Origin of the sequence: Zhenhengia sp., from assembly GCF_046966505.1 — a bacterium.
Lineage (GTDB): Bacteria > Bacillota > Clostridia > Lachnospirales > Cellulosilyticaceae > Zhenhengia > Zhenhengia yiwuensis.
Window position 1 is genome coordinate 1 of sequence record NZ_JBKVCH010000013.1, and the last position, 57,671, is coordinate 57,671.

Genomic DNA, 57,671 nt, shown 5'->3' on the forward strand with positions numbered 1-57,671 from the left:
CTGCGGCCTCCTGAACCCAAATCAGGCGCTCTAGCCAAACTGAGCCACACCCCGATATGCTATTTCTAGCAATGACCCGTAGGGGAATCGAACCCCTGTTACCGCCGTGAAAGGGCGGTGTCTTAACCGCTTGACCAACGGGCCTCAACGTGTTTTATAATAACACATCCGTTGACGTATGTAAATATTTTTTTTCATTTTTTTTAAGTTTTTTTGTAAAAAAAAATTCCTTATATCACTTAAACCCTTGATTTTACTAGATTTATGCACTCTAATCACCCTAAAATTTCACACTTTTTTCCTTATATATCACCCTATTAAAACACTATAGTACCAAATACGCTCATCTGAGCTCTCTCCTTAAAGAAGCATTGACTACTTCCCCTTGAATGTAAAAAATAACAGGCCCTTCTATACTAAAGGACCTGTTACTTTTATAGGATTAAATTAGTTGTTGTAATATAAGTTATCTGTTGGATAAACAGCATCACAAGTTACTTCGATGCCTAATTTTTTGAATGCATTTTCATTGTTATGGCTTAAAATTGTTGTAGCATGTGCTTCACACCCTTTAAGCATTTCTAATTTTTCAAGTGCTATTTGAGCCATTGGATTTGTTGCTGAACAAATTGTAAGCGCAATGAGTACTTCTTCACAGTTTAATGCTGCATTTTTGTTTTTAAGCGTTTTTTCTTTTAAAGCTAAGATTGGTTCTAAAATAACTGGAGAGATAAGGTGCATTTCATCTGCAATGTTTGCAAAGTATTTGATTGCATTAATAAGTGCCGCACATGTTCCATCCATAAGTTGTGAGCTCTTACCTGTAATGATTGTACCATCATGAAGTTCAATTGCTACTGCTGAGCAGATTTCACCAACTTCTACGTTTTCTCTCATTTTTTCTGCTACTTCTCTTGCTGCTACTGCACATTTACGGTCGCTTTCTTTAAGACCAAGCTCTTCCATAATCAGCTTTACATGTTGTACTGTTTCTTTATCTGCATGACCTTTTTTGTATTCACAAGCTGTTTTAAAATATCTTCTGATGATTTCTTGTCTTGAAGCTTCTTTTACTACTTCATCGTCTACAATACCAAACCCTACACGGTTAACACCCATATCTGTTGGTGATTTGTATACAGCTTCTTCTCCTGTGATTTTCTCAATAATACGTTTTAAGATTGGGAAAGTCTCAAGGTCACGGTTATAGTTTACTGCAAGCTCATTGTATGCTTCTAAATGGAATGAATCGATCATATTCACATCTTTAAGGTCAGCTGTTGCTGCTTCATAAGCAATATTAAGAGGATGTTTAAGTGGTACATTCCACACTGGGAAAGTTTCAAATTTAGAATATCCTGCTACATTACCTCTTTTATATTCATGATAAAGCTGGCTAAGACATGTTGCAAGTTTGCCGCTACCTGGTCCTGGAGCTGTTACAACTACAATTGGTTTAGTTGTTTCAATATATGGGTTTTTTCCATACCCTTCATCACTTACAATTGTATCAACATCTGTTGGATAGCCAGCTGTTGCACTATGTTTGTAAACTTTGATACCACGTCTTTCAAGTTTGTTGATGAACACTGTTGTTGCTGGTTGATTCTCAAAACGTGTAATAACAACACTGTTTACATCTAAATCATATTCTCTAAGATCATCGATAAGTCTTAAAACATCCATGTCATAAGTAATACCGAAGTCACCACGAATTTTATTACGTTCAATATCTCCTGCATAAACACAGATAACGATTTCTACCTTATCTTTAAGTTTATGCAGTAATTTGATTTTTGCATTTTCATCAAAGCCAGGAAGTACTCTTTTCGCATGCATATCGAATAAAAGTTTTCCACCAAATTCTAAATAGAGTTTATCATAATTATTAACGCGCTCTAAAATATACTCTGATTGTTCTTGTAAATATTTATTGTGATCGAATCCTATTTTCATTGCTCATCCTCCTAAGTGTTGTCCGTTCTTCTTAAAATCTCAAGTATATATCATACCCCTTTTACTCTTATTTGAGTAGTCTTAATTTCACCCTTTTTCTAAGGCTTATTTTACCCTGTTTTTGTAGTGTTTTTACAAACTTTTTATTACCTATTTATTGCTTATTTAAGTAGTCTTCAAGCTGTGCTATAATAGAAGATACCCCCCTAAAATAAAGTGTTAGTCTTTTTGTATAATAGATTGAATTATATCATTTAAATATAAAAAGGTGCAGAGATAAATTTCTGCACCTTTTTTAAATATATTTCTCTATTTGTTTTTTCCAAGCTACATAACCTTGACCGGTTAGATGTGCACCATCATGAGTATACTCTGCTTTGAGCTCATTTCTTTCATTTATAAATGCATCGTATAAATTTATGTATTCATATCCATATTCATGAGCTAATTTTTCTAACGCATGATTAACCTCTTGGACATCTTGATTATTGATTTTATGATTATACTCTGTATTATTAACTGGTAAACAACTTTGAACATAAACTGTACAATTTTCTATCGTTTTAAATTGATCTAAAATCATGCTATACTCTTCTGCAATTTGAGGTGCACGCTTGCCATCCCAAATATCATTGATTCCTATTTTAAGAAATACTTTAGAGGGCTTATTCGCTAATAAGTTTGGCATACGTTCATTCAGCCAAGTTATTCTGTCACTATCAATTCCTCTATTCACCACATTTTTATTATTTAGCATATCTGCCCATTCATTTCTTTGAGTAAGAGAGTCTCCTACAAACATAATACATCCCTCTTTAATAGGAAGTGTTTCAAAAATGCCCCTTCTTACAATGATACTTTCATATGGCTCAGCAGATTGAATATATCCTTCTTTCAATGTTACCTTTTCTCCCACAATGATATCCTCCTAAAATATTATAATTCTAAATACTAAAATCTATTATATATAATTTTAAAATTCATTCAACATTTTACAACAAAATATAGAGATATTTTTTAAATAAAAAATCGGGAACAACCTTATTTTCACTCAAATAAGGTTGTTCCCGATTTGGGATACTTAATCTGTTGTTTTTTCTTGTCTTCCCTTTTCTTCTCACTTTCCCTAAAAAAGTAGGAAAAAGCTTTTAACTCGCTAGAATTTATCTTAGAAGTCTGCTTGACCTGTAGTTCTTGGGAATGGAATTACGTCACGGATGTTAGTCATACCTGTTAAGTACATGATAAGTCTTTCGAATCCAAGACCGAATCCTGCATGACGAGTACCACCGAATCTTCTAAGGTCTAAGTACCACCAGTAATCTTCTTCTTTAAGCCCAAGTTCTGCCATTCTTTCAAGAAGAACGTCTAAGTTTTCTTCCCTTTGGCTACCCCCTACAAGTTCACCAATACCTGGTACAAGAAGATCCATAGCTGCTACTGTTTTGCCGTCTTCATTAAGTTTCATATAGAAAGCTTTAATTTCTTTTGGATAGTTGATTACGAATACTGGTTTTTTGAAGTGTTCTTCTGTTAAGAAACGTTCATGTTCTGTTTGAAGGTCACATCCCCAGTATACTGGATATTCAAATTCTTTACCGCAAGTTTTAAGAATTTCTACAGCTTCTGTATAATCTACAACACCGAAATCTGCGCTTGCAACACCTTGTAATCTTTCAAGGATACCTTTATCTACGAATTGGTTGAAGAATGCCATTTCTTCTGGTGCATTTTCAAGTACGTAGTTAATAACGAATTTTACCATATCTTCTGCAAGGCGCATATCATCTTTAAGGTCTGCAAAAGCGATTTCTGGCTCGATCATCCAGAACTCAGCTGCATGACGAGGTGTATTTGATTTCTCAGCACGGAATGTTGGTCCGAATGTGTAAACATCTCTAAATGCCATAGCAAATGTTTCTGCTGAAAGCTGACCACTTACTGTAAGGTTAGCCATTTTACCAAAGAAATCTTCTTTATAGTTTACTTCATCATTTTCATCTAATGGAGGATTTTTAGGATCAAGCGTTGTGACTCTAAACATTTCTCCTGCACCTTCACAGTCACTTGCTGTAATAAGTGGTGTATGTGCATAAACGAAGTTACGTTCTTGGAAGAACTTATGAATTGCATAAGCTGCAAGAGAACGTACTCTAAATACTGCTGAGAAAGTATTTGTTCTTGGTCTTAAGTGAGCGATTTGTCTTAAAAATTCAAATGAGTGACGTTTCTTTTGAAGTGGGTATTCACTTGGACAGCTCCCTTCTACTACAATTTCAGTTGCTTTGATTTCGAAAGGTTGTTTTTGTCCTGGTGTTAAAATCATATTACCCGTTACGATAATTGCTGCACCTACACCAAGTTTTGCAATTTCTTTGAAATTCTCTAATTGGTCTTCAAATACGATTTGTACACTTTTGAAGAATGTTCCATCATTAAGTTCAATGAACCCAAATGTTTTTGAATCTCTAACTGTTCTTACCCAACCTGCTACTGTTACAATTTGACCTTGATACTTGTCTGTATCATGATATAAATGTCTGATTGCTACTGTATCCATTTACTCCATCTCCTTTAATCTATTCTTATTTTTGGCAAAGACAATAAAAAAAGCCCCATCCCTATAAAAATTTATAGGGACGAAGCTGTATCTCCGCGGTACCACCCTAGTTGACCTTATGGCCCAACTCTGATCCAAGTATATCTACTAATATACTCTAGATGTAACGGTCTAGTCCCGTCTAAGCCTACTCATTACTTTTCGGTTAGAAACTCCAAGATGTTCTTCATCTAATACGTATTACCAAATTCCCAGCAACATTGGCTCTCTAAAAATACTCTTACTAGACTACTCTTCTTTTCATCGTCTATTGCTCTATTCTAACTTAAATTATGTCCTCATTATAGAGTGTTCTATTTCGTTTGTCAACACCCATACCCTATAAGCGCTGGCGCATGACTTCGTACATACAGATTGAAGCTGCAATAGATGCATTTAAAGACTCTAAGCCACCAGGCATTGGAATGTATACATTCTGGTCAGCTTTTGCAATGGCTTCTCCAGATACACCGTTTCCTTCATTTCCAATAACTAACATAAGCCCTTTTGTAAGGTCTGCTTTAGCTACTTCCTTAGCTGTATCATCTAATGCTGTTGTAAAGCATGTAAGTCCATGCCCCTTTGCCCACGCCATATAATCTTCTAATGATTTATCTGTTATAACAGGTACATGTAATGATGCTCCCATTGTACTTCTAACTGTTTTAGGACTATAAAGGTCTACGCATCCTTTAGTGAGGAAAATGGCATCTACACCAAACCCATAGGCACTTCTAATAATAGTTCCTAAATTACCTGGGTCTTGAAGATTCTCAAGCATAAGGTAGAAACCATTTGCTTTAACCTCTATATCTTCTAATTGTAATGTTTTCATCTTCACAAGGGCTAAAACGCCTTGAGGTGTCTGTGTATCGCTAATCACTTTAAAAAGTTCACTTGGTACAAGAAGAGCATTTCTTGTAGCGGATACCTTTAAAAGGCTTTCATCAAATAAGTCACTCATTACAATCGTATCAATTTCATACTCTTGTGGTATCTCATTAATACTTCTAATGCCTTCTATAATAAATAAACCTTGTTTTTTACGCTCATTTTTCTTACTTTGTAGCAACTGAATGTTCTTAATAATAGGATTCGCTGCACTTGTAATAAACTTACTATTTGCCATAACGTTTTGCCTCTAGTATTTGAATCTGCTTGTTGCTTCCAACTACAACAAGTGTGTCTTCTTGCTCTAATATATAATTAGGAGATGGAGAAATATCAATGACACCGCCTCTTTGAACAGCAATAATATTGATGCCATATACACCACGTGGGTCTAACTCAATAATGCTCTTACCTCTCCATTCTGGTAAGATACCCATTTCAATAATACTATATTCTGAAGAAAGTTGGATGTGATCGAGGATATTCCCTGAAATAAGGTTATTCGCAATACGGATACCCATTTCCTGTTCTGGTAAAATAATACGGTCTGCTCCAATTTTTCTAAGTACACGTTCATGAATCTCACTACTTGCCTTTGCAACAACGTAAGGAATACCTAATTCTTTTAAAAGTAATGTCGTCATAATACTGGATTGAATATCTTTACCAATTGCTACAATCGCTACATCAAAATTACGAATTCCAAGTGATTTAAGGGTATCCATATCTGCTGCATCTGCCTGTACAGCATGTGTTACAAACGGCGCAATCTCTTGAATACTCTCTTCACACTTATCGACAACCATTACCTCATAACCTGCTTCTGATAATGTTGTTGCAAGACTAATGCCAAATCTACCTAGCCCAAAAATTACAAATTGTTTCCCTCTCATTATTTAACCCTCTCTTTCTAACCTACCAAGACTTTCTCTTCTGGATATTGAATGATGTGTTTTTCTTTTGTTTTGCCTTGTCTTACCATAAGGGCTACTGCAATTGTAATAGTACCTAATCGTCCAATAAACATCAGCATAATAATAATGATTTTCCCTATAGGTGTCAGGCTTGTTGTAATACCTAAAGTTGAACCTACTGTACCAAAGGCTGATACCACCTCAAATAACAGCTCCATAAAGGCTGCATCTTCTGTGACAGTTAAAATCATTAGTGTACCCAAAACAACTACAATAGCAATAATCACTACAGTTAGTGCTCTTGCTATAACAGCCATTGGAATACGACGTTTATAAACCACAGTATTTTCTCTCCCTTTAATTGTAGAGAGTGCACATAAAACTAGAACACCTATTGTAACAGTCTTCACACCACCTGCTGTACCTGCTGGTGATCCCCCAATGAACATTAAAATAACACTCATAAGTTGTGAAGCTGGTGTTAATTCCGCTAATGGTAATGTATTAAATCCTGCTGTACGTGGTGCTACAGATTGGAAAAGTGCCGCATATATCTTATCTTTTAAGCTTAATGCACCTAAAGTTGCTGGGTTGTTATATTCTACTAAGAAGAAGAAAACAAATCCTATTACAATAAGTATTATTGTAATAGTCCATACAAGTTTTGTATGTAACGATAATTTATAAAAAGCTTGTTTCCATGTAAAATGCTCTGCTGATTGACGTTTCATCTTAATGATATTATAAGTATCAATCCATACACTAAACCCAAGTCCACTTGCTATAATAAGCCCCATAATCGTAAAGTTAATGATCCCATTCCCTACATAAGGTACTAAACTATTTGATCCGACCAAATCAAATCCTGCATTACAAAAGGCTGAAATCGCATGGAAAATAGAATACCCTATACCTTTTATAAGGCCATGTTCTGGTATAAAAACCAAAGATAATAAAATTGCACCTATACCTTCTACCAAAAAGGTAAGCTGCACAACTGCTTTGGCAAATCTTACAATCCCTGCCGTTGTATTAAAACTAAATGCCTCTTGCATAAGAAGTCTGTTTTTTAAAGTGATTTTTTTACCCATAAAAACAAAAATCATACTTACTAAAGACATAAAACCAAGTCCACCTATTTGGATACAAAACAAAATAACGATTTTTCCAAACAAAGACCAATACTCTAATGTATTCACGACTACAAGTCCTGTTACACAAACTGCTGAAGTAGAAGTAAATAAAGCATCAATAAAGCCTGTAGTTTGTCCACTTTGACTACTTATCGGTAACATGAGCAGTACTGTTGCAACTAAGATAACCATTAAGAAGCCAGCTACTAAGATCTGTGAAGGTCCTAGGCTACTTCTAAAAATCCCATGTTGCTCATTTACATTGTTCATTTTCTCATTCTCTCCTATGATTTACTAATTTTATGTAATCGTTTGTTATTATATCATACCCTACTTTAAAATACAGCCTTTTCATATCTTTTCTTAACGCTTTCTTAACTTTTATTAGGTTTAGCATTTTCACTTATTATCATGTATATAAGGCTTGGCTATTTAAATGTAAAAAAAGGTAGCAAAATGCTACCTTTTTAAATGATCATCTATTTTTCTAAAACTGCACCATTGTATACAAGACCTTTATCACTATCTACTGTAATAGTCGTTGCATTGCTAACAGCCTCAACCACATTTTTAGCCCCAATAATAACTGGAATGTCTAAAGTTCTACCTACAATCGCTGCATGGTTATTTTCTTCATGTGTGCTTTCTTCAACAACGATAGCACTAGCTTTTTTCATATAAGGTAAGAAAGTATTATCTGTTTTAGCAGTGACCAAGATATCTCCTTTTTTGAAGTATCTATCTGCTTCTTGTAATACTTTAATAACACTTGCTTTACCTGTTACAGCTTTTTTGCCATAACCTATACCACGTGCTAATACATTGCCTACATATTGCGTTTTAAGAACATTCGTTGTGCCTGCTACACCAACGGGAACACCTGCCGTAAGGACAACTACATCTCCTTGATTGGCAAATCCAAGTTCTTCCGTTTTCTTAATTGCCGTGTTAAAGACTTCATCTGTTGACCCTTCTTCTATATTCATAAGAAGTGGCGTACATCCCCATACTAGATTCAGCTGACGTTGTACTCTTTCATCTGTTGTACAAGCTACAATTGGGCAAGTTGGTTTATACTTAGATACAGCGCGTGCTGTATGTCCTGACTTACTAATCGTCACAATAGCTGCTGCCCCTAGCTCTGTTGCTGTCTGGCAAGTAGCATGACTAATCGCATTCGTCATGCTAAGCTTAGCTTCATTTAAAGCCATTGGTAAATTATAAAGCTTACTTGCGCCTTCTGCAGTAATAGCGATGCGATTCATCATACTAATAGCTTCAAGGGGATAATCTCCTTTAGCTGTTTCACCTGATAACATAATAGCAGATGTACCATCAAAAATAGCATTAGCGACGTCACTTGCCTCCGCACGTGTAGGGCGTGGGTTACGAATCATAGAATCTAGCATCTGTGTTGCTGTTACAACAACTTTACCTAAGTCATTTGCTTTTTTAATAAGTATTTTCTGTACAATAGGTACTTCTTCTGCAGGAATTTCTACACCAAGATCCCCACGCGCAACCATAATAGCATCTGCAACTTGAAGAATTTCATCAATATTATTTACGCCATCACGATTTTCGATTTTAGCAATAATCTGGATATGACTGCCACCATTTGCTTCAAGTACCTGACGGATTTTCACTACATCATTAGCACATCTGATGAAAGAAGCTGCAATATAGTCAAAGCCTACTTCTGCGCCAAACTTAATATCTGCTAAATCCTTATCTGTTAAAGCAGGTAAATTTACAAATACATCAGGGATATTAATCCCTTTTCTTGAGCCCAGTATTCCCCCGTTTTCCACAATACACTCGACTTCTGTACTGGTAAGATTTTTTACTTTTAACTCAATTAAACCATCATCAATAAGAATACGACTACCACGTTTTAAATCATAGGGTAAGTTCTTATAAGTCACACTGACTCTTTCTTTATTTCCTTCTACCTCTTCCGTAGTAAGCGTAAAAATGTCACCAATATTTAACTTAATCTCTTGATCATCTGCCATAATACCCGTACGAATTTCAGGTCCTTTAGTATCTAGGATGAGCGGAATAGGTCTACCTATTTCTTCTCTTACCTGTTTTACACGTTTCACTGTTTCACCATGAATCTCATGATTATCATGTGAAAAATTAATACGGATAGCATCTGCTCCTGCCATAATAATCTTTCTAATTTGGTCACATTCTCTTGTTTTAGGCCCAAGTGTACTCACAATTTTAGTTTTACGCATCGCTTTTCTCCCTTTAATAAATCTCTATTTTATCTTCTAGCAAAGAATATCGCTTAAACTATACATATATGGGTCTAACTGTTTAGTCATTTTGAGTGCTTCATTAATATCATAATCTACGTATTGTCCATTGATATAAGCTACAACACGTTTTGCCTTGCCTTCGCAAAGGAGATCTACTGCTTTTGCTCCCATCATAGACGCTTGCATTCTATCTACAGCAGTAGGAGAACCCCCTCTTTGAAGATGTCCTAAAATAGTAGCGCGTGATTCAATACCTGTTACTTTTTCTATAGTTTGTGCAAGCTGTTCTGCCCCCCCTACACCTTCTGCTACAACAATTAGGAAATGTTTCTTACCTTTATTTTTATTTTCAATAATTTTTTTAACAATCTCTTCATCACTTGGTCTTGGTACCTCTGGTAAAAGCACCATTTCAGCTCCAGAGTTAATAGCACACCAAAGTGCAATGTAACCTGCATGGCGTCCCATAACTTCTACAATGGAACAACGTCTATGTGAAGTAGATGTATCACGAATCTTATTAATTGCATCCATAGCTGTATTAACAGCTGTATCAAAACCGATTGTATATTCTGTACATGCAATATCAAGGTCAATTGTACCTGGTACACCTATTGTATTAATCCCGAGGTTTGCCAATTTTTCTGCGCCTTGAAATGAACCATCTCCACCAATGACAACAAGTCCATCAATACCAAATACACGGCACATGTCAGCCCCTCTTTGTTGTCCTTCAGCTGTTATAAACTCTTTACATCGAGCTGTTTGAAGAATAGTTCCTCCACGCTGAATAATATCTGATACACTACGTGTATCCATTTCAAATACATCTCCTGCAAGTAATCCATTGTAGCCTTTACGGATACCCATCACTTTTATACCTCGTGAGATAGCCGTCCTTACTACTGATCGGATCGCTGCATTCATACCTGGTGCATCTCCACCACTTGTTAAAACACCTATTGTTGTTACTTTTTGACTCATGAGAAACAACCCCCTGTTGTTTTAGTATTTTGTATTAATGCCTTGCTTTGATAACTATTTAACTTATAGAAAATTTAAACTTGTGTACATTATATTGATCGATTTTAATTTTACCTAACTATTTTTTAAATTGCAATATCATTTCTCAGATTTTGGTACTACTACACAGGTATTACCTAAGAGGTTTTTAAGCTCCTGTATAATCTGGTCATTCACTTGTACATTATATTTAGGTGGAAATGGCTTTTTCATGTTATCCTCTAAGGATTCTACGATTATTCTAGTTTTTCCTGGATACTTTGCAAATATACTTAAAAGCTGTTTACGTATATCTTCTGTGCGCTGACTTGCATCTAATCTTAATAAAATATGATCTACTTCTTGATCTGGATTTAAAATAGCCTCTAAGGTTGTTAAATCATCTACAAGCACAACCGCTGCTTCCTCTTCTTTAATAGAAATATGACCTTTAATCATATAAACCTTCGTTTCATCTACTCTTTCAAACTTTTCAAACTGGTTTGGGAAGATGATACACTCTATAGTACCTGTTGTATCTTCTAGAGTAATAAAGGCCATCTTACGATTTGTCTTAGTGTAAATGACACGTTTTTCCGCTAACAACCCACCTACTATAACTTGCTGGCCATCTGTTATTTTGTAGTCGCCATCAAATTCTGCCCCTTCTTCTTCTGTCATCTCTAGATCCACTGCATGATGTGTGATGTATTTCTCAAGCTGTCCACTTACTTTATCAAGTGGATGCCCACTTAAGTAAATTCCTAATACTTCTTTTTCAAAGTTTAAAATTTCCTTCATCTCAAACTCTGGTACATTTGGCAGATGGTCATCAAAAGCATTCCCCTCTTCTGCGTCTCCACCTATGCTAAAGAGGTCTATCTGACCTGCTATATTATTACGTCTATTGGTAGCTACACCATCTGCAATTTGCTTGTAAGCTGCCATATACTGACTACGCTTCCCACCAAAGTCATCAAAAGCACCTGCTAAAATAAGGCTTTCTACGCTTCGCTTATTCACATCTTTAGAATCCATACGGTTATAGAAGTCAGTCAGACTCTTGAAGCGGCCATTCTTTTCGCGTTCTTCTACAATCTTTTCAATAACGTTACGGCCTACATTCTTAATGGCTGCTAGCCCATACATAATACAGTCATCTTTCGTACTAAAATAAGCATAACCTTCATTGATATGAGGAGCTATAACTTGTATCCCCAGCTTTTTACAGCTATCAATATACTGCCTAATTTTAGGTGTTACATCCATAACAGATGTCATAAGTGCTGCCATAAACTCTACTTTATAGTAAGTTTTAAGGAAAGCCGTCTGGTAGGCAACTACTGCATAAGCTGCCGCATGTGATTTGTTGAAAGCATACTTAGCAAAGTCAATCATATCATCAAAGATTTGGTTTGCAATTTCTTTTGGAATACCATTAGCAATCGCACCTGGTACATCCACGCCGTCTCCATTAAGGAAAATATCACGTTCTTTTTGCATCACATCTGTTTTCTTTTTCCCCATAGCACGGCGAAGTAGGTCACTTCGGCCTAAACTGTAACCTGCAAGGTCTCGTACAATCTGCATAACCTGTTCCTGATAAACAATACAGCCGTAAGTATTTTCTAGAATAGGCTTAAGAGCAGGGTGCGTATAAGTAATGCTCTCCTTATCACGTTTACCATCTACATACTTTGGAATAAAGTCCATTGGACCTGGTCTATATAAAGATACCCCCGCAATAATATCTTCAAGGCTCTCTGGACAAAGTTCTTTCATGAAAGACTTCATCCCAGCACTCTCTAGCTGGAATACCCCCTCTGTATTACCTGATGCAATCATTTGATACACTTTAGGATCTTCATAGTTAATACTATGCATATCGAGTTCCACACCATGATTCTGCTTCACTAACTTCACTGCATTATCAATAACTGTTAATGTTCTAAGACCTAGGAAGTCCATCTTGAGAAGACCCAGTTCTTCAAGGGTAGTCATTGGGTACTGAGTTGTAATAACACCATCACTCGCATTGAGTGGCACATACTCTACTACAGGCTTTTTAGAAATTACAACACCTGCTGCATGGGTAGATGAGTGACGAGGAAGCCCCTCCAATTTAAGGGCTGTATTAATGAGGTATTTTACTTTCTCATCTGTTTCATAGAGCATATTAAGCTCTTCATTCATATTAAGTGCCTTGCTTATGGTCATCTTAAGCTCATTTGGAATCATCTTAGCAATACGGTCTACTTCTGGATAAGGCATATTGATAGCACGGCCTACATCACGAATAACCGCCTTGGCTGACATGGTTCCAAAAGTAATAATCTGTGCTACACGGTCTTCACCATATTTATGAATAACATAATCAATAACTTCCTGACGTCTTTCATAACAGAAGTCGATATCGATATCAGGCATACTGATACGTTCTGGGTTTAGGAACCTTTCAAAAAGTAAACTGTACTTAATCGGGTCGATATCTGTAATCTCTAAAGCATAAGCTACAATACTTCCCGCTGCCGAACCACGTCCTGGCCCTACTGGAATTCCTTGTCGCTTTGCGTACTTGATGAAATCACTTACAATAAGGAAATAATCCACGAAGCCCATTTGAATAATAATACCAAGTTCATATTCTAAACGCTTGCGAAGCTCATCTGTCACAGGAGTATAGCGCATAGCAAGTCCTTCATCACAGAGTCTTCTAAGATACTCTTCTGGCGACTCTTCTGTAGGGACATCAAAGCTTGGTAATTTCAGTTCATGGAAGTCAAAAGTTACATTGCATCTTTCCGCAATTTTAGCTGTATTTTCTAAAGCCTCTGTTGCATAAGGAAAGAGTGCATACATTTGCTCCGGACTCTTAAGATAGTACTGTCCCCCTTCATAAATCATACGGTCTTCATCCTGCATAGTTTTACCTGTCTGAATGCAGAGTAGTACTTCATGTGGGTTAGCATCTTCTTCTAATATATAGTGCACGTCATTAGTCGCTACAAGTGGAATTCCTGTCTCCTGCGCAATGCGCAAGGTCTGAGGGTTTACCTTGGCTTGTTGACTCATACCATGATCCTGAAGTTCTAAATAAAAATGATCTTTCCCCATGATTTCCTCATAAAGGAGTGCTGCTTCTTTTGCTTTTTCATAATTATCTTCTAGAAGGGGTCTAGAAACCGGACCAGCTAAACAGGCACCTAGGGCAATAAGCCCCTCATGGTGCTCTCTTAAAAGATCAAGGTCAATACGTGGCTTACGATAGAAGCCTTCTATAAAGCCTTGAGAAACCATTTTAATCAGGTTCTGATAACCTTCATTATTTTTAGCAAGAAGTACAAGATGGTTATATCTTAAATCTTGTTTTTCTTTATCAAATCTTGTTCGTGGTGATACATAGACTTCACAACCAATAATAGGTTTAACGCCTATATTCTTGGCTTCTTTATAAAAATCAATTACACCATACATAACCCCGTGGTCTGTAATGGCAAGTGCATCCATTCCTAATTCTTTCGTTTTTGCAAGGAGTTCTTTTATTTTGGCGGAGCCATCTAATAAGCTATATTCTGTATGAACGTGTAGATGTGTATAAGGCTTTGTCATAAGTGCCTCCTTTCTTTTGTTACGCATCTGTTTTATATTTAAATTATTTGTTTTATTATATCACTTTTAGGTATTTGGTGGATAGACTCTGGAGATTTTATATAACAAAAAGCCTAGGAAAACTGAAAAACAATCTTCCTAGGCTCTTTTACCCCACCGTGTCCACAATGTCCATTTTGTGGCTTTTCTATTGGTATAGAAAAGTTTTACAGCTTATTATATACTATAATGCTTGCAATAGCTATATATTCTTTTCTAAATTTCTTTTTCTAGGTGTACATAACCTTATTTATAAGCTATAGTATGAAGCAAATTTATTCCTAATGCGAGGTGTTTTCATGTCCTTTTTAAGATTTTTAAAAGATAAATGGTTAGTGTTACTTACCTACAGTATACTAATGCTTTTTACCATTATTTTTCTACGTGCTATTCATACAGCAGTTTATCCTATTGTATCTCTTATTACTCTTTATACAATTGCCTTAATCAGTTTACTCCTTCTAGAGTATATAAAAAAGCATGCTTACTATAAAACTGTACAAGATCAGCTTCAAAATCTTGACCAAAAATATTTGTTATGTGATATCATTTCACAGGCTCATTTCCAAGAAGGTGAGCTCTTCTATGAGATACTTAGAACTACTACAAAATCTATGAATGATCATCTAGATGCTTATCAAATGGAACGCATTGCTTACCAAGAGTATATTGAAATGTGGGTTCATGAGATAAAAACCCCCATTGCCTCAGCTAAACTCCTTGCTGAAAATCATAAAGACCCTATTACGCGTAGTATGGCTGAAGAAATAGATAAAATTGAAATCTTCGTAGAACAAGTTTTATTCTATTCTAAAAGTAATACAACTGAAAAAGACTATATTATTAAAAGCTTATCTCTTCATCCCCTTTTAAAATAACCCCTTTTGAAAAGTTAATCTGGAAGTTTCTAAAGGCCATAACCTCTTGGTAAGCTGCATAAGTTCTCTTAATAAGGGCTGCAATACGCGCTAGGAGAATTTGTGTATTGTATGGCTTAGTCACAAAGTCATCTGCCCCTAAGTTCATACTCATCAGCTCGTCCATCTCACTATCTCTACTTGTCACTATAATAATCGGCGTTGTAAGATCTTTACGTATTTCTCTACATATATAATATCCATCATAAAGTGGCAAATTAATATCTAATAAAATAAGATGTGCCTGAGCTTTCTTTATCTTCTCTATTACATTTTCAAAAGCAGTTACAACAAGATGCTCATAACCATATCTCTATTTTATACATTTCATTCACCTTATTTTTATTCTTTTCCTTTAGTATTAGTGTATCACAAATCTTACTTTCTTAGTATGTATAGAGCCTGTTTCAACAGACTCTTTTAAATTTAACTATTTAAAGTGATTAAATAATTATATTTACTAGCATGTTTGAGTTCATCTGTTAAAATCTCAAATACCATATCTCTATAATATTCTGTAGGTAAACCTGCACGAATATCACGGTAACGTTCTACTGCACTTAGTTCTCCAAATAATGCCTTGGTTAAACCTTGTTTATAAGAATTAGGTTTATCAAAATCTACATTTTTAGGTGTAGGTATTTCTTGCCCTGTAAAGTGTTTATAAATTTCTCTATACATCTGATTATGTTTTCTTTCATCATCGCGAATAGAGGTAATAATATCTTTTTCATTTTTTGTTGGTGCTATAGAAATAAGGTAACTATAGAACATTTCATCTTCAGCTTCGCCTTGAACGGCATCATACATCAGTGCAAGTGCTTGTTCGAGTGTCTTATAAGTAGTCGGAATTTCATTACGCATTCTTCTAAAATTTTGTTGAGGCATAGTTTTAACTCCTATAAAAGTTGTCACTATATCTTATTACAAAACTTTCCAGATCGTGCTTGTTTAAGTGAATGCTTCAACATTTATAACTTAATATTCATAGCTGCCTTTACTTCGTCCATTGTAGCATCCCCTATGCGATTAGCTTTCTGACTACCATTTATAATAAACTCTTTCACCTCATCTAAATGGTTTTCATAATAAGCACGTTTTTCTCTCATTGGGTCTAGGAGTGTATTGATACAACCCGCTAATCGCTTTTTACAAGCTACGCAGCCAATATTAGCCCCCTTGCATCTATCACAAATATCTTCATACTTATCTTGAAGTCTTACTCTATTTTTTAAACTCCCCACGTAATGTCCTAAATGTAATTTTCCTGTAGTACGATCCCCTGTTAAAATTCTTTTTTGATGCATTTCCTTCAACTCCTTTTTTCTTAATAAAACAAAAAACTCCTACTCCAAAATAGGAGTAGAAGTCTACTTAGCCACCTAAAAAGTTCTTATCACATACTGACATATGCTCTCATCATAACGGTTAGAGTTTCCGTCATCGCCTACTCTTCTCATTTCGGGATGCCCTCGTAAGTCCATTTACTTAAATATAAAATATTGCATCACACCAACCTGCAACTCTCTGAACATTAATTATTAATTTGTATAGATATGGATTTATTACTAAATTCATAGTCCACGGTTACATTTTCTACTGTTTCAGCATTATTATATGTCAGCATACTATTAAATGATAACCTATCATTTGTTATCCATTCAACACTGTTAATACTGCAATAATTTTCATTGTCTATACGCATAGGTACATTTACTCCTTTCTGTGCGCCATATACACCCCTTGCTGTCCCCACTAATTCTGGGCTTATCTTACCATTTATTATATCTATAATGACTATAAATTCACTTTTATTAGAGGCCATTTTCACTGCTAATAGCGAATGATCCGGTGATGGTATGATATCTGTTATATACATAAAGGGTTCTGTAAATGCAATATATTGTTCAAGTACATTATCTTTTATTCTCCAAAGTACATTATGGCTTCCATAATCAGAGTAATTGTTAAATAACATAAAAATAATACTTCCATCTGATAATTTATAAATATTTTCGCTTTGATAACTTTGCGATAAAATATCCACTGCAAACATGGCTGCTTGTGCTATTTTTTCTTGTTCACTCTTTATAAAAGGTGTTATCTTCTTAATAGCCTTTTCCCTTAATACTTCATCATTAAAACATTCTACAAGCCGATTAATTGCAATATACACATATTCTTCTTTATCACTTTTTAATGCATCAAAAAATTTATCAGCATCATATTCTATTCCGGGTGTTAATTCCATATTCTCAGGTGATAAATAACGTATATAAAGTTCTGTACTTTGATTTTTTAAATATTCTACAGCGTATACAGTACTCGATAATGAAATAAAAATACAAATACAAGCGACTAATCCTATCCACTTTTTTAAATTATTTTTTTGTGTTTTTTCTATGTATGCTACACTTTCTATTAAATCATCATCAATCATCCCTATTTCTTTATAAAGCCATTTTTTATTCATATTTCAAACCCTTTCTTCTCAAGATATTTTTTAAGTTTACTCCTTGTTCTATGTAACATAGACTTTACCTTACTACTGCTCATATTAAAATTTGTAGAAATCTTTTTGATTGAATCCGAATACCAGTATCTCCTAATAAATACACTTCTAGCTTCTCTATCAATCGTATATAAAAATTTACTAATTGATCTTGCTAACTCACCATGTTCATACTGATTCTCTACTGTATCTGGTGAAGATAAACATTCTTCTAATTCTGATAAAATAACATCAAATTCATTATTACGCTTTTTCGCCTTATTATAACTATACTTATCAAGTGCAATATTACGTATTACCCTCCCTAAAAAAACAGATAATTTATTAGGCCGATTGGGAGGGATTATATTCCAAGCAGTCATATAAGTATCATTTTCACATTCTCCTATATCTGCATAATTAGATAATATATTTGATGCAATAGCCCTGCAATAATGTCCATATTTACTCTTTGTTTCAATAATAGCTATTTGAGATCGTTGCCAATATAAAGTACTTATCTCCTTATCATCCATACATTTATCTCCTCTTATTCATTCTAATGAGTGTTTCTAAATATCTTTACCTATATAGTAGAGAATGAATTAAATGCGTTGCACATTATTTTATTATTTTATCATCAAAAAAAGTCCCACTTCACGTAGGACTTCTCTTATCACATTTATTATGCTTTTTTAACGAACTCTGATTTTAATTTCATAGCACCAAATCCATCAATTTTACAATCAATATCATGGCCATCTGCTGCATCATAAATTAAACGGATACCTTTTACTTTTGTTCCAATTTTAATAGAAGATGAGCTACCTTTAACTTTAAGGTCTTTGATTACTGTTACAGTATCTCCATCTGCTAAAACGTTACCGTTTGAATCTTTGATTACTTGCACGTCCTCACTAGCTTCTTCACTTCCTGGTGTCCACTCATGTGCACATTCTGGACAAACTAAAAGGCTACCATCTTCATAAGTATATTCTGAATTACATTTTGGGCAATTTGGTAAATGTTCCATGTTTATCTCTCCATTTCTCGTCTCATTCTAGTCTTTCTCAAGCTTCTCTATACTATCATAGTCTTGTCATCTTGACAAATCTAATGCTTTCCATTTATTTTTTCTTAAATATTGACTCTTATTATTCCTTATATTATGTTAAAGAAGTATATTATCAAAATATTAAATAAACTAATTTCAAAGGAGAATTTTAATGAGCTTAGCAAAGTGGCTACAAGGAAGTATAGTTGATACAGGTTTACAGTATACAAAGCAATACTCTCATGAAATAAGTAATCTACAGGTAACTCATCAATCCTTATGGGCTTGGAAAAGCGACAAAGCCCTATCGGAAATTGTTTTACTTAGCAAAGCACACCTTATACAAGATATACATATTGAAATCAGTGATTTTAAAAGTGATACAGCTTGTCTAGCAAAGGAACATATTAAAACTTTTTTTGTTAAAGAAGTCAAAGGCTTTATAGGACATGCAGGATGGTATGCTCATAATCTGGAAGGCATTATGCCTACAGGACCTAAAGAATCTTTTCCAGATGTACTTATGGAAAAAACTGCATTTTCTTTAGAAGCACACACTCCTGCATCCATTTGGATAGAGTTTAATGTACCTGATCATGCCAAGGCTGGCATATATAAAGGTACGATTAGCTTCTTGTCTACATTAGATGATGAAAAACTTGTTTTTGACTATGAATTAGAAGTTTTAGATGCAGTGCTTCCTAGTGCTAGAAACTATAGGTTCGATGTAGAATACTGGCATCATCCTTATAGCAGTGCAGAATATTATAATGTAGTACCATTCTCATCAGAGCACCTAGACTTATTAAAATCTCATTTATCTCTGTATAAAGAATTAGGCGGACATGCTCTTACAGCTACTATTGTAGAGGAGGCTTGGGGTGGTCAAACCTATAGCAAAAATCCAGTTCATTACCCTTCTATGATTAAATGGATTAAAACATTAAAGGGGAAATGGTCATTTGATTATACCCATTTTGATAAGTGGGTTCAATTAGGAAAAGATTTAAATATAGCCGATGTGGTCATTTGTTATAGTATGCTTCCTTGGAATAATGAAATTACTTACTATGATGAGCTCACTATGAAACAGCACACTATAACTGTTAGTATTGATCATTTACAAGAATACCGCTCTGTATGGATTCCTTTTTTAGAAGCCTTTATTGAGCACTTAGATGAGAAAAGCTGGTTCGACACTATTTATATGGGCTATGACGAAAGACACAATATGGGCGCTGTTTTTGATATTGTAGATGAGATTAAAAATAAAGATGGAAAAACTTTAAACAAGTCCGCTGCCTTTAATGACTTTGAAGGTAATCAACAAATCTTTAATCGTTTAGATAGTGCAAGTGTAGGCCTTGAAGAAATCCGCCAATCTGTAGAAAGCTTTAAAGCGCAAGTAGAAAAGAGAAAACGAGAAGGTAAAAAGACTACTATGTATACAGCAACAGAGCATTTCCCTAATAGTTTTATTAAATCTATGCCTGTGGAAAGTTACTGGACCATTATGTATGCAGGCTCCCTAGGGGCAACAGGTTATCTTCGCTGGGCATTTGATGCCTGGGTAGAAGACCCATTAGAAGATGCTACACATTCAGCTTTTCAAGCTGGGGACTGTTTTTTAGTTTATCCTTCTCCTAAAGAAAAGAAAGTTAAACATTCTCTTAGGTCTATAAGGCTTACTAAATTAGATGAAGGTGTTAGAGATTTAAATAAACTTTATCTTATCAAAGAAACAAATGCCTATTTTAAACATAAGGTAGAAACTCTATTAGAGAAAGTAAAAAGTCAGTACCCCTATGAAGAAGTAGAAACACCTACTTCCTGGGCTATAGCTGGTAGACCAGCAAAATGGGCGACGTCTGATACTAAATATCATATGGTGCAAGATATGAATGCCCTAAAGGCTCAAATAAAAGATATAACCCAAGATTATATTCATTACCTAAAAATAAGCAACGCCAATACAGAGAAATTTTAAATATATTTTTGTACATATTTTAATTTTTCTTTTCATAATACCTAAACTGACTTTGTAAGGCTTGTTTAATTTCCACTCTATGCTTTTATCTAAAATGCTAAAGTTAAATTTTTTTCTTATTTTTGCGGAGCATTTTGCTTTCTCATTCCTATATATAGGATATAAGGATGCGAACCAAATCCTAGGCAAGTTCTATTCCTTTAATCGTTCTAAGAAATCCTTTTATCTTCTTGAGTTTCCCCCTTACTCAAGATATAAAACTTTCTTAGAACACCGCACTACTTAGTGGTGGCAACTAAGTAGATACGAGAAATATTCTAATTACCTATCAATATGGTACTTTAGGCTACGCTTACGGTAACTCCTACCTATGGCAGGCAGACTTAGCCCCTTGCAGTGATACATACACTGGTATCCCTTTCACCTATAGCGCCTAATCCGCACTCCCATAGCGAGGTAATATCTTCCGCTATGACCTATCTACCTACTTGATATACCTCATGAATAAATCTCTTGCGTTTAAACTATATTTTGCCACACAAACAAAAAGCATACTTAGGCTCGTCTATTTTAATTAAGGGGGAGACGGCTTAGGTATGCTTTTTGTACATTTTTATTTATAACTCCACTCTTTCACTTTAGCCTGCATATATCTTTCTCACTATCTTATATGTTTAATCATTGTATAAATTCTATCTAACTTTTTCTTTATAGCACTCCTTCTGTCTGGCACTAAGGTTAAGTTACTTCTTCTAGCAATCTCTAATACTACTTCATCAATAGTCATAGCATCCGTCTGAATAATGCCTTCTGTAATCTCATTCTGAAAAGCTACTAAACACCTATCTATCTGCTGTGCTGCCCAGCTTGTTTCATACTCAAGGCGCTTTCTTAATCGTTTTAAAAGCGTACTTTTATTTGCATATAAAATATAGTGATGTACCTCTACTTGCTCTAATCTTAGCTTACTAATTAATTCATCATAGTATTGCTTATTGCTGATTGTCATAGGCACAATTACTGGTCCTCTATAAACTTCATCCATATACTTTAACATTTTATAATTAAAATCACGCCACATAGGGTAATCTTGAAAATCACTTTGCTTAACCTGCTCTGGTATATTTTCTCTTATAAAATAACCTATATTTTCTGGGTCATAGACAAAGGCATCTTGTAAATGCCTCTTAAGTTCAAAAGCTGTTTGTGTCTTACCCGATCCAAATGCACCATTAATCCATATAATCATTATGTTCTCCTAATCTATCAAAATGCTTTCTTCTGGTATGATGATATATCTTGAAAATAGTTCAACTTCTAAAGCTTCATCAAAATCTTTCTCTACAGTCTTAAGGAGTTCTATGCGCACAGGATACCCATTAAGACCATTCCCCTTACATACAAAACCTACACTGCCTGAATACATTCTATGCTCAGGTTCTGCCTCTAAATATTCTTTAAGGAAAAAGTTAAGCTGTTCCCCATCTTCTGTCTCATAATGTAATAAAATTAAAGCTTTATCTGGTGGACAAACCTCCTCCAAATGCTTTATGTACTCTTCTTTAAAGTGCTCTCGCTCCGCTGGCTCAATATTTTGCAATATTTCTTCTAGCCTTTGTAAACCTTCATCATAATAATAGCACTTTTCAACTTCATCTATATAGAAAGCGCGCTTCTTTCCTGTCGCTTCGTCAAAGTACTGAATCCTCGTATTCGGCTCCGCCTTACCTATCTTTATCCTAAAAGGATGTTCTATACGAACAGTATAATGAGACTCGTCCACATTCAAAATCATAGGCATAAGTTTATTTAGATTATCTACTGGAAGCTCTGTATCACTTTCTAATCTATACTCACTTAATATAAGCTCTTCCATAGAACCCTCTAACCATTCCTTAGGTATAAGGCCTTTCTCTTTAAAGTACGTATAGGTCTCATAATCACTTTCATGGTAATACATTAACCTTCTTGCTGAACTTCCTTCCATCATGAATTCTTGACCCGCAAACTTTATAGCTTTAATATACAAATTGTTTAGGCCATACATAGGCTCATTCTGCAACCTCTCTATCATTTTTTCACGGTTAGTCTTATAGTCTTTTCTATGTATACTGCTCTTTTCCGCTTGTCCTTCTTGGTACAACATAAGTAATTTTCTTGTACCTTCTTCTTTTACTATACTTAATAACTGTATTTCCACCCCTCTTATAACAACCTGCTTATTGATAGCTGTTTCTTCTTCTAGCAGTAAGTATTCTTCTTTCAGCTTTTGCCTCACATAATCTACAAGTTTAGGATGAATAAGTGGATAAGTTAGTGCCTTGGGCATCTCCTCACATAAGACTACTTTTTCTATTTCTGATGGAGGTAAGTCAGTAAATTCCTCTATATTGGCAAAGTATAATCTTCCAAAGGTTTCCTTTCCCTTATTGATAACAGAGTAAATGCCCATATCCTTTAATTTAAAACCAAGTGCCCCCGTTTCCTCATAAAGTTCTCTCTGCCGTATCAAAGATATCTTCGCCTTCTTCTCTATGCCCTCCGGGCACCTCTAAGGTATCTCTTTCCCTATGCTTGCAATATACCCACTTATCTTGATATCTTGAAACAATAACTGCAAACTCTAAAAGCTCATCTGCTACTTCTTCATAAAATTTAACTTCTATCATATGCCCCTCCATTTTCTTTTATCCTACTTCATTCGTTTTGATAAACTTCATTGTAACATCCTATTTTCTATAATTCTCTAAAAAATTCTTTATCGCCCATCCTTGTGCCTTTATATACATTTTTGTTTCTATATCTTCTATTGAAATCCATTCAAGTTTATGGTCTATTTCTACGGGTTCTACAATCTTTTCTCCAAGCTCACCATAATAGTAATACTGTACGGGATGAAAATACCCTAATTCCTTATGTAGCCAATACTCTTCTGCAGAACATATATAGGAATGCACATTAGCAGTAAAACCTGTTTCTTCAAGAATCTCTCGCTTTATACAATCCATATGATTTTCGTTACCCTCTAAGCCTCCACCAAGCAAAAAATAACCTTTAGGCATTTTTACAACCGCTACTTTATCCCCATCTATACAAATTAAGTATGCACCTAATCTATCGTAATAAGCATTACCTTCAACTTTTTCTCCAAATGTTTTATCTACCAATGCATCTACTTCCTTCCTATAAAGTAACTATCTAGTTCACTAAGTATTAATCCCTATGATAGTTTAATAATCGGATAATATCTTTCATCATCTTCCTTAAAAGTTGCATTATACTTTTCCCATATTTTCTTCGATGCAATATTTTCTTTCAGTATACTGGCTGTTACAGATGCATATCCCAGCTCTTTTACTATTAGCAACATTTGCTTAAAAGCTTGTGTGCAAATACCTTGTCCCCATGCATCACTTTTTATCCAATATCCAAGACTAGCTATTTCATCATCTTTATGTACAAAAGATATAGATCCTACTGCCCTATCATTTTTTACTATTGCAAAACATCTTCCTCTCTTTTTAGTCTCCCATTTTGTGCATCCTTGTACATACTCTAAACCATTAATTGTTGTCAGCTTAGAATTAGGAGATAATTCTTTATGTAATTTCTTATCCGTGCTTAATATTTCTGCTAGTTCATCACTATATTTTAAACTTAATTGCTTGACTACTATCAGTTTTCTCACCTCATCCTCTTCTTATGGAATAAAATATCTATCTATTATGTATTTAGATTACAAAGGTAACAAAGGAACCACATATGCTCCCATCATGCATCTTAATTGGTGAAATCCCAAATCTATTTTTAGCCCATAATAGATGTGATGCCCTATTATGAATATCACAATAAGCTCTTACTTGATAAACGCCCTCACTGGTTGCTTTTTCAATACATTTCTGTACCAATGCACTCCCAATCCCTTTACATTGATGCCCTTCGAAAACCTCTATTACATTAATAAAATCTTCTATTTTTTCTCCAACTGGGGCTTCAATCTGCCTTCTAAAACTCCATAAAAATCCTATTATCTGCTCCTTCTCGTCTTTAGCGACAATTAGACTCCCTCCATCTGATAACACCCCAGCCGTATAAGGATATTGGCTTATAATATGCTTTTTCGTATCCTCTGTACCAAATTCAATTTTCATAAGTTCTTCCCCCTATTTATCTCTTATCCTCTTAGCCATCCAAATATCTGGTTTGCCAAATCCATTTGCATCAGGGAATACTCCTACTATTTTGTAGCCTTGCTTCTCATAAAAAGCATAAGGATGGCGATCTAGATTACGGATATTTTTAATCTTTTCATAAGTATCTTCAAAAAGGTCTCCTTCTGATAAGCTTGTCTTACCGTCTTCATCATCTGTTCCAAGATAAATCATAATGCCGCCTTGCTTATAGACTTCTTCTTCTAAAGCTGCAACAAGCTTTGTCCCTATTCCCTTTGACTGATAAGATGGTTCTACTGCTACGAGAGCAATCCTTTCTTCTTAGACAAATTTCTCCATCTCTTCTAAGGCTTCTTCCTTTGTATCCCATGCATGTTCAAAACATACTACAAGAAGCTCTGCCCCTTCATGTATTCACTGTTTATTTTCTCTTTTAAGTTTTTCTATTTTCATTTTATGCTCTCCTTTAAATTCACTAAGAAAATAGCCTTTAAGAGTTATACTCTTAAAGGCTATTTATGTTCTAACTATTTTATTATTCTGCTGAGGTCCTCTATCCTCTTCTCGCCTTATATATATACAAGTATAGCATATTTTATAATAGGCTTACTATTCTGAACTCAAATTTTTTATTAAATTCTCTAATCTAAAGGTTATTCTCTACTTTTATTTATAAAATGCATAGTCCAGTCGGAAATCGTACAATCCGCAAACATAGAAAAATATTCACTTGGGACATAGACACTTCCATCTATAAGCTTAGGCGCTACGCCCACACTAAAAGGTGCTGACATACCTATTGCATTAACACTTTTATACAAATAGGAATCAAACCCAATTTGTACCTTAGACTCTATACTTCCATTATTTAATGTTGCAGTGTATGTGGCTGCATCCCATTCCACTTCAAAACCCATAGCCTCTGCTATATTTCTTAAAGGTAACATAACCTGGCCCATATAATGACTAGGTAGATTATGACCTAAGTCTACTGTCTCACCATCTACAGTCACTTTTTCAATGAGTACTTCACTCAGTGCTTTGTACACCTTCTCCATATCTATCTCTTTATTTGCTGCAGCTTTAGAAATTATGGCACTCTTTTCTTCATGAGATATCATTTCTGACCAAGTTTCCATAGGATAGTCTTTAAGCTCAATAATACCTAGTTTTTCTGCCCTTTCCATAGCTGGTAAAGCATAATGTGTATCCATAATAGGTGGCAATTGATTCTTATCATTCACTGCTTGTAAAATCACTGTAATAAACTCAGCCTTTGTAATAGGTATATTCCTATTAATAACATGAGTGGATACTCCTTGGTCTGCAAGAGGTATAATCTCATTAGTTGGTTCACTTGCATATAAGTTTATACTTGAGAATGCTACAAACGCCACTAATGTCCATATCAAACTCTTCTTCATTATTATCTACCCCCATTGATTAAACATTCAACTTACTCTAATAATGAGACGTATGATTACAAAAAAAGTTCCTACTTTTAATGATCTAAGACTTCTAAGTAATGTGGTAAAAATACAGTAAGAAACTCCTCATCTCTAATCACTTCTTCAACTAATTTTTCATAAGTTCTATACGCCAAATCATATTCTTCCTTTGTGATAGTCCCTTCATCAAGCGCTTCTTGCAGTTCATCTTCATCTATTAAGTGCACACTAAAATCAGGTGCTACAATAACATCTAAATATAAGTCTTCAAAATAAGGTATGTTTCTTTCATCTACCCCATTTTCTTTAGTCATATCAAAGTACCACTCTACAATTTCATTATGTCTATTATAAATAGCTGTTACACACCAAGTCTCATTGTCCGGCAAAAAGATTATGCCCTTATAGCCATCATCACATAAGCATACTTCTGCATTATAATGTGCTTTTAATTTTCTTTTGACAGAACCCATTTTAACTAAGGAAGCATACCCCTTCCATTCACCATCTACATATATCCATTTGTAAGAACGCTCAGCAAGCCAAGCCCAATTACTTCCATCTAAATACTTTCTTTTCATCTATTCATTCCTCATTTTATTTAGTCTTGTATCTATTTTATCTGTTTTTAGTAAAGTTTTTATGCATAAAATGCTTATTTCCCTTTTTTCTAGAGTATACAGGATTAAGATAACATTTTAAATGCATAATGTCATTTAGCATATGTTTTTCAAATGTATTATCCAAATATTTGGTTATAATAAAATGCTACAATTGAATATGATGCTAGTAAGCAAAAACTTATCTACACAAGGTATGCCAACAAGGTTTTTGAACTCGTATTGGTAGAAATAATTGCATTTATAAAAACTGATACCACAAATGATTACATCATTTAAATCTACGCTCTTCTAATCTGTCTATTAATGCTTTATAAGTTTTAATTTCTAGTACTTTTGAAGGTTCATAGACTTCAACCTTCTCTTGCTTATTAAACCAAATAGGGTAAATCCCTGCATTTTGTGCACCTATCACATCATATTTAAAACTATTACCTATGTACCATACTTCCTCTGATTTTAAGTTAAGTTTTTTAAGCGCCAATTCAAAAATTCTTTTATTTGGTTTTCTAAAGCCATATTCACTTGTTGAAATAACAAATTCAAACCGACTATCATCAATGTCATATGCTCTTAACTCTTCCCTTATAGCTTCTTCTGAAAAGGATGAGTTGCTTAATATGGCCTTCCTAATCCCCTGCTTTTCTAGATAATCTAAAAACTCTAGTACACCTTCCATAGCCATTCCTTTAAAAGCTGATTGGTTAAAGATATTTTCCATTTGTATAGGGTCTAGCTCAAAGGAAATACTGTGCATTTCATAAAGAAAGCGTTGAAAACTTCTCATACTGTATTCAATCCCTGTCTGCTCTCTTGATTCATTAAAAGCCTCTCCCATTTCTATAGCATAAGTTTGTATTTCTTCTGCCGTTACTTGGTCTGGATTATGAGCTTTCTCTAATAAAGCTTTGGTTCCTTCTAACGGCTCAGCTTCTATATATTCTATCAGTGTATCCCCTGCATCAAATAAAATAGCTTTAGGCCTATGCATCTTTCTATTTTGCTCTTTCCACCTAAGTGCATCACGTTCCATCTTCTTTACAAAATCATCTTTTCCATCGCAATAGGCTTCTATATCATTTGGATATGTTAATGCTAGAGTTTCTTTTAACTTACCATATTCTAAGGCTACGTCATCATGTACTCTTAGATAATCACGTACTGCCAGATGCCTCTTGATATTTTCCGCATTACTCTCCTCAAAGATATGTACTTGGTGTGTGCGTTCATCTTTACCTTTTCTAAAGTATCTTCGTCCTTTTATTCCGAACTCACCCATGCACTCATAGCCTATTTTTTCGAATTCCAAGTTAAACCCATCCACTTCTTCAATCTTTTTAACTACAGGCATGATATCAATAATTGGTTTTGCCTTTAATCCCTCAACAGATGTGCTGCCAATATGATGCACTTCAACAAGCAAATCCCCTAGAATATGTTCAATGGCCTTAGCCTCTTGCTCATACATCATTTTCCATTCTTTATTGTAATCTACAACTTGTACTCTCATCTTTGCCTCCCTTCTAAAAATAAACACAAATTTTCTTTAGCAACCTTTAGTAGTGATTATATCATAACACTAATAATCTTTTGTATTATTCCGAAATCTATATTGATAAATTATTATTTTTCTTCGTATAGATTGCTTATTCTTATTTCTAATGTTATGGTCGTATTAAGAAAAATATTTCTAACAATAAATGAGGATATACACTTATGACACAAGTAAAAACAGTATTAGATAAATTAAAAATTGAAAACTATAAAAACAGATTATTCTTAAATGTACCCCCTACAGTTACAGAGCTACAAGATATTTTTGCAGATTATAAGGTACAACAAACCCAATATGATTGTATATTTTCCTTTGTATTTTCTTTAGAGGAATTTGAAAAAGCTATTGATAAGGTTGTAGAGCAAAATCTACTAGCAGAGGGAGGCTACCTTTATCTGGTCTATCCTAAAAAAGGTAACAAACACTATGATACCTTTATCCATAGAGACAGTATTATGACACTCCCTATGGATGAAGATGGCTATTTCAAAGAAAGTTTATTAAAATTTTCAAGAATGGTCGCTTTTAATGATACTTTTACAGTCTGTGGCTTAAGACATCTCAAAAAAGCATTAAAAAAATCCACTAAACCTAGTCAGTGTGTAGATGATTATAAAGATAAAGTTACAGATTTAAAGGTCTATTTCCAAAACCAACCTGAAATTCTTGAACGCTACGTGGCACTGACCCCAGGCTATCAAAGAGATTGGGCACGTTACGTCTATAGTGCTAGAACGCAAAACACTATTGATAAACGCTTAATAGAGATGGCAGAAATCTTAAAGCAAGGCTTCAAGACTAAGCAGCTCTACACTAAAAGCAAACAATAAAGTTCCCTTATCTTATAAATCTAAAAAAGCCTTACACTAGACGAATAGTGCAAGGCTTTTTATCTTAAAAACCAATAAATTAACTTAACAATTTAGTCCACTTATTAATAATAAATGTAATCAGGAGATACATAGGCATTACACCCCAGAAGGCCTCAATCATCGTTACTTGCCCTTCTAAGCGATAGACTAACATAATAGTTATAAAACTCAGCATAATAGCACCTAAAGTACTATAGAACAATGTCTTACCCTCTTCTACTTTAGCTATTTTACTAAAGGCTAGCATCCCTATACAAGTTATGCTAAAACCTCCTACTATCATGGCTTTTATTCCGTTATACCATCCATCTCCTATTAAAGCAGGCAAGGCCTGTAACTGTCTGCTATTTTCTATGAATCCATCTATGAGTTTTGACCAGAATGTAAAGTCTGACCATTTATTTGGAATAATATAAGAAGGTATGTAGGTTATAAGCTGCATCATCTCTATTGTTATCCAGGTTAAACCTAGTGCTATAATACTTAAAAGAATAGCTGATACCCAGTATCTATGGGTACTATAGATGAATTTATACAGTTTAATAAGCCCATAAAATCCTAATAGATAACCTGGTAAAAGTGCTAGTCCACTTAATAAAATGCTCGTTAAAGATAAGTTTCTTAGTAGGCTTTCAGGCAAGTTATATTTAAATTTTAATGTACTTATCACCCCTTCTACATTTTCTTTATCTACAAGTTGTACCCTCAGCGCACTAAACTTTGTTTCTTTATCTGCCATATCTGCTTGGGTGATGATTCTATTACTTTTTTCTTTAAGTACACCTCTTACCACATACGCCTTATCCCCTACTATAAGACTTTGACCTACAACATCGGTACTTCCCCACAAGCTATAGGCTACACCTTCACTTATGATTGTACCTTCCCTATCACCTTCATAGAGTGTTTGTCCTTGTAGTTTTTCTACAGGAAACAGCATGGTTAGGTTACCATATACTTTAACAACTTCTCCTGTTACATTTTTAGCAAGTTCTTTATTCCTTAAATCTTCTTTAGGGCTTTGCTCCCATGCTATAAAACTTTTTACGATTTTTTCACTACTTTCGCTTTCTCCTTTTTGAAGGTTCTTCATAGTCCTAACATCCAGCTTTTCTCTATCATAGCGAAGTTCTACGACATCTTCTAATGCTTGTATTTTCTGCGCATTTATTAGACATATACTCCATGCAAATAGGGTTATAAATACAACAAGTACATATGAAACAATGCGCTTATACGCCCTCATCATTGTTCAACCAGGCGGACTCTATCGCCTGCTAAAATAGGTTTATTGCTTCTTATAATGACTCTATCTTCTACACTGAGTGGGCCTTCTACAGCTACACTACTTTGATTCTTATCTCGTACCATCACATCAACTCTTTCAGCGAGGATTTGTTCACCCAGAGTTGTCGTTTGCTGCTTTGCTACCAGGATATATTGACTTCCATTGTCTTCTTTTAACGCTTCAATAGGTAGAATGTAACGGTACTTGTCAGATTCTTTAGTTACTTTCAGTGTAGCACGCATCCCTGGTTCACCTTTTGGCACGCTAATACTTACTTTCTTCTTACCGTCTGTATCTCCTTGTACGCGTACAATATTTTCTACTACTGTATTTTCTAGAGGTGTTTTCTCTCCTTCCAGGGTAACTTGTACTTGATCTCCTATTTGAATATACTCAGCTTCTTCCTTACTTAAATGCGCTTCAAGTATATATTCACTTGTATCTCTAACAAATACAAGAAGATCCCCTTGTGTTGTCGTATCACCTTTTTTAACCTTTACTTCTCCAATAATACCTGCGGATGGTGCTTTTAATTGACCACCTTCTTCCGTAGCCTTTTGCAATCTAGCAATCTCTCTTTTCTTTGCTTCTATATCTAACTGCATAAGCTCTTTCTCAATGCTTTCTTTTTGAAGATCTTGTTCTTTATTAAGTGCTAGATTTTCTTCTTCACTTTCTGCTTTTACTAGGTCTTTTTTCGCATCTTCTATTTTTCTATCTAGGTCCGCTATTGCATCTTCTCTGCTTACTATTGTATCTTCTAATAAGCGTTCTTGCTCTTTAACTTGATTTCTTGCTACCTTAACCTTTTCCTCCTCTTGCTTAAAGAGCTCATCATCTATCTCGCCGTTTTCAAGTTTTTGTATCCTTTCTTTAGCTTTTTGAAGGGATTCTTCAGCAGCTTTTAGCGTACGTTCCCAGTCTGATTTTGTAATTTCATACTCCATCTCGGCACGTTCTAATGCTTGCAATGCAGCTGTTGCCTCTCCTCCTCCTAAGAGCCAGAGATTTTCTTTAGCTTCGTCTACTGTTTGCTGAGCTCGTTTTAGGGCCTTATCCTTTTCATATTTTTGATCATTTAAATACTTTTGTGCTTCTTTTTCTGCTTCTTTTGCTTCTGTAAGTTGTTCTTCTAAGCTCTCTTCTTGGAAAGTAGCAAAGTTGGCTTCTGCTTCCTTTAAGTCTTCTTCAGCTTCTCTTACTTTCTCTTTTGCACGTTCTACTTGAATATCTTCTTTTTTCACAAGCTCTATTTTATCTTTTTCAAGTTCTGTTAATGTTTTCTTAGCTGTTTCCATAGGTGAATGATTTGCTGTAAAGTCTTTGTTTAGACCAAGCTGTTCTAACCTAAGTTGTAACTTCTTTAAATCACCCTCTGCAGTCTCTAGCTTCTCTTTTATCTCTTTGGCATCTAATTCTAAAAGAACATCTCCTTTTTGAACATGCTCCCCCTCTTCTACAAATACGTTTTTCACAAGGAGTCCTTCCCCCACTTCCATACTCTCTTCATCTCTCGCTTTGAGGGTACCGCTTACTTCTACCTTTTGATCAATACGCCCACCTTTTGGTCTTTCTGCTACGACCTGCGGTGTTGTAATGGCATCAGCAGACCTTGAAAGCCCTGTAAGCGCCACCATAATAATGAGGAAGCCACCTAATGCCTTTATAGCGATTTGCTTCACTTTATCCCTCTCCTCTTTTGGAGGAGGAAGTTCTTTTTTAAGCCTATTTTCTAAATTTATATTCATTAATTCAAACCTTCTCCTTTCAACATTACTCTTTAAGTCCAGCTACACGAATCCCTGCCTCTAAATCGTTTTGTCCCCATAAGAAGACTAAAAGGGCGGGAATAAGCATCATTACGGATGCCACTATAGAAACGCTTAGCTGATCTACGGCAATCTGTGGCAAATACAATGATAATGGCCATAAAGATTTATCTTGTATAAATGTAAGAGGCTGCTCTATCATATTCCAGTACTCTAAAAATCCTAGTACAAGAGCAGATATAATACCAGGTGTACCTAGTGGCAATCCTATATGTAGAAAGGCTCTAAAGTGCCCTGCTCCGTCTATTTTGATAGCTTCTATCATCGTTTCTGGTATAGAGCTAAAAAAACGATACATAATAAATACGGGAAATGTAGAAAAGACAAGTGGTAATATAATGCCTTCTCTTGTATTAAGTAAATTCATTTGATCAAGTACCAAGTAGTTCGGTACCATAGTTACCTGAAAAGGCATAAGCATAAGGGCTATATAAAGTGTAAAAAGAAATTTTTTACATGGGAACTTAAATCTTGCAAAAGCCCATGCTGCTGGCATCCCAAAGCATACCTGTCCTATTAAAACGGGTACAACAATCTTAATAGAATTCCAAAACATCGCAAAAAACTCTGGAGAGTCTAATAATAATTCTACATAAGGTCTAAGTGTTGGATAATCTGGAATAAGCGGCCATTTTGCAATACCTGAACTTCCTAAAAGTACTGGCCCAAAGTATGCCTTAATCTCATCAATAGGCATAAGTGAACCACTTATAAGCATCCATAAAGGTAACCACACAATAAGTGCTAGGAAACTGACTAGCGTTATAGGTATATATTTTTTCATTAGTCCTCATCCCCTTCCCAAGTTCTTTGCAATAGTAAAATCAATATCAAAATAACCCCTGCAACTATGGTAGCTGCTGCTGATAATTTATCAATGTCTAAGGACACAAACCAATTGTTAAATAAATGCTGAAGCATATACATACTATCATGTGGATAATCCCCTGCAATGAGGTAGGCCTCCCTAAATACTTTAAAAGAGTTAAGCAGTGACAATACGACTATAGTAAATAAAGTTGGTAAAAGCTGAGGTATTGTAATCTTTGTAAATTGCTGCCAGCTACTTGCACCATCTACCTTTGCTGCCTCATATATTGCTGGTGAAATGGTACTAAGTCCTGCTAGCCAAAGTACCATATCATACCCAATGTTACGCCATAAATAACTTGCAACAAGAATCCAGAAAGCCCAATCTGTCTTCATCCAGTCCACTCTTTGCCCGCCAAGTGCTATAATCCCACTACTTAAAAGCCCATTTTGATGAAAAAGGATTTGCCATAGAAGTACTACCGAAGCTACAGGAATAGCCATAGGCAAGAGGAAAGTCATCTTAAACAATTGTGCTTTCTTTTCAAGCGTATTAATTAAAAGAGCTAATCCTAAAGAGACAATAACGAGCAAAGGAATACAAATAAATGTAAATTTTAAAGTATTCATCCCAGCTAGTTTAAAAGCATCGTTTTGGAAGATACTCATATAATTTTTAAGTCCTACAAACTCACCACTCATAGCGCCAAAGAAGGATCTACGTATTACATCTATAAAAGGGATAAAAATAAAAATTATTACACCTACAAGACTTGGTAGCATAAAGCAAAGAGCAACTTTTAAGTCGCTCTTTACTTTACTCTGCCAAATAGGCTCTTGTACGTTTTGCTGCTGCTGTGGCAGCTTCACTTGCTGTTTTCTCGCCATTAAAGTATCCTTTCGTCTCTTCTATAATAAGATTCATAAGCACTTCATCTGTCATTGCTGGAATCTTTAGCTTATTTACTTGTTCTTTTAGTTTTGTGTAAGACTCTTGTGTGGCAGGTTGCATCTGTATAGGCTTTTCAATAGCCATTGGCATTGCTGAGACCATCATTGAATCTTTATCTAGTGTGGCTTGTTCTTCTAGTGCCTCTTTATCAATAGGAAGCCCCTCATATAGATCTACTTTTTGAACCTCTTTAGACATAGCAAGCTTTACAATATCTCTTGCAATATCTTGATTTTTACTATTTGCATTAATCCCTATAATGCCTATCGGGCTGTATACGCCGCCATCCCTATCTAGAGCCACTCCAAAGTCTCCATCTCCCCTTTGCATAATAGCTGAGTTTAAATATGGAATATCTCCGAAACCTTGAACTTCTGTTAAATGCAATTCAACATCCTTATGAGCCATATATTCTGTTGATAACGTATTTTCAACGCTCTCCTTAATTGCAGGATCATCCGGATTGTTAAACTCTATACCCATGCTTCCTGATGATGTATCCATACTGGATTCTTCACCTCCAACACCTTGATCTACTAATGTTTTAATAGACTCTAGGAATGTTACAAAGGCATCTTCTTTAATTTGTCCTTTTTCATCCATCCACTGGTGTGCTGTAATACTATAAAACTTCTTAATAAGATCTTCTGACGTCCTATTATAGAGTACTTGCTTATCTGGATTTTCCTTAGCCCAAACTGCAAGTCCTTCTAGTGAATCGACTTCATTTACAAGCTCTTTATTCCCCCATAGAGTTGGGATGCTAAAGCGTGTTGGTAGTGCATAAATCGTACCATCTTCTTGTCTATATGCCTCTGTAATATTTTCTAGCCACTGACCACTATCTCTCATACCATCTACCCAATCGCTCATATCTAAAAGTACACCCTTATCCATATAAGATTGTATTGGAAGTCCATCAAGCACTAAGATGTCCGGCCCTTTCCCTGCTAGAAGTTGTGTGTTAAGCGTACGGATGGCATCAGACTTTGTTATACTATCGCCTTCCCTAATCCCTACTTGTATATTAATAAATACTTCTTGGTTTTGGCGCTGATACTCTGCTACTGCTTGTCTGATCGTTTTATTATCCTCTAACATATATAAATTCACTTCTGTTGTTGGTCTAACTGGTACACTAGGATCAAAATGATAGTTTAAAAGTGTATAAGTCCCTTCTATGTCGCTAAAAACTACATTAAATTCATCATTACCTTTCATGGCTACTTGTCTTACAAATAGAGAGGGTGTCCCAAATGAACTTGTACTGCTTTCAATCACATTCTCCCAAATACTACCGCCTGGTACTAGCCTACTTACGCCCTCTGCATTAACAATATAGACACTTCCTTCATCATTACTTAAAAGCTTGCTTCCCCACAGCGTTCCCTCATAAGGAATAAAGTTCTCCTCATCACCCGATTCTAAGTTAAAGGCTACAAGACCTCCGTGCTGGGTATCTATTACCATTAATTGGTTGTTCGCGACTACAAATTCACCCTCTGTTCCTGCTACACTATATTCAGCTATCACACTTCCATCTGCTTCATTGATTCTTGCTACACCATTATTCATACCTACAAAGATTCTTCCCTCTTCATCCACCTTGATAGTTGAGATATAGCTACTCTCATCTAGTTCATAAGGGATTTCTTCTACCTTATTATTCTCTGATAATTTTCCTATACAGGTTTTAAAGTCCTGGTTATAATACAGAACGTAATAGTCCCCTTCTTCATTTGAAGTGATTGCCACTAGCTGATTTCCTGCACTTATAAGGTCATTTAACCATGCACTCTCTTTACTTTCCCAGCTTTGTCCATCTTTTGAAGTATAGGCAACGACTTGATTTCCAGAATCATAACCATAAAGCTCCATTGTGCCATCCTTATTGATTTTATAATCGATTAAAAACTTTATCTCTTTAGGCATTTCTATAGTTTCCTCTATATAACGGCCCATTGGAACGCTTTGACTTACACTACCCTTTTCATCTTTCACATTACTGCTACATCCTGTCACCCCAAATACCATTGTCCCTATTAATAGACCTACAATAAGCTTATGTATGTGTTTTTTCATTTTCTACTCCTTATTTTGTTTAATTTGATTGATATTATTGTATCTATCCTACCTCTAAATAACCTCTAAAAACTTTAAAGCTTTTATGAACTTGTTTAAAACTTTGGTTTTATAAATGAATCAATGCTATAATAAAAAATAATTATCTTACAACCATGGCTTAAGGAGGCAAAAATGCGTATTTTACTTATTGAAGATGACCCGTCACTTTGTGATACTGTTAAATTGCAACTTCAAAATCAAGGCTATACTGTTGATAGCTCTTATGATGGTATGGAAGGTCTATCCTTTATTAAACAGCAGGCTTATGACCTTATCATATTAGACCGTATGCTTCCATCCCTTGATGGTATTAGTGTGTTAAAAGCAATGCGCTTATTAAATATTACTATTCCTGTTATTATGGTTACAGCTCTAAATAGTATTGGTGACAAAGTTACTGGCCTAGATGCTGGCGCCGATGACTACTTGGCCAAACCTTTTGCTATTGAAGAACTCCTCGCACGTATTCGTGCACTTAGTAGACGTCCTACTGATCTACATGCTTCTTCTTTATTGTCCTATGGCAATACAACTTTTGATTTAGGAAGCCTTACACTTACAGGACCTAACGATAGTTGTTCCCTCTCAAAAAAAGAAGCTCATCTTTTTGAGATCTTCTTCAAACAACCTGCGAGTGTCCTTCCTCGTTCCCTATTACTTTCTCATGTATGGGGTCCCCATGCTGAAGTGGAGGAAGGTAACCTAGACAACTATATACACTTTCTTAGGCGTAGACTCCGCACTGTAGAAAGCAACTTAGAACTCAAAACCATAAGAGGTATAGGTTACATAATGGAGGCTTGTAATGCTTAAGGAATTACGTATGCATCTTACTCTTATTTGTAGCACCATAACAGGTCTTATTTTATGTGTAATTTGCCTTATTGCCTTACAAATATCAGAAACAAATATTGATAAAAGTAATCGTATGACCTTTGAAAATCAATTTCAAACCATTACTTATCAGCTTCAAACTTACCAAAATCTAAAAACATCATGGCTTGCACAATTAGAATCAAGTAATAAGCTCATTATTTCTATTGAAGATAATGCTCAGCCCCTCTTTTTTAAAGGTTCCTGGACACCTATTACGCCTCGAGATGAGCTTATTCAAAAAGCCCATCAAATTGCTTTCGAAGACTATCAATTTGATATTAATCCCCCTCATGCATCTAAATTGAATGTCTCTAAACAATTTTTTAAACTTCAAGGTAACTTAGGTGAATACTACCGTGTTGGTCTAGCACTTATCCCTTCCTCCAAAGGATGCTTAAGCCTTACTTTACTTCAAGATATGAGTAACCAAGAAACAAGCATTCTTTATACAAGAATCTTATTTATCACTATAAGCTTGATAGGAATTTTACTTCTTAGCCTATTTAGTTATTGGTTTGCTGGACGAGCTATCCTTCCTATTACCATTAATCAGCAAAAGCAGGTTCAATTTATTGCAGCAGCTTCGCATGAACTTAAATCACCTTTAGCTGTTATACAAAGTAGCAACTCTGTTATCAAGTCTCATGACTATCTAGATGACCATCCTTTTACGATGCAAATTGAAAAAGAATGTAAACGTATGGCTCGCCTTGTAGATGACCTTCTTCTCCTTGCTACTGCTGATGCCAAAACTTGGTCTATTCGTAAAAAAAACGTAGATCTTGATATCCTTCTTATCGAGATGCTCGATACATTTATACCTCTTGCCAACGGCAAAAATCAAAAACTCCATCTCAATCTACCTGAGTATACACTTCCTCCTGTTTTATGTGATGATGAACGTATCTTACAGGCCATTACCATTCTCTTAGATAATGCTCTCCACTATGTTCAAGAAGGTGGCACCATTACGATTGATTTAAGTATGCGCTCTGATACCTGTATCATTAAAGTGATAGACAATGGCCCAGGCATCCCCCCTAGCCACGCATCTCATATTTTTGATCGTTTTTACCGTGTAGACGCTTCAAGAAAAGATAAAAATCACTACGGACTTGGCCTAAGCATTGCTAAAGAAATTATTCATCTTCATAATGGTAAACTAGACTTTTCCCCTACTCCTGGCGGTGGTTGTACATTTATCATTGAATTACCCCTTCTAAAAAAGTCATAATTTCATAAGCCAATAGCACTAAAATACCTCCTATCCTTAACTCATACTCTTGTCAGTATCCTGTAAAAATAGGGAATTTCAATGTAAATAGCCTACTAGGATCCAAACTTATCCCAGTAGGCTATCATAAAGTATTTCATTGTCTTCTACCCTGTAACTCTGTGATGTACTTTTACACTTCGGCCATTATAATCTCACTTGTAAAAAACCTTTCCTGGAACTCTACAAGTGCTGCTATAGCTTCTTTGCTGTACTTCCCTTTATCCTTACATACAACTAATTTATCTTCGACATCGTCTTCCCTTTTAATAAGAGCAATCACATACCCCTCATAGGTTTCTAATGGTTCAAATACCCCGATAATGTAAGCATCTGCTTCTTCACCGTCACCTGCTAAAGTATCTGGGATATAACCATAGTTAAGTGTATAAATATGACCATACTGGGGATGCTTTGTTCCGAGTGGTCTATCAATTATGACTTTAACATGTTTCCCTAAATACGCTGTATCATTCATCTATTTCCTCCTAGTATGATCATCTTAATTCTTCAAATCCATTATAATGGATTCATAATAGGATGACTAGCCAGGCTATTTCTCTCATTTACCCCCGTCTTAAATTAAACCAGAATTTGACGCCTTCCTCAGTATTTTCTACACCAAAAGATAACTTATGTAGCTCTAACATATTTTTTACAATAGATAAGCCAAGCCCACTTCCTTCACCTGACCTATTGTTAATTTCTTCCACCTTATAAAAAGCATTCCAAATAAGCTTTAATTTATCTTCTGGTATAGGTGCTCCTTTATTCTCAATCTCTACCTTGCCTTCCACAAGTGAAATCCAGATTGTCCCCCCTATATCCGTGTGCTGTATTGCATTTAAGAGTAAATTACTTACTACTTGCTCCATACATCTATAGTCTGCTGTTACTTCACTTTTCTCATCTATTTTCATAACTGTTGTAATTTGCTTATCCTCTATCAATCCAACAACAATACCTGAGAAAATATATACTAATCTTAATTGATTGATAGCCACAGACCATGGATTAAACTGTAATGTAAAGGCTAATCCATATACCCCTTTCCCTTTTAGCTTAAACCGATTATCTGTCTTTTTTCTGTCCTTTTTTATTTTTATATTTATATCAATTTTTATCAAATATCAATTTTTATTTCTACCTTACCTTCTACACAATAAAATCCTAGTACAACTTAAACGATGTACTAGGATTCAATTTCCCTTATCAAACTTTTATACTCCTCTTTGCTTAACCTATAATAATGAGTTGTTACAACTTTATAAGCTAGCATAGGCAGTGTTTCCTCTTTCGTATGAATATAGTGAAAACCACATTTCTTAATGACACGCCTCGATCTTTCATTCCAATCAAAATGTGCACACCAAATACTCTTTAGTTTTAATTCTTCAAATCCATACTGAAGCAGTGCTTTCACTACCTCTGTTGCATATCCATTCCCCCAATATGCTGAGTTCACTACATACCCTATCTCTCTTTGCAACTCCTTTTCATAAGCCCTATCTGGTGCAATTTGGTGAAGGCCTACTCCACCTATTACTTTTCCCTTATCTTTCAATACTATAGCACTTACATCTTCTCTTTTTACAAAGGACTCTAAAATTTTCCTACTTGTTTCTATATCCGTATGCGTAGGCCAGCCTGCATTAGGCCCTACTTTAGGGTCACTACCGTATTCATAGAAATCTTCAAGGTCAGTCACTTTCCATGGTCTTATAATAAGTCTTTCTGTTATGAGTTCTTTCATATGCATCCCCCTATTATTTTTTCTAAAACATCTTACCTTAAGCCTATCCGCCATTAAATGATTTATACTATACATTATACTTATACCTAATTCTTACTGTAAAGAATAAAAAATAGCATCTCCTAGGAGGTGCTATTTTTCTCACTAAAACGATACACGTATTGATTTCAAAAATTCTTGATTCATACAGCTTCTTTTCACCTAACAATATTTAAAACAAAGACAACTGCTGCGTCCTATAACCTTTTTTATAGGCCTCTATAATTTGTGGCATTTCATAAAGTATCCCCCTAGCTCTACACTCAGCACCAAACAACTCATAAAGCTGTCTAGCCTGTTTAGATACACATTTATATTGATTGCCATAAGTCCTTATATACTTTTCTTTCATGCCTGGAAAATACTCATCTAGCTTATTGTAAAAATACTCCCTTTGCCCTGTTCTTATCGTCATACCAATAGCAGGGTAAATAAACTTTACACCACTTTCATGAGCTTTCTTTACGATTTCAAAAATATTGTCCTTCGTATCTTCTATAAAAGGCAGTAGGGGCATCATTAAAATGCCCGTGAAAATGCCTTCTTCACTGAGCTTCTGTATAGCCTCAAAGCGTCTAGAAGACACACTTACATAGGGTTCTACCTTCGTAGCAAGCTTATCATCTGCTGTTGTAATAGTAACCTTTACAAGGACAGGTGCCCTATTACTAATCTCCTTAATAAGGTCTATATCTCTTGTAATGAGATCACTTTTAGTCGCTATAGATACACCAAAGCCAGAAGACTTTATAAGTTCTAGCGCCTGCCTTGTTAAGCATAACTTTTTCTCAAGCGGATTATACGGGTCAGACATGGAGCCTGTAAAAATAGTGGCCTTTTCTCCTCTTTTACGTCTTAATTCACCTTCTAGAATTTGAATAGCATTCGCCTTAATCCTTACTGTATCAAACTGCTCAATGTGATAACACTCACTTCTACTATCGCAATAGATACAGCCATGGCTACATCCCTTATATAAATTCATATTATACTCTGCACCGAACCAAGATAAATCCTTATTCTTAATCAGAATGGACTTAGCTGATATTTTTAGAGTTTCCATCTTTTAAGTGTTGGGAAGTATGCTTTCATAGCTGCTCTTGCTGTCTCTTCATCGGAATAAGGATTGCCTTTAGAGACAAGTGGTACACAAAATTCTATCATTTCCTCCATAGTCATATCTCCTACGAAGGCTCCATCTTTAAAGCAGTACAGACAGTAATCTTCATTTTTACTGCCATCAGCATTTGTTCCCACTTCCTCCTTCTTTGTTAATGGCATAGCACAAGACTGACATAATTTCATTTCACACATAATATATGCTCCTTTCAATTTTGATTTACCTCGAGCATATCAAGATGAATATGACAACAGTATGTCTTATTAAAAAAACTCTTTATACTTTTTTAAAGTTTCTTCTAGCATATAAGTTATTTTATCTCTTACTTCCTTTGGCTCTACTACTGTTACAGCTGAGCCAAAAGATAAAATATAACTATAAATCCATTCCCCTTCTGGGTAAGAAACTGTTACTTCTATACTACCATCCTCCTGATATGTAATAGCTTCTTCTGCAAACTGGTCATAAACTCTAAAAGCCATGTAAGACTCAAACCTTAACTTAACGGTTATACTAGGGGTATGCTCTATAGACTGTGGCTCTATAGGCCCTACTTTGAACTCTCTTCTCTGAAACCTTTCGTCTATACATTTCAAATGACGTATACGCATAAGTTTGAAAGTGCGGTAATCCTCTTTCAACTTACAGTAAGCCTGCACATACCAAGATTGTCCTTTAAAAACAAGTCTAATAGGTGCTACTGTTCTTAAAGTTTTAACACCATAACTACTTAAATATTCAAAGCTTATCATCTTTTCTTCTATAATAGCTTGTTTAATCGCCTTAAACTTTTCTTGTTCTTCTTTGTTACTGCCCCATCCCGAAAAGTCCACTTCAATCCAATCATATTCACTTTTATTAAATAAACTGCCTATCTTACTTATAACTTCCTGTGTATCAGGATATCTAGCACCTTTTAGCACCTGAAGCCCCATTAGGATTTCACTTTGTTCCTCCTTTGAAAGCAAGGACTTATCTAGTGTAAAACTCTCAAGAAGCCTAATGCCTCCACCACTTCCTTTACTTGTATAAATAGGAATACCTGCACTGCTTAAGATGTCTAAATCTCTATAAATCGTTCTAGTAGATACTTCAAACCTTTCAGCCAGTTCCTTAGCTGTCACAGACTCTCTTCCTAGTAAAATATAAATCATCTCGAATAATCTGTTTACCTGCATGTTGTACTTTATTCCCCTATTCTTAAAACTGATTATGTACCCTGATTTGGTCTAGAATAAACTGACCACATGCCTCATTAAGCTTATGAAATCTATTCTCCTGTGTCCATCTTATCGCAAATGGGCTTGGCTCTTGGTTCATCAGTTCTTTAATTTCCTTGAACACTTCTTTTATACGAAGCTTCTTTTGAAGTTTATGTTCTATGATGCCAAGTTGTTGTAATGTACTGTCTGGATAAGTCTTCTTTCCTATGATGCCTACTGCTACAATAGCGCCGCCTTCATACTTAAAAATCATATCGCCCTCAGAAATCTCTTCATGCCTACCTTCTATTCTACTTTCTTCATAAGCCTGGTTCTGGAATACAATATAATAATGCATAACTTATCCTCCTTACATTATAAAAATAATTCCTATACTCATATTACTATAAAACGGTAAAAAAAAGAGCCTTTAACACAAGAATTTTCAAACAGATTTCTCAGTTAAAAGCTTTTTCAGTTTTATTTTAATAATGGCTCAATGTTAATCATATCTCTATGAATATTCATACATCCAATAGTCTGGTCAAGTGTTTTGGCTTCTTTACCAAATTCGCCATGTTCATCACTTCCCGTCGTAATGAGCATATTATATTTCTTACAGAAATCTACACATGTTTGGGTCATCTTTTCACTGTGTGTAGGATAGTAGCATTCAATACCGGTTAACCCTTTACTTCTTAAATCTTCAAGAACTACAATAAGTTCTTCTTCATTTAACTCTTTAAAGTAGGACATAGGATGAGCAAGTACACTATAGCCCCCTGCTTCCTTAATATTTTTACAGAGCTCCTCGATGGCTGGGAAGTGGTACTCTGGGAAGTCACATCCATACTCTCTATAAAATCTAAATCCTTCAAAGAGCTTAGTCGTAAGGCCTCTTTCTAACAAATAATGAAGGCCTTTCCATCCACCTTTTCTACGATCATATTCATAAGCATTAAAATCTTCTAAACTCACACGCTCATCTATTTTTGAAAGGTTTACAATTAAATCGTCACTCATACGTTGCATTTCACGGTCAGCTAAGTCAATAAGCTCAAATAACTTAGTATGATCTTCAAAACCATAAGCAAGTAAATGAAGCACTTTATCCTTATAAGCTGCATTAATTTCTACACCACGGATTGGAATAATCCCTTCCTTGGCCGCTGCTTTTTGAAGTTCCTCCCAGGATTCTAATTTATTATGATCTGTAATAGCTAAAATGCCTACTTCTCTCATTTTTGCTTTTTGTACAATTTCTTCTGGCGACATCGTTCCATCTGAAAAGTACGTGTGCATATGCATATCTACTTTCATGCTGCCTCTTCTCCTTTTGTCCTATGCTTTTTTATTCATTATAGCAAAAAATTTCATTTTTGACTAAATGAATACTTTTGGTAGAAATTTACATCTAATTTGTCTTGACTTTTATATTATTTTCTATTATATTAAATATATAGTTATTTCAAATGTCGCGGAGTGGAGCAGTTGGTAGCTCGTCGGGCTCATAACCCGAAGGTCATAGGTTCAAGTCCTGTCTCCGCAATGTCAAAAGCCTAGTTCCTTTGGAACTAGGCTTTTTCTGTTATATTTGTATTTTCTGTATTCCCCTTTTGCCATAACGTAAAGCACATACCTACACATACTGTAAGATAAAAGGTGACAAGCCTCCATACTAGTACAGAAATATTAAGCAAATTAGCTGGGAAAAAGAGTTTAAAAAAGGTGAAGAAACTTAACTCTGCTCCACCTGCTGCCCCTGGTAGTGGCACAAAACTCGAAATCATAAGCACAAATGCCTGAGCTGCAATCATAGAGAATGCTGAAGCATTTAATCCAAATGCCCTTAATATAAAATAAGGCACCAGAAAATATACTGTAAGTTGTAATGTAGAAAGCACTACTGTATAGAGGATCATTTTTTTATGGCTCTTCATCCACTCAAAACTTTTATAAAAGCTCTCAAACTCTCGTAGTACATAGTGCTTCTTCCTCGCTCCATCTTTAATAAGCTTCATTTTTTCTAGCTTATTGATGATCTTAAATACAACCTGCATGGTAAAGCGTTTAAAGCACCCAATAGAAAGCAGTGCAATAACGACTACTGTATTAACTAAAAAGCCAAACACCACCATATACGTAAAACCACTTACTTTAGCCGAAAATTCACCAAGTTTCATACATAACACGACTAATGAATAAAGGGTTAATACGACTTGATAAATAATAAATTTAGTAAGCAAGCAGCTACTTGCTATGCCAAAGGGAACACCTGTCTTCACCATATGTAAAGCCTGCATAGGCTGTCCCCCACTTGAAAAAGGCGTAATACAATTAAAGAACTGTCCAATCATAGTAGTCTGTAAACTACTTTGAAATTTCTGCCTTGGATGAAATTTCTTCGTAATAAAGTGTAAGGTAAGCGTTTCTAAAAGCCAGTATCCCACCATAAGTAGGATAACTCCTGTTATCCATAGAAAATCTAGTTTATGAATAAGGCTCACTATATTTTGTGCTTCTGTCAAGCCTACATAACCTATAATGCCAATAAGTGCTACAAAAATAATGATTAAATTCAGCTTCTTAACCTTCATCATCCTCCAAACCTATTTAATAATGCTTTAAGTTTAAAAGGTTTTGCTTTAGGTGCAATCTCCGTATAGAAAGCATCCCACATCTGACTCACATGGTCTCTATGATAGAATAAATGCCCCTCCCATGCTTTATCTACTGCCATCTTATAGAAAGTTTCATCTGATGCCAATCTGTCTAATAAAATCTTAAACTCTTCCACATTATTTCCCTTTACATAAAAATCAAATAAAATATTTTTATAAATATCAATATCACGTAATAATATAGGTGTTCTGCAGTTCATAGCTTCTAAAATGGTCATCGGAAATAATTCTTCAAAAGAAGGTAAAAACATAACATCTCCTAAATTATAAATTTCATTCATAAGCTCCCTATCAATAATACCTAGGAATTTTAAATTAGGAGGTGGGTTATCTACTACTTCTTTAATCTCTTTATACCCATCTGTCATCTTACCAAAAGAAAATCCTCCTGCCCATACAAACTGCATATGTGGCATTTGTCTTGCAATTTCTATGAAATCAAAAATACCTTTTCTTGTCTGAAGTTGTCCTGCACACAGTACAGTAAACTTGTCTTTATCAAGGCCATATTTCTCCCTTAAATTCTGTTTATTTTCATCTTCTATGGGAAAAAATTGTGTATCGCTTACATAGTTTGGTATATAAGTTACTTTATCTGTGTCTACCCCATAAGCACCTAATCTTTCAATGAAATAGGGGTTGACCGTTACGAGGTAATCCATACTTTTATAAAACCAGATTAGATACTTATAAAATACTTTTTTGCAGATTTTAGGTAATTGTAGACTCGTATCTACCGTCTCTGGTAAGAAATGAACATATCCAACTGTTACACCATTCCTTTTTGCAAAAGGTATGGATAAAAAATAACGTAAATTAACGGTATGATAGTGTGTAATATCTGCGTCAGGCCATTTATTTTCAACTACAATAAATTTTTCATTTAGTTCTTCCTTTACTAAACTTACTTGCTCTTCATATGCTGATAGGACACCCTGCCCTTTTACTTTTGCTGCCTGTGAGAGCATATTAATTTTATAGATCATGAAAATCCCCCGTTCGTTATTTTGCCAGTTCATTATCTTTAATTAGCTATAGCATACCTCTCATTTATTAAGATTACTAGCACAATTTATTAAGATTTGTTAAAGTTTAAAATGCTCCTTCGTCTCCTATAAATTCTATAGCCTACAACGTCAGCTAACGCCCAGCCTATTGGAACTGCCCACCATATGCCTACAAGACCAATCTTAGGCATAGCTGCTAATAGATACGCAAGTATTACCCTTGTCCCTAATGAAATAATTGTTAAAATGATAGAAATTTTAACCGTACCTAATCCCCTATATAATCCATAAAACATAAAGAGGAAACCTATCAGTACATAGAATGGTGCTATAACTCTTAAATAGCCTATGCCTATTGCAAGTACTTCGTACTCCTTAGGGTTTATAAAAATCAGCATGAGCTCTTTTGCAAAAAGAACTACCATTACGGAGATGATAAAACAGAATATGCAGATTAACTTTACTGTACACTTAATCCCTTCATGAATACGTCCTTCTTCCTTAGCTCCTTTGTTCTGAGCTACATAAGTAGAAAAGGCATTACCAAAGTCCTGCACAGGCATATAGGCAAATCCATCTATTTTGACTGCTGCTCCAAATGCTGCCATAGCTACTGTTCCAAAAGAGTTTACTAAACCTTGTACAAGTAGTATGCCAAAGTTCATAATAGACTGTTGAATTGAAGTTAGTATGGAGTACCTAGCAATTATGCCAAATAAAGTTCTATCAAATACCATATCCTGCTTAGTCATATGTAAAATTGAAAGTTTTTTGATTGAATAAAGTATGCATAGAACAGCCGCTACACCTTGTGCAATAAGTGTAGCAATAGCTACACCTTTAACACCCATATCACATACTAAAACAAAGATGAGATCTAAAATGATATTAAGAATTGCTGCTAAGATTAAAAAATACAAAGGGGTTTTGGAATCTCCTAATGCCCTTAACAAACTAGAAATTGCATTATATAAAAACGTAAAAATTAATCCAAGAAAAATAATTTGCAAATAAATCTTAGTATCACTATAGAGCTCTGGTGGAATATTCATAAATCGAATAATACTCTCTATCCCTATTAAAGTGCCAGCCATCATACAGACTGTTACTCCTAATGTAAATATAAAGCTGGTTGTAATGGCCCTTTTAAGCTTTTCTAATTCTCCTGCCCCAAATAACTGTGAGAAAAGAACAGATGCTCCCATACATAACCCAATAATCACCGAAGTCACAAATACCATAACCGTGTAAGCTGAACTTACAGCAGCCAAAGCATTCTTGCCTATAAATTGTCCTACCACAATGGAATCTACCAGATTATAGAGTTGCTGAAACAGGTTACCTACTATCATAGGTATGGCAAACGTTATAATAAGCTTAAGTGGAGAGCCTACGGTAAGATCCTTTGTCATATTATAACCTCCTCCTCACTGAAATATCACATCTCCTGCATACTTCTCCATTATCTTGTGTAAAACCATCTTTTTTATTAAATGCTTTATCAATAATTTCCCCCTTCTTCTCAGCTACAAATGTTTCGTCTCCCTTTTCTACCTGTCTAAAGTGTATCATCTAGTGTACTCCTTCTTCTCTATTAATCTTATTAAATATACAAGTACTAACTTATATTATAGTATAATTTAATGTAAATTGTATCTTTTTCATACAATTGTATATTACTTCTATCCTTAAAATTCACTATTCCACATATTGAGTGCATATGCTCTTCTTTATACTCTATGCACGGTTACCTATTTTCCTAAACTCCCTTGGGATTACTTACCTATTTCATAAATAACTCCCTCTTTTGAATAAATCCCCCTTTTTTTATAATATAATAGATATAAATGAATCATAGATAGGAGTCTTATTATGCTTACACCTACTGATATAGATTTTCTCACACATAGCCTAACTTTCTGGGATAACCTTAAACCTATAGAACAACAACTTATTTTAGATTACACTATGCCACTTACCTATAAGCAAGGTACTACTATTCATGGCGGAAATAGGGACTGTATTGGTGTACTACTAGTCAAAAGTGGCACACTTAGAACTTACCTCCTTTCAGATGAGGGTAAAGAGGTCACGCTTTATCGCCTTTCTTCTGGAGATATCTGTATTCTTTCAGCATCATGCTTGCTAAAAAATATTACTTTTGATGTACATATTGACGCTGAGGTAGATACCCAAATTTTACTTATTGACTCTTCTATTTTTGCCAGAATTACAAGTCAAAATATTTATGTAGAAAACTTCTCTTATAAAGTAGCTGCTGAAAAATTTTCTCATGTCATTTGGGCTATGGAGCAAATTCTCTTTATGAGCTTTGATAAACGCCTTGCTATTTTCCTTATTGACGAAGCTACTAAAAATAATTCTAACACTATATACCTTACCCATGAACAGATTGCCAAATACATGGGAAGCGCTAGAGAGGTTGTCTCACGCATGCTTAAATATTTTGCTAACGAGGGCTGGGTACAGCTTTCTAGAGGCTCTATTACCCTTATGAACAAAAAGTGCCTACGTGCTCTTATGTAAGTAACTTTTAACCTACAATATCCCTAAAAAAAGAAGGTGCCTTAACCTGGCACCTTCTTTTTTAATTTTAATGATGATAAATCAAACATCTTAAAGAATGAATGAAATCCTTTGCTTCTCCCATGGTATTGTAAAGTCCTAAACTAATACGTACCATCCCAATATCTTCTCCATTATGCGTATGCTCACTGATCTGCCTTTGCTCTTCACTAATCCCTAACATTCTATCTACATAAGGATGGGCACAGAACTTACCATATCTTGTAGCTATACCAAACTGACTAGCAAGTTTAAAAGCTACTTCTTCGAAATGTATCCCTCTTACATTAAATACAATAACACCTAACCGATTTACAGAGTAATCTACATCTCCATAAAGTATGACTTCTGGTATTTTGCTAAGTTCCTTAAGAAGATAATTTTTTATTCTTGTTTCATGCTCTTCAATTTCATCAAATCCTATTTTCTTAAGTACCTGCATAGATGCTACTAATGCCATCACCCCTAAGTAGTTTTGCGTACCTGCTTCATGCAGATAAGGTGACTCTGACCAAATCACATCATTATCAAGCACCACATCTACCGCTCCGCCACCTCGCAAAAAGGGCTGTATATTATTAAGGTAACTTGTAAGGCCAACAATAGCCCCGGCTCCATAAGGCGCATACATCTTATGTCCTGAAAAAACTAAAAAATCAATTTGTTCTGCTTCGCATCGTCCTGCCATATTAATAGCTCTGTGGGCAACAAGCTGTGCCGCATCTACAATTAATTTAGCATCATATCTGTGTACAATTCTGGCTATCTCATGGATAGGGTTAATATAACCTGTCACATTCGATGCACCTGTTACTGTTACAAATTTAATAGAAGGATTTTGTGCCAGATGATTTTCTATCTCCTTAAGACTTATTCTACCAGACCTATCTACTTCTACATATTCTACATGAGCTGTATGCCTCCAAGGTAAGTCATTGGCATGATGCTCCATACGCGTTGTAAGTACAGTACAATCTTTATATTCAAACAGAACATTAGCTAATAAATTTAACCCTTCTGTTGTATTTTTTACATATATAACTGAATAATCATTTCGTCCTAACAAATTAAAAAAATCTAATACACTTTCTCTAGATGCTTCAAATTGTTCTGTACATTTATCTCCCTTCTGACCAGCTCCTCTTGCAATAGGGCCATAACTTAATGCATTCTTTCTAACCGTTTCATTTACCCATTTAAGTGGAGGTGTTGTCGCACCGTTATCAAAATTAATTGGTATAATATTTCTCCGACCTCCAAGCTTTACAGGTATTTCTATTCCATCAAACAAATGGCGATAATTCATCATTCCACCCCCTCTCGTACATTATATGCACAGCGCTGTTAAGTTGCTCGCAATCCATGTCATATTTTGTTGCTTTTACAATTAGCTCATTATTAAAAATCATTTAGATTCATTTTTATTATCTCCAAATCTCATTTCTATATGTTTTTTATACCCTAATAAAAAATAGAGTGAGATTAGTTTATTTATCTAATCTCACTCTATTCCTATCATTTATCTATTGTTCACGAAGTTTTGCACCAATAACTGTTTCTAAACCGTTTAAGATTTTTTTCATAGATTTTTGAATTTCATCATCTGTAAGGGTACGATCACTTGCTCTAAATACAAGTTTGTAAGCTACTGATTTATGGCCTTGTTCAATTTGTTTACCTTGGTATACGTCAAAGAGTTCACAGCTTTCAAGTAGTTTACCCCCTCTTTGAGTAATAACTTTTTCAATATCACCAACAAGTACATCATCTTTTACAAGCATAGCAATGTCTCTTGTTGTAGCTGGGTATTTTGGAAGTGGTACATAACTACGAGCTTTTTCTACATTTGCAAGAATAAGTGCAAGATCTAATTCTGCTACGTATAATTTAGCATCTACACTGTAGTTTTTAGCTACTTGTGGATGGATTTCCCCGAAGTAACCACATACCTTACCAGCGATCATAAGATTTGCTGTACGACCTGGGTGCATGAATGGAAGGTCTGTATTTCTCTCTACACTTACTTTTTGAATATGAAGATCTTCCACTAAAGCTTCAATAAGTCCTTTAAGTGTATAGAAATCAACTTCTTTACCATACATACCTACAGTAACCTTTTTGATTTCATTTGGAAGCTCTTCGCCCTCTATTTTTTCAAATACTTTTCCTACTTCATAAAGCATAGCTGTTTCATTTCTACGGTTATAGTTAATAGAAAGTGAGTTAAGGATACCATTTAAAGTAGTTGTACGCATAATGCTAAAGTCTTCCCCTAATGGGTTTGTAATCGTTAACACATTTCTAAGATTACTATCAGCAGGGATACAAAGTTTATCAAATACTTTTGGACTTTCAAATGAATAAGTTAATGCACCATTTACACCATATCTACTCATAGTCGAACGGATTTGATCAGTTATTTCTTGTTCGAAGTTTTTATGACCAACTGTTGGTGTTCCTCTTTCTAAAGTTACTTCAATTCTATCGTATCCATAGAGTCTAGCAACTTCTTCTGCAAGATCAGCCATCATTGTTACGTCTGGTCTGAATGTTGGAATTGTTACTGTCTTATTTGTTGTATCGACTTCAAACTCAAGTCTTTCGAAGTATTCTTTCATTTCTTCTTCAGTCACTTGTGTTCCAAGGTAGTTATTAATCCATGTTAAATCATATGGAATAGTAAGTTTTTCACGTTTTACTGGGTAGACATCAATAATACCTGATACAACTTCACCAGCACCAGTCATATTAATAAGCTGCGCTGCACGTTCAATTGCAAGTGTAATGTTGTTTGGATCAAGTCCTTTAACATATTTTTTAGAAGAATCGCTGCTGATTCCAAGTTTTTTAGATGTTTGGCGTACATTGTAACCATTGAAGTTAGCACATTCGAAAAGAATAGTTGTCGTATCTTCAGTTACTTTTGTATCTTCACCACCCATTACACCAGCGATTGCTACTGGTTTATCTTCATCTGCAATGACAAGCATGCTGCTATCAAGTGTTACCTCATCACCGAATAATGTAGTCATTGTCTCACCATCTTTAGCATTACGTACGATAACATGGTGTCCTGCAAGTTTATCATAGTCAAATGCATGCATTGGTTGACCAAATTCAAGAAGCATGTAGTTTGTAATGTCTACGATATTGTTGATTGGTCTGAGTCCTGCTGACATAAGTCGGTCCTTAAGCCATTTTGGTGATGGGCCAACTTTCACATTTTTAATAACTCTTGCAGCATATCTTGGGCAAAGTTGTTCATTTTCAATTGTTACTTTTGCCATATCAGCTGCATTTCCATCTACTTCTTCTACTTTAATTTCTGGGAAATTGAAGGGCTTTTTAAAAGTAGCTGCTGCTTCTCTTGCAATCCCTAAAATACTGAAGCAATCCGGTCTATTTGAAGTAATCTCATACTCTACAATTGACTCCCCAAGCCCAAAGTATGGCTTAACATCTGAGCCAAGCTCAATTGGTGTATGGAAAATATATACACCGTCTTCTGGTGCATCATCAAAGTCACTTGCTTCAAAACCAAGTTCTTCTACAGAACAGAACATTCCTTGTGATTCAACCCCGCGAAGCTTACCTGTTTTGATTTTAAGACCACCAGCAAGTGTAGCTCCATCCAGTGATACTGGAACTACATCTCCTGTATTAACATTTGTAGCCGCTGTAACAATTTGAATCGGCGCCTCTGCCCCAATATCTACTTTCATTACACGAAGTTTATCTGCATCTGGGTGTTTTTCTGTTTCGATAATTTTACCTGCAACAACTTTAGTAATTTCTTTTCCAAGCTCCTCTACAGCTTCAACTTTAGAGCCAGACATTGTCATTGCATCTATATAAGTGTTTACATCTACGTCGATGTCTACGTATTGTTTTAACCAAGACATAGGTACGTTCATATTTCTACTTCCTTTCCATTATCCATTCTTTTAATCATTTCACGCTCTCAAAAAACTTAGCTATAAAGCTCATTATCCGATCTTTTCACTCTGTTTTCATCCAGCCCCAATTTATTATTTATCCCAATCACTAACATTTGCTTAGATGCCGCCTTCCCAAACGCCATCCTTATGAGCATTACCCCATGCTACCTTTAAGCCCCCACTTATAAGGTAACTCTTTATACACTTCTTAGAACTGTGATAAGAATTTCACATCATTTTCATAGAATAAGCGTAAATCATTGATATCATATTTAAGCATTGTTAAACGCTCAAGTCCCATACCAAACGCAAAACCTTGATATTTAGTTGGGTCAATTCCAGCCATTTCAAGCACTTTCGGATGTACCATACCACATCCAAGAATTTCAATCCAACCAGATCCTTTACATACATTACACCCTTTACCACCACACATTACACAGCTTACATCTACTTCCGCACTTGGCTCTGTGAATGGGAAATAATGTGGTCTAAATTTAACTTGTACTTTATCTCCAAAGAATTTCTTAGCAAATTCAGCAAGTATACCTTTAAGGTCACCAAATGTAATGTTTTTATCAATTACTAGACCTTCAATTTGGTGGAATATTGGTGAGTGTGTTGCATCTGATTCATCAGAACGGTATACACGACCTGGTGCTACCATACGAATAGGAAGTTCTTGTTCTTCCATAGTGTGAACTTGTACTGGTGATGTTGCTGTACGAAGTACTAAGTTATTTGTAAAGTAGAATGTATCTTGCTCATCACGTGCTGGATGTTCTTCCCCTAAATTAAGGGCATCAAAATTGTAGTAAGCTGTTTCAACTTCACGACCATCTACAATTTCATAACCCATGCCAAGGAAGATATTTTGCACTTCCTCAAGTGTTTTATGAAGAGGATGCATATGCCCTTTTGGCATTTTTCTACCTGGCATTGTAATGTCGATAACTTCCTCTTTCAGTTTTTGATTTACAGCTTCACTTTCAAGCCCTACTTTTTTATCAGCTAATGCTATTTCAAGTGCTTCACGCACCTCATTTGCCATTTGTCCTACAACTGGTCTTTCCTCAGCTGTTAAATCTTTCATACCTCTAAGTACTGCTGTAAGTTCACCTTTTTTACCAAGGTATTGTACTCTTAAATCTTCTAACACTTTAAGGTCTGAAGCATTTTTAATCGCTTCTAGTGCACTACTTTTAATTTGCTCTAATTTTTCTCTCACGGTTATGACTCCTTTCTGATAATAAAAAAAGCCTCGTCCCCAAAAGGGACGAAGCTATAACTCCGCGGTACCACCCAAATTTTTATACACCTGTATAAACACTTAGTAGCTATAACGCACAACCGATACTTCCTACTTATTTTCAAAAGTACTGCTCTGATGTGAAATTCACTTATTTGCATGGCCTAAAGGTGTTTACAGCCGGTGACACCTTCTCTCTTAAGGATACAAAAAAGCTACTATGCATCGTCTTAGCATTTTACATATATACTCATTATTTTACTATACATTCATGTGTTGTCAAGTTAAAAAGTTTTTCTTCAAGAAGCATACTTGCTCCTAATAGACGAATAAGCTTCTCACCTTCTTCCATCACATTAAAGCGAGCTAACGTTTGCCCCTCCTGATATAAGTTCCAACATTCTACAAGCTTATTATACTGAAACTCTACTAATTCATGGTACTCTGTAATAGTATGAAGCATCTCAGATGAACTTTCATACAGACTTATCAACTTATATTCTCTAAAATATTCACGTTCCCTTAAATGGTGAAAGTCAATAACACTATCCTTTATAAAAGCTAAGCTCATAGCCCACATCACCTTATCCACTCTTTGATCTATAGCAAGAGAGACGATCTCCTTTTTAAGTGCTCTTAAAACTGCTTCAATATTTCTATGTTCTTTATGAATCATTTCCATAGTCTCCATCTGATCGCTCCTTAATCGTATCATCTATTAGTAGAATTATTGCCAAATTATAAGTTCTTTTACACATATTGTTTAGGAGTTGTCATCACTTGTCAATAGAGAGCCTTTCGTGTATCATGGATACGTATGCTTATTTGAATGACTGATTATTTTAAGGAGGATTATGCATGCTATCTAAAGGTAATTGTATCATTGGGCAATCAGGGGGCCCTACTGTTGCGATCAACGCTTCTCTTAGTGGCGTTTTACAAGGAATAATTGAATCTGATGCTTATAACTCGGTTTATGGAATGGTTCACGGAATTGAAGGTTTACTTCAAGGGAGCTATCTTAATTTATCCGAGCAATTTAAGACCAAAGAATCTCTTGATAAATTAGCTATTACACCTTCTATGTATTTAGGTTCTTGTCGTTTCAAACTTCCACATTACGAAGTTGCACCAGAGATTTATGAAATTCTCTTTAATTTCTTCACTTCAAATGATATTCGCACTGTATTTTATATTGGTGGAAATGACTCTATGGATACAGTTGTTAAACTTTCATCTTATGCAAAAGCAAATAACCTTTCTATTAATATCATTGGTGTTCCTAAAACAATCGATAACGATTTACCAATGACTGATCACACACCTGGTTTCGGCAGTGCTGCAAAATTTGTTGCCACTACAATGCTTGAAATTGCTCACGACACTTATATTTATAACATTCCATCTGTAACAATCGTTGAAATCATGGGCCGTAATGCCGGTTGGCTTACTGCAAGTAGCGCTCTTGCTCGTACTTCGTACTCTAATGCTCCAGATCTTATTTATTTACCAGAAGCTCCATTTTGTTTAGATTCCTTTGTAGAGGATGTTAAACGTATTCAACAACAACGTAAAAATGTTATTGTTGCTGTTTCTGAAGGGATTAAAGACAAAGATGGCAACTACATTTCTGCAACAAGTACTGCTGTAGATGCATTTGGCCATAAACAGCTTTGCGGAGCTGGAAAAACACTTGAGAACTACCTTAAAGATAAATTAGGCTGTAAAGTACGTTCAGTAGAACTCAATGTCCTTCAACGTTCTGCAAGTCACATTGCATCCAAAACAGATATAGATGAAAGTATTATGATCGGTAAAGCTGCTGTTAAATCTGCCCTTGAAGGTAAAACAGCTCAAATGGTTTGCTACCACCGTATGAGTAATGACCCTTACTATGTAGATGTTGTTTCTCATGCTATTGAAGATATTGCTAATAAAGAAAAAGTAGTACCTCGCATGTGGATTAATGAAGCAGGTAATGATGTAACAGAAGATATGCTTACTTACCTTAGACCACTCATTGAGGGCGAAACAGTAATGGGCTATGCAAATGGTGTACCTGTTTACTGTGATATTACACATCTTCACACTAAAACTGAACAAAAATAGAGTTTATATTCTAAATGTACAAAAAAGGTTAGGTGGAACATGATCTCCCCTAACCTTTTTAATATTAAAAAGTCTATGCTTTTCTAGTTATCCATTTACCATTAGTAAAGTCTGGAATAGCTACCACTTGCCCTCCCATCGCAATAGACTGCTCTGATAAAGCTGAAATAGCCATCCATGCTGCTATATCGTATACATCAATTGGCATCTCTTCATTTTTTTCTACACAATCAAAGAATGCACGTAGAACTAACCAATCCATTCCACCGTGTCCACCTTTTACACCATCTTGCATAAACTTTTTCCATACAGGGTGCTCATACTTCTCTCTATACGCTTCAATGTTATTCCATTGCTCTTTCCATTTAAAATCATATTCATTATGTTCTCCATCAATAAATAGAGACATATTATCTTCCATAAACATACCTTTAGTACCCTGCACTCTAAATCCTCTTGAATAAGCTCTTGGTAAGGTTGTATCTAAAGTAAGTACAATCGTTTCACCTCTTGCACATTTAATCATAGTTGTTACTACATCTCCCTGTGCAAATTCTGTATGCATAAGGGCTTCATCATCACTTTTTTTATTTTTAATATACTCATTTAATCCTTTAGCCTTAGAAGCCATAGATACAAGAGATACCATTCTATTTCCTCTATTAATATCTAGAATCTGCGCAATTGGTCCTAGCTCATGAGTTGGATAGTTTTCGCAATTTCTATGTATATAGTTCTGTAAACGATAATGTCTATTTTCGTTTCCAAAGGCAATCTCTTCTCTTAAATCATGTTGATAGCCCCCTGAACAGTGAACAATTTCTCCAAAAATACCTTGTTTCACCATATTCATAGCCATCATTTCTTCTCTGCCATAGCAGCAGTTTTCTAATAGCATACAAGGTACACCTGTTTCTTCATAAGCTCTAATAAGCTGCCAGCATTCTTCTATCGAATAAGCCCCTCCTACTTCTGTTCCTACAGGTTTACCAGCTTTCATACATTCAATAATAATTTCAATATGTCCTGTCCATGCACTTGAAACAATAACAGCCTCAACTTCACTTGATGCTATAAGCTCTTTATAATCTTGTGTTATAAAAGGTTTATTCCCTTTTACTTGCTCTACCTTATCCGCAGCATTTTGTGCTCTGTCCTTATAGATATCACATACACCTACAATCTCAATATCATCCATATGTAATATAACACCATCCATAAGGCCGTAACCTCTTCCACCTAATCCAATAATCCCTATATTTAACTTGTCCTTCATCTCAAATAGCTCCTTATACTGTAATTTAAAATA

The 57,671-nt window shown here is 35.2% G+C and carries 52 protein-coding genes, 2 tRNA genes, 2 pseudogenes and 2 other annotated features; of the genes and pseudogenes, 8 read left to right on the forward strand and 48 right to left on the reverse strand.

Going from position 1 to position 57,671, the window contains the following annotated elements; all coding sequences use genetic code 11:
- Positions 1-72: 72 nt before the first annotated feature.
- The 10 genes from ACLTBU_RS13235 to ACLTBU_RS13280 all read right to left on the reverse strand — a co-directional run bounded on the left by ACLTBU_RS13235 (position 73) and on the right by ACLTBU_RS13280 (position 14,371).
- Positions 73-144, reverse strand: a tRNA-Glu gene (locus ACLTBU_RS13235).
- 303 nt (positions 145-447) lie between these two features.
- A complete protein-coding gene (locus ACLTBU_RS13240) occupies positions 448-1,956 on the reverse strand; it encodes a DUF1846 domain-containing protein (protein WP_177668876.1) in 1,509 nt (502 codons plus the stop codon).
- Between the two features lie 295 nt (positions 1,957-2,251).
- Positions 2,252-2,872 (reverse strand): GDSL-type esterase/lipase family protein, encoded by a 621-nt coding sequence (locus tag ACLTBU_RS13245; RefSeq protein ID WP_412219353.1) that lies wholly within the window; start codon positions 2,870-2,872, stop codon positions 2,252-2,254.
- Positions 2,873-3,124: 252 nt separating this feature from the next.
- Positions 3,125-4,516, reverse strand: coding sequence for an asparagine--tRNA ligase (asnS, locus tag ACLTBU_RS13250; RefSeq protein ID WP_412219355.1), 1,392 nt, complete (start codon positions 4,514-4,516; stop codon positions 3,125-3,127).
- Positions 4,517-4,588: 72 nt separating this feature from the next.
- Positions 4,589-4,829, reverse strand: a binding site (T-box leader).
- Positions 4,830-4,895: 66 nt separating this feature from the next.
- A complete protein-coding gene (locus tag ACLTBU_RS13255) occupies positions 4,896-5,684 on the reverse strand; it encodes a TrmH family RNA methyltransferase (protein WP_177668882.1) in 789 nt (262 codons plus the stop codon).
- On the reverse strand, positions 5,674-6,339 hold the full coding sequence (locus ACLTBU_RS13260; protein WP_177668884.1) for a potassium channel family protein: 666 nt from the start codon (positions 6,337-6,339) through the stop codon (positions 5,674-5,676). Before ACLTBU_RS13260 ends, ACLTBU_RS13255 begins: the two co-directional genes overlap by 11 nt.
- Before the next feature lie 17 nt (positions 6,340-6,356).
- On the reverse strand, positions 6,357-7,763 hold the full coding sequence (locus tag ACLTBU_RS13265) for a TrkH family potassium uptake protein (protein ID WP_177668886.1): 1,407 nt from the start codon (positions 7,761-7,763) through the stop codon (positions 6,357-6,359).
- Between the two features lie 209 nt (positions 7,764-7,972).
- On the reverse strand, positions 7,973-9,736 hold the full coding sequence (gene pyk / locus ACLTBU_RS13270) for a pyruvate kinase (protein ID WP_412219358.1): 1,764 nt from the start codon (positions 9,734-9,736) through the stop codon (positions 7,973-7,975).
- A gap of 36 nt (positions 9,737-9,772) precedes the next feature.
- Complete coding sequence (pfkA, locus tag ACLTBU_RS13275; protein WP_249332332.1) at positions 9,773-10,744, reverse strand: 6-phosphofructokinase; 972 nt, start codon at positions 10,742-10,744, stop codon at positions 9,773-9,775.
- 138 nt (positions 10,745-10,882) lie between these two features.
- On the reverse strand, positions 10,883-14,371 hold the full coding sequence (locus tag ACLTBU_RS13280) for a DNA polymerase III subunit alpha (RefSeq protein ID WP_412219359.1): 3,489 nt from the start codon (positions 14,369-14,371) through the stop codon (positions 10,883-10,885).
- Positions 14,372-14,709: 338 nt separating this feature from the next.
- Here ACLTBU_RS13280 and ACLTBU_RS13285 point away from each other — a divergent pair, with 338 nt between their 5' ends.
- Positions 14,710-15,288: a hypothetical protein gene (locus ACLTBU_RS13285; RefSeq protein WP_412219361.1), complete on the forward strand. Its 579-nt coding sequence runs from the start codon at positions 14,710-14,712 to the stop codon at positions 15,286-15,288.
- On the opposite strand, the pseudogene ACLTBU_RS13290 reads toward ACLTBU_RS13285, so the two are convergent.
- From ACLTBU_RS13290 to ACLTBU_RS13315, 6 genes and pseudogenes are all read right to left on the reverse strand, one after another.
- A pseudogene (locus ACLTBU_RS13290) lies at positions 15,254-15,622 on the reverse strand (response regulator); the annotation flags it as partial. The gene ACLTBU_RS13285 and the pseudogene ACLTBU_RS13290 sit on opposite strands and share 35 nt — an antisense overlap.
- A gap of 131 nt (positions 15,623-15,753) precedes the next feature.
- Positions 15,754-16,215: a ferritin-like domain-containing protein gene (locus ACLTBU_RS13295; RefSeq protein ID WP_320650198.1), complete on the reverse strand. Its 462-nt coding sequence runs from the start codon at positions 16,213-16,215 to the stop codon at positions 15,754-15,756.
- Between the two features lie 311 nt (positions 16,216-16,526).
- A pseudogene (locus ACLTBU_RS13300) lies at positions 16,527-16,634 on the reverse strand (tryptophan--tRNA ligase); the annotation flags it as partial.
- A gap of 227 nt (positions 16,635-16,861) precedes the next feature.
- Positions 16,862-17,800 (reverse strand): hypothetical protein, encoded by a 939-nt coding sequence (locus ACLTBU_RS13305; RefSeq protein WP_412219363.1) that lies wholly within the window; start codon positions 17,798-17,800, stop codon positions 16,862-16,864.
- Positions 17,797-18,354: an RNA polymerase sigma factor gene (locus ACLTBU_RS13310; RefSeq protein ID WP_412219365.1), complete on the reverse strand. Its 558-nt coding sequence runs from the start codon at positions 18,352-18,354 to the stop codon at positions 17,797-17,799. The genes ACLTBU_RS13305 and ACLTBU_RS13310 overlap by 4 nt, the downstream gene beginning before the upstream one ends.
- Positions 18,355-18,503: 149 nt before the next feature.
- Positions 18,504-18,851, reverse strand: coding sequence for a zinc ribbon domain-containing protein YjdM (locus ACLTBU_RS13315; protein ID WP_177668909.1), 348 nt, complete (start codon positions 18,849-18,851; stop codon positions 18,504-18,506).
- 193 nt (positions 18,852-19,044) lie between these two features.
- On the opposite strand from ACLTBU_RS13315, the gene ACLTBU_RS13320 reads away from it, so the two are divergent.
- Complete coding sequence (locus tag ACLTBU_RS13320; RefSeq protein WP_412219367.1) at positions 19,045-20,859, forward strand: DUF4091 domain-containing protein; 1,815 nt, start codon at positions 19,045-19,047, stop codon at positions 20,857-20,859.
- 661 nt (positions 20,860-21,520) lie between these two features.
- Here ACLTBU_RS13320 and ACLTBU_RS13325 read toward each other — a convergent pair.
- The 10 genes from ACLTBU_RS13325 to ACLTBU_RS13370 all read right to left on the reverse strand — a co-directional run bounded on the left by ACLTBU_RS13325 (position 21,521) and on the right by ACLTBU_RS13370 (position 28,609).
- Entirely contained in the window at positions 21,521-22,108 is a 588-nt protein-coding gene (locus tag ACLTBU_RS13325) for an AAA family ATPase (protein ID WP_412219368.1), read from the reverse strand.
- 9 nt (positions 22,109-22,117) lie between these two features.
- Positions 22,118-23,371, reverse strand: a complete 1,254-nt coding sequence (locus tag ACLTBU_RS13330) for a hypothetical protein (protein ID WP_412219370.1) — start codon at positions 23,369-23,371, stop codon at positions 22,118-22,120.
- Positions 23,346-23,528, reverse strand: coding sequence for a DNA mismatch repair protein MutT (locus ACLTBU_RS13335; RefSeq protein ID WP_412219371.1), 183 nt, complete (start codon positions 23,526-23,528; stop codon positions 23,346-23,348). The genes ACLTBU_RS13330 and ACLTBU_RS13335 overlap by 26 nt, the downstream gene beginning before the upstream one ends.
- 60 nt (positions 23,529-23,588) lie before the next feature.
- The gene (locus ACLTBU_RS13340) at positions 23,589-24,026 is read right to left on the reverse strand and encodes an NUDIX domain-containing protein (protein WP_412219373.1); all 438 of its coding nucleotides are present in this window, start codon (positions 24,024-24,026) and stop codon (positions 23,589-23,591) included.
- 53 nt (positions 24,027-24,079) lie between these two features.
- Complete coding sequence (locus tag ACLTBU_RS13345; protein ID WP_412219375.1) at positions 24,080-24,547, reverse strand: GNAT family N-acetyltransferase; 468 nt, start codon at positions 24,545-24,547, stop codon at positions 24,080-24,082.
- 43 nt (positions 24,548-24,590) lie between these two features.
- A complete protein-coding gene (locus ACLTBU_RS13350; protein WP_412219377.1) occupies positions 24,591-25,010 on the reverse strand; it encodes a GNAT family N-acetyltransferase in 420 nt (139 codons plus the stop codon).
- A 12-nt stretch (positions 25,011-25,022) separates the two neighbouring features.
- Positions 25,023-25,343 carry a GNAT family N-acetyltransferase gene (locus tag ACLTBU_RS13355; protein ID WP_412219467.1) on the reverse strand — a complete coding sequence of 107 codons (321 nt, stop codon included), beginning with the start codon at positions 25,341-25,343 and terminating at the stop codon, positions 25,023-25,025.
- A 341-nt stretch (positions 25,344-25,684) separates the two neighbouring features.
- Entirely contained in the window at positions 25,685-26,455 is a 771-nt protein-coding gene (locus ACLTBU_RS13360; RefSeq protein ID WP_412219378.1) for a copper amine oxidase N-terminal domain-containing protein, read from the reverse strand.
- A gap of 77 nt (positions 26,456-26,532) precedes the next feature.
- Entirely contained in the window at positions 26,533-27,060 is a 528-nt protein-coding gene (locus ACLTBU_RS13365; RefSeq protein WP_412219380.1) for a DUF402 domain-containing protein, read from the reverse strand.
- Positions 27,061-27,370: 310 nt separating this feature from the next.
- The gene (locus tag ACLTBU_RS13370) at positions 27,371-28,609 is read right to left on the reverse strand and encodes an HAD-IA family hydrolase (RefSeq protein ID WP_412219382.1); all 1,239 of its coding nucleotides are present in this window, start codon (positions 28,607-28,609) and stop codon (positions 27,371-27,373) included.
- Positions 28,610-28,815: 206 nt separating this feature from the next.
- Between ACLTBU_RS13370 and ACLTBU_RS13375 the strand changes: the two genes are divergently transcribed.
- Positions 28,816-29,484, forward strand: a complete 669-nt coding sequence (locus tag ACLTBU_RS13375; protein ID WP_412219383.1) for a YdeI/OmpD-associated family protein — start codon at positions 28,816-28,818, stop codon at positions 29,482-29,484.
- Positions 29,485-29,563: 79 nt separating this feature from the next.
- On the opposite strand, the gene ACLTBU_RS13380 is transcribed toward ACLTBU_RS13375, so the two are convergent.
- Genes ACLTBU_RS13380 through ACLTBU_RS13400 form a run of 5 tightly spaced genes read right to left on the reverse strand, consistent with a single transcriptional unit; the run spans position 29,564 to position 36,487 of the window.
- Positions 29,564-30,772 (reverse strand): ABC transporter permease, encoded by a 1,209-nt coding sequence (locus ACLTBU_RS13380; RefSeq protein WP_412219386.1) that lies wholly within the window; start codon positions 30,770-30,772, stop codon positions 29,564-29,566.
- The gene (locus ACLTBU_RS13385) at positions 30,772-32,562 is read right to left on the reverse strand and encodes a biotin/lipoyl-binding protein (protein ID WP_412219388.1); all 1,791 of its coding nucleotides are present in this window, start codon (positions 32,560-32,562) and stop codon (positions 30,772-30,774) included. Before ACLTBU_RS13385 ends, ACLTBU_RS13380 begins: the two co-directional genes overlap by 1 nt.
- 25 nt (positions 32,563-32,587) lie before the next feature.
- A complete protein-coding gene (locus tag ACLTBU_RS13390) occupies positions 32,588-33,427 on the reverse strand; it encodes a carbohydrate ABC transporter permease (RefSeq protein WP_412219390.1) in 840 nt (279 codons plus the stop codon).
- Positions 33,427-34,341: a carbohydrate ABC transporter permease gene (locus tag ACLTBU_RS13395; protein WP_412219391.1), complete on the reverse strand. Its 915-nt coding sequence runs from the start codon at positions 34,339-34,341 to the stop codon at positions 33,427-33,429. The genes ACLTBU_RS13390 and ACLTBU_RS13395 overlap by 1 nt, the downstream gene beginning before the upstream one ends.
- Positions 34,271-36,487 carry an extracellular solute-binding protein gene (locus ACLTBU_RS13400; protein WP_412219393.1) on the reverse strand — a complete coding sequence of 739 codons (2,217 nt, stop codon included), beginning with the start codon at positions 36,485-36,487 and terminating at the stop codon, positions 34,271-34,273. Before ACLTBU_RS13400 ends, ACLTBU_RS13395 begins: the two co-directional genes overlap by 71 nt.
- A 174-nt stretch (positions 36,488-36,661) precedes the next feature.
- On the opposite strand from ACLTBU_RS13400, the gene ACLTBU_RS13405 reads away from it, so the two are divergent.
- Positions 36,662-37,342, forward strand: coding sequence for a response regulator (locus tag ACLTBU_RS13405; protein WP_177668939.1), 681 nt, complete (start codon positions 36,662-36,664; stop codon positions 37,340-37,342).
- Positions 37,335-38,639, forward strand: coding sequence for an ATP-binding protein (locus ACLTBU_RS13410; protein WP_177668941.1), 1,305 nt, complete (start codon positions 37,335-37,337; stop codon positions 38,637-38,639). The genes ACLTBU_RS13405 and ACLTBU_RS13410 overlap by 8 nt, the downstream gene beginning before the upstream one ends.
- 172 nt (positions 38,640-38,811) lie before the next feature.
- On the opposite strand, the gene ACLTBU_RS13415 is transcribed toward ACLTBU_RS13410, so the two are convergent.
- The 8 genes from ACLTBU_RS13415 to ACLTBU_RS13450 form a co-directional block, all read right to left on the reverse strand.
- Positions 38,812-39,156, reverse strand: a complete 345-nt coding sequence (locus ACLTBU_RS13415) for an inorganic diphosphatase (RefSeq protein ID WP_177668942.1) — start codon at positions 39,154-39,156, stop codon at positions 38,812-38,814.
- Positions 39,157-39,244: 88 nt separating this feature from the next.
- Positions 39,245-39,805, reverse strand: a complete 561-nt coding sequence (locus ACLTBU_RS13420) for a sensor histidine kinase (protein ID WP_412219396.1) — start codon at positions 39,803-39,805, stop codon at positions 39,245-39,247.
- A 65-nt stretch (positions 39,806-39,870) separates the two neighbouring features.
- Positions 39,871-40,431, reverse strand: a complete 561-nt coding sequence (locus ACLTBU_RS13425; RefSeq protein WP_412219398.1) for a GNAT family N-acetyltransferase — start codon at positions 40,429-40,431, stop codon at positions 39,871-39,873.
- A 211-nt stretch (positions 40,432-40,642) separates the two neighbouring features.
- Positions 40,643-41,455: an SPL family radical SAM protein gene (locus ACLTBU_RS13430; protein ID WP_412219401.1), complete on the reverse strand. Its 813-nt coding sequence runs from the start codon at positions 41,453-41,455 to the stop codon at positions 40,643-40,645.
- 65 nt (positions 41,456-41,520) lie between these two features.
- Entirely contained in the window at positions 41,521-41,784 is a 264-nt protein-coding gene (locus tag ACLTBU_RS13435) for a zinc ribbon domain-containing protein (RefSeq protein ID WP_177668949.1), read from the reverse strand.
- A 69-nt stretch (positions 41,785-41,853) separates the two neighbouring features.
- Entirely contained in the window at positions 41,854-42,768 is a 915-nt protein-coding gene (locus ACLTBU_RS13440; protein WP_177668951.1) for a WYL domain-containing protein, read from the reverse strand.
- 22 nt (positions 42,769-42,790) lie between these two features.
- Complete coding sequence (locus ACLTBU_RS13445; protein WP_177668953.1) at positions 42,791-43,150, reverse strand: hypothetical protein; 360 nt, start codon at positions 43,148-43,150, stop codon at positions 42,791-42,793.
- Positions 43,151-43,272: 122 nt separating this feature from the next.
- The gene (locus tag ACLTBU_RS13450) at positions 43,273-44,112 is read right to left on the reverse strand and encodes a PHP domain-containing protein (protein WP_177668955.1); all 840 of its coding nucleotides are present in this window, start codon (positions 44,110-44,112) and stop codon (positions 43,273-43,275) included.
- A 156-nt stretch (positions 44,113-44,268) separates the two neighbouring features.
- On the opposite strand from ACLTBU_RS13450, the gene ACLTBU_RS13455 reads away from it, so the two are divergent.
- Positions 44,269-44,341, forward strand: a tRNA-Met gene (locus tag ACLTBU_RS13455).
- A 25-nt stretch (positions 44,342-44,366) separates the two neighbouring features.
- Here the strand turns inward: ACLTBU_RS13455 and ACLTBU_RS13460 are convergent.
- The 4 genes from ACLTBU_RS13460 to ACLTBU_RS13475 all read right to left on the reverse strand — a co-directional run bounded on the left by ACLTBU_RS13460 (position 44,367) and on the right by ACLTBU_RS13475 (position 48,052).
- A complete protein-coding gene (locus tag ACLTBU_RS13460; protein WP_412219404.1) occupies positions 44,367-45,392 on the reverse strand; it encodes a lysylphosphatidylglycerol synthase transmembrane domain-containing protein in 1,026 nt (341 codons plus the stop codon).
- Positions 45,389-46,459: a glycosyltransferase family 4 protein gene (locus ACLTBU_RS13465; protein WP_412219406.1), complete on the reverse strand. Its 1,071-nt coding sequence runs from the start codon at positions 46,457-46,459 to the stop codon at positions 45,389-45,391. Before ACLTBU_RS13465 ends, ACLTBU_RS13460 begins: the two co-directional genes overlap by 4 nt.
- 89 nt (positions 46,460-46,548) lie before the next feature.
- Positions 46,549-47,892, reverse strand: a complete 1,344-nt coding sequence (locus ACLTBU_RS13470) for an MATE family efflux transporter (RefSeq protein WP_412219408.1) — start codon at positions 47,890-47,892, stop codon at positions 46,549-46,551.
- A 1-nt stretch (position 47,893) separates the two neighbouring features.
- Positions 47,894-48,052 (reverse strand): hypothetical protein, encoded by a 159-nt coding sequence (locus ACLTBU_RS13475; protein ID WP_177668960.1) that lies wholly within the window; start codon positions 48,050-48,052, stop codon positions 47,894-47,896.
- 300 nt (positions 48,053-48,352) lie between these two features.
- Between ACLTBU_RS13475 and ACLTBU_RS13480 the strand changes: the two genes are divergently transcribed.
- Positions 48,353-49,027 (forward strand): Crp/Fnr family transcriptional regulator, encoded by a 675-nt coding sequence (locus ACLTBU_RS13480; RefSeq protein WP_412219409.1) that lies wholly within the window; start codon positions 48,353-48,355, stop codon positions 49,025-49,027.
- A 67-nt stretch (positions 49,028-49,094) separates the two neighbouring features.
- On the opposite strand, the gene ACLTBU_RS13485 is transcribed toward ACLTBU_RS13480, so the two are convergent.
- From ACLTBU_RS13485 to ACLTBU_RS13500, 4 genes are all read right to left on the reverse strand, one after another.
- On the reverse strand, positions 49,095-50,372 hold the full coding sequence (locus ACLTBU_RS13485) for an aminotransferase class V-fold PLP-dependent enzyme (RefSeq protein ID WP_412219411.1): 1,278 nt from the start codon (positions 50,370-50,372) through the stop codon (positions 49,095-49,097).
- Between the two features lie 217 nt (positions 50,373-50,589).
- On the reverse strand, positions 50,590-52,980 hold the full coding sequence (pheT, locus tag ACLTBU_RS13490) for a phenylalanine--tRNA ligase subunit beta (RefSeq protein ID WP_412219413.1): 2,391 nt from the start codon (positions 52,978-52,980) through the stop codon (positions 50,590-50,592).
- Positions 52,981-53,212: 232 nt separating this feature from the next.
- The gene (pheS, locus tag ACLTBU_RS13495) at positions 53,213-54,232 is read right to left on the reverse strand and encodes a phenylalanine--tRNA ligase subunit alpha (RefSeq protein WP_412219415.1); all 1,020 of its coding nucleotides are present in this window, start codon (positions 54,230-54,232) and stop codon (positions 53,213-53,215) included.
- A 41-nt stretch (positions 54,233-54,273) separates the two neighbouring features.
- Positions 54,274-54,494 (reverse strand) — a binding site (T-box leader).
- A gap of 12 nt (positions 54,495-54,506) precedes the next feature.
- Positions 54,507-54,944 (reverse strand): hypothetical protein, encoded by a 438-nt coding sequence (locus ACLTBU_RS13500; RefSeq protein WP_320650096.1) that lies wholly within the window; start codon positions 54,942-54,944, stop codon positions 54,507-54,509.
- Between the two features lie 167 nt (positions 54,945-55,111).
- Here ACLTBU_RS13500 and ACLTBU_RS13505 point away from each other — a divergent pair, with 167 nt between their 5' ends.
- Positions 55,112-56,362: a 6-phosphofructokinase gene (locus ACLTBU_RS13505; protein ID WP_320650097.1), complete on the forward strand. Its 1,251-nt coding sequence runs from the start codon at positions 55,112-55,114 to the stop codon at positions 56,360-56,362.
- 73 nt (positions 56,363-56,435) lie between these two features.
- Here the strand turns inward: ACLTBU_RS13505 and ACLTBU_RS13510 are convergent, their stop codons facing one another.
- Entirely contained in the window at positions 56,436-57,638 is a 1,203-nt protein-coding gene (locus tag ACLTBU_RS13510; protein ID WP_412219418.1) for a Gfo/Idh/MocA family protein, read from the reverse strand.
- Between the last annotated feature and the right edge of the window lie 33 nt (positions 57,639-57,671).

Excerpts from the sequence above, each read along its gene's own strand:
- pheT (WP_412219413.1), bottom strand. The coding sequence starts at position 52,980 with ATGAACGTACCTATGTCTTGGTTAAAACAATACGTAGACATCGACGTA.
- ACLTBU_RS13280 (WP_412219359.1), bottom strand. The coding sequence starts at position 14,371 with ATGACAAAGCCTTATACACATCTACACGTTCATACAGAATATAGCTTA.
- ACLTBU_RS13365 (WP_412219380.1), bottom strand. The coding sequence starts at position 27,060 with ATGAAAAGAAAGTATTTAGATGGAAGTAATTGGGCTTGGCTTGCTGAG.
- ACLTBU_RS13325 (WP_412219368.1), bottom strand. The coding sequence starts at position 22,108 with ATGATTATATGGATTAATGGTGCATTTGGATCGGGTAAGACACAAACA.
- ACLTBU_RS13415 (WP_177668942.1), bottom strand. The coding sequence starts at position 39,156 with ATGAATGATACAGCGTATTTAGGGAAACATGTTAAAGTCATAATTGAT.
- ACLTBU_RS13240 (WP_177668876.1), bottom strand. The coding sequence starts at position 1,956 with ATGAAAATAGGATTCGATCACAATAAATATTTACAAGAACAATCAGAG.
- ACLTBU_RS13265 (WP_177668886.1), bottom strand. The coding sequence starts at position 7,763 with ATGAACAATGTAAATGAGCAACATGGGATTTTTAGAAGTAGCCTAGGA.
- ACLTBU_RS13485 (WP_412219411.1), bottom strand. The coding sequence starts at position 50,372 with ATGAATTATCGCCATTTGTTTGATGGAATAGAAATACCTGTAAAGCTT.
- ACLTBU_RS13295 (WP_320650198.1), bottom strand. The coding sequence starts at position 16,215 with ATGCCTCAACAAAATTTTAGAAGAATGCGTAATGAAATTCCGACTACT.
- ACLTBU_RS13445 (WP_177668953.1), bottom strand. The coding sequence starts at position 43,150 with ATGCATTATTATATTGTATTCCAGAACCAGGCTTATGAAGAAAGTAGA.
- ACLTBU_RS13320 (WP_412219367.1), top strand. The coding sequence starts at position 19,045 with ATGAGCTTAGCAAAGTGGCTACAAGGAAGTATAGTTGATACAGGTTTA.
- ACLTBU_RS13465 (WP_412219406.1), bottom strand. The coding sequence starts at position 46,459 with ATGATCTATAAAATTAATATGCTCTCACAGGCAGCAAAAGTAAAAGGG.
- ACLTBU_RS13405 (WP_177668939.1), top strand. The coding sequence starts at position 36,662 with ATGCGTATTTTACTTATTGAAGATGACCCGTCACTTTGTGATACTGTT.
- ACLTBU_RS13430 (WP_412219401.1), bottom strand. The coding sequence starts at position 41,455 with ATGAATTTATATAAGGGATGTAGCCATGGCTGTATCTATTGCGATAGT.
- pyk (WP_412219358.1), bottom strand. The coding sequence starts at position 9,736 with ATGCGTAAAACTAAAATTGTGAGTACACTTGGGCCTAAAACAAGAGAA.
- ACLTBU_RS13360 (WP_412219378.1), bottom strand. The coding sequence starts at position 26,455 with ATGAAGAAGAGTTTGATATGGACATTAGTGGCGTTTGTAGCATTCTCA.
- ACLTBU_RS13390 (WP_412219390.1), bottom strand. The coding sequence starts at position 33,427 with ATGAAAAAATATATACCTATAACGCTAGTCAGTTTCCTAGCACTTATT.
- ACLTBU_RS13505 (WP_320650097.1), top strand. The coding sequence starts at position 55,112 with ATGCTATCTAAAGGTAATTGTATCATTGGGCAATCAGGGGGCCCTACT.
- ACLTBU_RS13260 (WP_177668884.1), bottom strand. The coding sequence starts at position 6,339 with ATGAGAGGGAAACAATTTGTAATTTTTGGGCTAGGTAGATTTGGCATT.
- asnS (WP_412219355.1), bottom strand. The coding sequence starts at position 4,516 with ATGGATACAGTAGCAATCAGACATTTATATCATGATACAGACAAGTAT.
- ACLTBU_RS13425 (WP_412219398.1), bottom strand. The coding sequence starts at position 40,431 with ATGAAAGAACTCATAACAGAAAGACTTATTATAAGACCATGGAAAGTG.
- ACLTBU_RS13500 (WP_320650096.1), bottom strand. The coding sequence starts at position 54,944 with ATGGAGACTATGGAAATGATTCATAAAGAACATAGAAATATTGAAGCA.
- ACLTBU_RS13510 (WP_412219418.1), bottom strand. The coding sequence starts at position 57,638 with ATGAAGGACAAGTTAAATATAGGGATTATTGGATTAGGTGGAAGAGGT.
- ACLTBU_RS13310 (WP_412219365.1), bottom strand. The coding sequence starts at position 18,354 with ATGGATGATAAGGAGATAAGTACTTTATATTGGCAACGATCTCAAATA.
- ACLTBU_RS13475 (WP_177668960.1), bottom strand. The coding sequence starts at position 48,052 with ATGATACACTTTAGACAGGTAGAAAAGGGAGACGAAACATTTGTAGCT.
- ACLTBU_RS13450 (WP_177668955.1), bottom strand. The coding sequence starts at position 44,112 with ATGAAAGTAGATATGCATATGCACACGTACTTTTCAGATGGAACGATG.
- ACLTBU_RS13370 (WP_412219382.1), bottom strand. The coding sequence starts at position 28,609 with ATGAGAGTACAAGTTGTAGATTACAATAAAGAATGGAAAATGATGTAT.
- ACLTBU_RS13285 (WP_412219361.1), top strand. The coding sequence starts at position 14,710 with ATGTCCTTTTTAAGATTTTTAAAAGATAAATGGTTAGTGTTACTTACC.
- ACLTBU_RS13410 (WP_177668941.1), top strand. The coding sequence starts at position 37,335 with ATGCTTAAGGAATTACGTATGCATCTTACTCTTATTTGTAGCACCATA.
- ACLTBU_RS13255 (WP_177668882.1), bottom strand. The coding sequence starts at position 5,684 with ATGGCAAATAGTAAGTTTATTACAAGTGCAGCGAATCCTATTATTAAG.
- ACLTBU_RS13335 (WP_412219371.1), bottom strand. The coding sequence starts at position 23,528 with ATGATAGAAGTTAAATTTTATGAAGAAGTAGCAGATGAGCTTTTAGAG.
- ACLTBU_RS13435 (WP_177668949.1), bottom strand. The coding sequence starts at position 41,784 with ATGTGTGAAATGAAATTATGTCAGTCTTGTGCTATGCCATTAACAAAG.
- pfkA (WP_249332332.1), bottom strand. The coding sequence starts at position 10,744 with ATGAGTCAAAAAGTAACAACAATAGGTGTTTTAACAAGTGGTGGAGAT.
- ACLTBU_RS13350 (WP_412219377.1), bottom strand. The coding sequence starts at position 25,010 with ATGAAAATTGAATTTGGTACAGAGGATACGAAAAAGCATATTATAAGC.
- ACLTBU_RS13380 (WP_412219386.1), bottom strand. The coding sequence starts at position 30,772 with ATGAGGGCGTATAAGCGCATTGTTTCATATGTACTTGTTGTATTTATA.
- ACLTBU_RS13385 (WP_412219388.1), bottom strand. The coding sequence starts at position 32,562 with ATGAATATAAATTTAGAAAATAGGCTTAAAAAAGAACTTCCTCCTCCA.
- ACLTBU_RS13375 (WP_412219383.1), top strand. The coding sequence starts at position 28,816 with ATGACACAAGTAAAAACAGTATTAGATAAATTAAAAATTGAAAACTAT.
- ACLTBU_RS13400 (WP_412219393.1), bottom strand. The coding sequence starts at position 36,487 with ATGAAAAAACACATACATAAGCTTATTGTAGGTCTATTAATAGGGACA.
- ACLTBU_RS13470 (WP_412219408.1), bottom strand. The coding sequence starts at position 47,892 with ATGACAAAGGATCTTACCGTAGGCTCTCCACTTAAGCTTATTATAACG.
- ACLTBU_RS13440 (WP_177668951.1), bottom strand. The coding sequence starts at position 42,768 with ATGCAGGTAAACAGATTATTCGAGATGATTTATATTTTACTAGGAAGA.
- ACLTBU_RS13395 (WP_412219391.1), bottom strand. The coding sequence starts at position 34,341 with ATGGCGAGAAAACAGCAAGTGAAGCTGCCACAGCAGCAGCAAAACGTA.
- ACLTBU_RS13315 (WP_177668909.1), bottom strand. The coding sequence starts at position 18,851 with ATGGAACATTTACCAAATTGCCCAAAATGTAATTCAGAATATACTTAT.
- ACLTBU_RS13460 (WP_412219404.1), bottom strand. The coding sequence starts at position 45,392 with ATGATGAAGGTTAAGAAGCTGAATTTAATCATTATTTTTGTAGCACTT.
- ACLTBU_RS13305 (WP_412219363.1), bottom strand. The coding sequence starts at position 17,800 with ATGAATAAAAAATGGCTTTATAAAGAAATAGGGATGATTGATGATGAT.
- ACLTBU_RS13480 (WP_412219409.1), top strand. The coding sequence starts at position 48,353 with ATGCTTACACCTACTGATATAGATTTTCTCACACATAGCCTAACTTTC.